Source organism: Halorussus halophilus (genome assembly GCF_008831545.1).
GTDB classification, from domain to species: Archaea; Halobacteriota; Halobacteria; order Halobacteriales; family Haladaptataceae; genus Halorussus; species Halorussus halophilus.
The window spans coordinates 170,522-225,712 of record NZ_CP044523.1 but is presented as its reverse complement, the minus strand read 5'-3'; the positions used below and the strand labels follow the sequence as shown (position 1 = coordinate 225,712).

56 protein-coding genes and 1 other RNA gene (2 of these 57 only partly in view) are annotated in these 55,191 nt (G+C 62.7%); 24 read left to right on the top strand and 33 right to left on the bottom strand.

The genetic code is table 11. The features are described from left to right. Positions 1 to 120 carry the 5' end (the start) of a DUF6653 family protein gene (locus F7R90_RS01060; RefSeq protein WP_192498372.1) on the bottom strand. 354 nt of this gene lie to the left of the window's left edge, so only the first 120 of its 474 coding nucleotides appear in the window; its start codon is at positions 118 to 120; its stop codon lies off the left edge, out of view. A 120-nt stretch (positions 121 to 240) separates the two neighbouring features. Here F7R90_RS01060 and F7R90_RS01055 point away from each other — a divergent pair, with 120 nt between their 5' ends. Beyond that, positions 241 to 1,689: an arylsulfotransferase family protein gene (locus F7R90_RS01055; RefSeq protein ID WP_158055437.1), complete on the top strand. Its 1,449-nt coding sequence runs from the start codon at positions 241 to 243 to the stop codon at positions 1,687 to 1,689. Between the two features lie 107 nt (positions 1,690 to 1,796). Continuing rightward, a complete protein-coding gene (locus F7R90_RS01050; RefSeq protein ID WP_158055436.1) occupies positions 1,797 to 2,087 on the top strand; it encodes a hypothetical protein in 291 nt (96 codons plus the stop codon). 18 nt (positions 2,088 to 2,105) lie between these two features. On the opposite strand, the gene F7R90_RS01045 is transcribed toward F7R90_RS01050, so the two are convergent. The 3 genes from F7R90_RS01045 to F7R90_RS01035 form a co-directional block, all read right to left on the bottom strand. Further along, entirely contained in the window at positions 2,106 to 2,930 is an 825-nt protein-coding gene (locus F7R90_RS01045) for an MBL fold metallo-hydrolase (RefSeq protein WP_158055435.1), read from the bottom strand. 200 nt (positions 2,931 to 3,130) lie between these two features. Beyond that, positions 3,131 to 4,513 carry an ATP-binding protein gene (locus F7R90_RS01040; protein WP_158055434.1) on the bottom strand — a complete coding sequence of 461 codons (1,383 nt, stop codon included), beginning with the start codon at positions 4,511 to 4,513 and terminating at the stop codon, positions 3,131 to 3,133. Between the two features lie 181 nt (positions 4,514 to 4,694). Continuing rightward, the gene (locus F7R90_RS01035) at positions 4,695 to 6,485 is read right to left on the bottom strand and encodes a flippase activity-associated protein Agl23 (protein WP_158055433.1); all 1,791 of its coding nucleotides are present in this window, start codon (positions 6,483 to 6,485) and stop codon (positions 4,695 to 4,697) included. A gap of 734 nt (positions 6,486 to 7,219) precedes the next feature. Here F7R90_RS01035 and F7R90_RS01030 point away from each other — a divergent pair. Next, positions 7,220 to 8,365, top strand: coding sequence for a thiolase family protein (locus F7R90_RS01030; RefSeq protein ID WP_158055432.1), 1,146 nt, complete (start codon positions 7,220 to 7,222; stop codon positions 8,363 to 8,365). A gap of 297 nt (positions 8,366 to 8,662) precedes the next feature. Here F7R90_RS01030 and F7R90_RS01025 read toward each other — a convergent pair whose 3' ends face one another. Continuing rightward, positions 8,663 to 10,360 carry an aldehyde ferredoxin oxidoreductase C-terminal domain-containing protein gene (locus F7R90_RS01025; protein ID WP_158055431.1) on the bottom strand — a complete coding sequence of 566 codons (1,698 nt, stop codon included), beginning with the start codon at positions 10,358 to 10,360 and terminating at the stop codon, positions 8,663 to 8,665. 264 nt (positions 10,361 to 10,624) lie between these two features. On the opposite strand from F7R90_RS01025, the gene F7R90_RS01020 reads away from it, so the two are divergent. The 4 genes from F7R90_RS01020 (at position 10,625) to F7R90_RS21965 (ending at position 13,128) form a co-directional block, all read left to right on the top strand. Further along, positions 10,625 to 11,722 (top strand): aminopeptidase, encoded by a 1,098-nt coding sequence (locus F7R90_RS01020; protein ID WP_158055430.1) that lies wholly within the window; start codon positions 10,625 to 10,627, stop codon positions 11,720 to 11,722. 86 nt (positions 11,723 to 11,808) lie between these two features. Next, positions 11,809 to 12,378, top strand: coding sequence for a hypothetical protein (locus F7R90_RS01015; protein WP_158055429.1), 570 nt, complete (start codon positions 11,809 to 11,811; stop codon positions 12,376 to 12,378). Between the two features lie 382 nt (positions 12,379 to 12,760). Then, positions 12,761 to 12,901: a hypothetical protein gene (locus F7R90_RS21970; protein ID WP_192498371.1), complete on the top strand. Its 141-nt coding sequence runs from the start codon at positions 12,761 to 12,763 to the stop codon at positions 12,899 to 12,901. Between the two features lie 50 nt (positions 12,902 to 12,951). Beyond that, positions 12,952 to 13,128 (top strand): hypothetical protein, encoded by a 177-nt coding sequence (locus tag F7R90_RS21965; protein WP_192498370.1) that lies wholly within the window; start codon positions 12,952 to 12,954, stop codon positions 13,126 to 13,128. Between the two features lie 3 nt (positions 13,129 to 13,131). Here the strand turns inward: F7R90_RS21965 and F7R90_RS01010 are convergent, their stop codons facing one another. The 5 genes from F7R90_RS01010 to rnpB all read right to left on the bottom strand — a co-directional run bounded on the left by F7R90_RS01010 (position 13,132) and on the right by rnpB (position 19,626). Beyond that, a complete protein-coding gene (locus F7R90_RS01010; protein WP_192498369.1) occupies positions 13,132 to 13,932 on the bottom strand; it encodes a class I SAM-dependent methyltransferase in 801 nt (266 codons plus the stop codon). A 39-nt stretch (positions 13,933 to 13,971) separates the two neighbouring features. Beyond that, complete coding sequence (locus F7R90_RS01005; RefSeq protein ID WP_225741227.1) at positions 13,972 to 15,009, bottom strand: matrixin family metalloprotease; 1,038 nt, start codon at positions 15,007 to 15,009, stop codon at positions 13,972 to 13,974. A 27-nt stretch (positions 15,010 to 15,036) separates the two neighbouring features. After that, a complete protein-coding gene (locus tag F7R90_RS01000; RefSeq protein ID WP_158055428.1) occupies positions 15,037 to 15,957 on the bottom strand; it encodes a cation diffusion facilitator family transporter in 921 nt (306 codons plus the stop codon). 240 nt (positions 15,958 to 16,197) lie between these two features. Further along, the gene (locus F7R90_RS00995) at positions 16,198 to 18,795 is read right to left on the bottom strand and encodes a heavy metal translocating P-type ATPase (protein WP_225741226.1); all 2,598 of its coding nucleotides are present in this window, start codon (positions 18,793 to 18,795) and stop codon (positions 16,198 to 16,200) included. Between the two features lie 359 nt (positions 18,796 to 19,154). Continuing rightward, an RNA gene (gene rnpB, locus F7R90_RS00990) (RNase P RNA component) lies at positions 19,155 to 19,626 on the bottom strand. Between the two features lie 152 nt (positions 19,627 to 19,778). Here rnpB and F7R90_RS00985 point away from each other — a divergent pair. Further along, a complete protein-coding gene (locus F7R90_RS00985) occupies positions 19,779 to 20,381 on the top strand; it encodes a TIGR00296 family protein (RefSeq protein WP_158055427.1) in 603 nt (200 codons plus the stop codon). A 21-nt stretch (positions 20,382 to 20,402) separates the two neighbouring features. On the opposite strand, the gene F7R90_RS00980 is transcribed toward F7R90_RS00985, so the two are convergent. Both F7R90_RS00980 and F7R90_RS00975 read right to left on the bottom strand, forming a co-directional pair. Next, a complete protein-coding gene (locus tag F7R90_RS00980) occupies positions 20,403 to 21,548 on the bottom strand; it encodes a nicotinate phosphoribosyltransferase (protein ID WP_158055426.1) in 1,146 nt (381 codons plus the stop codon). A 113-nt stretch (positions 21,549 to 21,661) separates the two neighbouring features. After that, positions 21,662 to 23,152, bottom strand: a complete 1,491-nt coding sequence (locus F7R90_RS00975; RefSeq protein ID WP_158055425.1) for an Hvo_1808 family surface protein — start codon at positions 23,150 to 23,152, stop codon at positions 21,662 to 21,664. A 94-nt stretch (positions 23,153 to 23,246) separates the two neighbouring features. On the opposite strand from F7R90_RS00975, the gene F7R90_RS00970 reads away from it, so the two are divergent. Beyond that, on the top strand, positions 23,247 to 23,819 hold the full coding sequence (locus tag F7R90_RS00970) for a cysteine hydrolase family protein (protein WP_158055424.1): 573 nt from the start codon (positions 23,247 to 23,249) through the stop codon (positions 23,817 to 23,819). A 476-nt stretch (positions 23,820 to 24,295) separates the two neighbouring features. After that, positions 24,296 to 24,763: a DUF4385 domain-containing protein gene (locus tag F7R90_RS00965; RefSeq protein ID WP_158055423.1), complete on the top strand. Its 468-nt coding sequence runs from the start codon at positions 24,296 to 24,298 to the stop codon at positions 24,761 to 24,763. Here the strand turns inward: F7R90_RS00965 and F7R90_RS00960 are convergent. After that, entirely contained in the window at positions 24,760 to 25,632 is an 873-nt protein-coding gene (locus F7R90_RS00960; protein WP_158055422.1) for a hypothetical protein, read from the bottom strand. The genes F7R90_RS00965 and F7R90_RS00960 overlap by 4 nt on opposite strands. A 55-nt stretch (positions 25,633 to 25,687) precedes the next feature. Between F7R90_RS00960 and F7R90_RS00955 the strand changes: the two genes are divergently transcribed. Next, positions 25,688 to 26,374, top strand: a complete 687-nt coding sequence (locus tag F7R90_RS00955) for a lipoate--protein ligase family protein (RefSeq protein ID WP_158055421.1) — start codon at positions 25,688 to 25,690, stop codon at positions 26,372 to 26,374. A gap of 215 nt (positions 26,375 to 26,589) precedes the next feature. Here F7R90_RS00955 and F7R90_RS22640 read toward each other — a convergent pair whose 3' ends face one another. After that, complete coding sequence (locus tag F7R90_RS22640) at positions 26,590 to 26,724, bottom strand: hypothetical protein (RefSeq protein ID WP_267905100.1); 135 nt, start codon at positions 26,722 to 26,724, stop codon at positions 26,590 to 26,592. 147 nt (positions 26,725 to 26,871) lie between these two features. Here F7R90_RS22640 and F7R90_RS00950 point away from each other — a divergent pair, with 147 nt between their 5' ends. Together F7R90_RS00950 and F7R90_RS00945 are read left to right on the top strand one after the other, a co-directional pair. Then, entirely contained in the window at positions 26,872 to 28,164 is a 1,293-nt protein-coding gene (locus F7R90_RS00950) for a dihydroorotase (protein ID WP_158055420.1), read from the top strand. A gap of 327 nt (positions 28,165 to 28,491) precedes the next feature. Next, complete coding sequence (locus tag F7R90_RS00945; protein ID WP_158055419.1) at positions 28,492 to 29,127, top strand: dienelactone hydrolase family protein; 636 nt, start codon at positions 28,492 to 28,494, stop codon at positions 29,125 to 29,127. Between the two features lie 4 nt (positions 29,128 to 29,131). On the opposite strand, the gene F7R90_RS00940 is transcribed toward F7R90_RS00945, so the two are convergent. The 6 genes from F7R90_RS00940 to F7R90_RS00915 all read right to left on the bottom strand — a co-directional run bounded on the left by F7R90_RS00940 (position 29,132) and on the right by F7R90_RS00915 (position 37,840). Continuing rightward, complete coding sequence (locus F7R90_RS00940; protein WP_192498368.1) at positions 29,132 to 29,518, bottom strand: DUF7268 family protein; 387 nt, start codon at positions 29,516 to 29,518, stop codon at positions 29,132 to 29,134. Further along, a complete protein-coding gene (locus F7R90_RS00935) occupies positions 29,518 to 30,483 on the bottom strand; it encodes an ABC transporter permease (protein ID WP_158055418.1) in 966 nt (321 codons plus the stop codon). The genes F7R90_RS00940 and F7R90_RS00935 overlap by 1 nt, the downstream gene beginning before the upstream one ends. A gap of 28 nt (positions 30,484 to 30,511) precedes the next feature. Beyond that, positions 30,512 to 31,525, bottom strand: a complete 1,014-nt coding sequence (locus F7R90_RS00930; protein WP_158055417.1) for an ABC transporter permease — start codon at positions 31,523 to 31,525, stop codon at positions 30,512 to 30,514. 121 nt (positions 31,526 to 31,646) lie between these two features. Beyond that, positions 31,647 to 33,353, bottom strand: coding sequence for an ABC transporter substrate-binding protein (locus F7R90_RS00925; protein WP_158055416.1), 1,707 nt, complete (start codon positions 33,351 to 33,353; stop codon positions 31,647 to 31,649). Between the two features lie 119 nt (positions 33,354 to 33,472). After that, positions 33,473 to 35,215 (bottom strand): ABC transporter substrate-binding protein, encoded by a 1,743-nt coding sequence (locus F7R90_RS00920; protein ID WP_158055415.1) that lies wholly within the window; start codon positions 35,213 to 35,215, stop codon positions 33,473 to 33,475. 129 nt (positions 35,216 to 35,344) lie between these two features. After that, positions 35,345 to 37,840 (bottom strand): ABC transporter ATP-binding protein, encoded by a 2,496-nt coding sequence (locus tag F7R90_RS00915; protein ID WP_225741225.1) that lies wholly within the window; start codon positions 37,838 to 37,840, stop codon positions 35,345 to 35,347. Positions 37,841 to 37,978: 138 nt separating this feature from the next. Here F7R90_RS00915 and F7R90_RS00910 point away from each other — a divergent pair, with 138 nt between their 5' ends. Further along, positions 37,979 to 38,581 (top strand): DUF7529 family protein, encoded by a 603-nt coding sequence (locus F7R90_RS00910; protein ID WP_225741224.1) that lies wholly within the window; start codon positions 37,979 to 37,981, stop codon positions 38,579 to 38,581. Between the two features lie 12 nt (positions 38,582 to 38,593). Here the strand turns inward: F7R90_RS00910 and F7R90_RS00905 are convergent, their stop codons facing one another. After that, positions 38,594 to 39,550: a DUF5806 family protein gene (locus tag F7R90_RS00905; protein ID WP_394352013.1), complete on the bottom strand. Its 957-nt coding sequence runs from the start codon at positions 39,548 to 39,550 to the stop codon at positions 38,594 to 38,596. 106 nt (positions 39,551 to 39,656) lie between these two features. On the opposite strand from F7R90_RS00905, the gene F7R90_RS00900 reads away from it, so the two are divergent. The 3 genes from F7R90_RS00900 to F7R90_RS00890 all read left to right on the top strand — a co-directional run bounded on the left by F7R90_RS00900 (position 39,657) and on the right by F7R90_RS00890 (position 41,477). After that, positions 39,657 to 40,025, top strand: a complete 369-nt coding sequence (locus F7R90_RS00900; protein WP_158055413.1) for a universal stress protein — start codon at positions 39,657 to 39,659, stop codon at positions 40,023 to 40,025. Next, complete coding sequence (locus tag F7R90_RS00895) at positions 40,022 to 40,546, top strand: GNAT family N-acetyltransferase (protein ID WP_158055412.1); 525 nt, start codon at positions 40,022 to 40,024, stop codon at positions 40,544 to 40,546. Before F7R90_RS00900 ends, F7R90_RS00895 begins: the two co-directional genes overlap by 4 nt. A 394-nt stretch (positions 40,547 to 40,940) precedes the next feature. Continuing rightward, positions 40,941 to 41,477: an SHOCT domain-containing protein gene (locus F7R90_RS00890; protein WP_158055411.1), complete on the top strand. Its 537-nt coding sequence runs from the start codon at positions 40,941 to 40,943 to the stop codon at positions 41,475 to 41,477. Here the strand turns inward: F7R90_RS00890 and F7R90_RS00885 are convergent, their stop codons facing one another. Then, entirely contained in the window at positions 41,478 to 41,933 is a 456-nt protein-coding gene (locus F7R90_RS00885; RefSeq protein ID WP_158055410.1) for a universal stress protein, read from the bottom strand. 98 nt (positions 41,934 to 42,031) lie between these two features. After that, on the bottom strand, positions 42,032 to 42,463 hold the full coding sequence (locus F7R90_RS00880) for a hypothetical protein (RefSeq protein WP_158055409.1): 432 nt from the start codon (positions 42,461 to 42,463) through the stop codon (positions 42,032 to 42,034). 83 nt (positions 42,464 to 42,546) lie between these two features. On the opposite strand from F7R90_RS00880, the gene F7R90_RS00875 reads away from it, so the two are divergent. Further along, complete coding sequence (locus F7R90_RS00875) at positions 42,547 to 42,978, top strand: universal stress protein (protein WP_158055408.1); 432 nt, start codon at positions 42,547 to 42,549, stop codon at positions 42,976 to 42,978. A gap of 54 nt (positions 42,979 to 43,032) precedes the next feature. Next, a complete protein-coding gene (locus F7R90_RS00870) occupies positions 43,033 to 44,172 on the top strand; it encodes a DHH family phosphoesterase (protein ID WP_158055407.1) in 1,140 nt (379 codons plus the stop codon). A 4-nt stretch (positions 44,173 to 44,176) separates the two neighbouring features. Here the strand turns inward: F7R90_RS00870 and F7R90_RS00865 are convergent, their stop codons facing one another. Then, positions 44,177 to 44,371 carry a hypothetical protein gene (locus F7R90_RS00865; RefSeq protein ID WP_158055406.1) on the bottom strand — a complete coding sequence of 65 codons (195 nt, stop codon included), beginning with the start codon at positions 44,369 to 44,371 and terminating at the stop codon, positions 44,177 to 44,179. Between the two features lie 100 nt (positions 44,372 to 44,471). Between F7R90_RS00865 and F7R90_RS00860 the strand changes: the two genes are divergently transcribed. Next, positions 44,472 to 45,275 (top strand): BtpA/SgcQ family protein, encoded by an 804-nt coding sequence (locus F7R90_RS00860; RefSeq protein ID WP_158055405.1) that lies wholly within the window; start codon positions 44,472 to 44,474, stop codon positions 45,273 to 45,275. Here the strand turns inward: F7R90_RS00860 and F7R90_RS00855 are convergent, their stop codons facing one another. The 3 genes from F7R90_RS00855 to F7R90_RS00845 all read right to left on the bottom strand — a co-directional run bounded on the left by F7R90_RS00855 (position 45,276) and on the right by F7R90_RS00845 (position 47,171). Further along, positions 45,276 to 46,232: a carbohydrate kinase family protein gene (locus F7R90_RS00855; protein ID WP_158055404.1), complete on the bottom strand. Its 957-nt coding sequence runs from the start codon at positions 46,230 to 46,232 to the stop codon at positions 45,276 to 45,278. A gap of 42 nt (positions 46,233 to 46,274) precedes the next feature. Continuing rightward, positions 46,275 to 46,559: a hypothetical protein gene (locus F7R90_RS00850; RefSeq protein WP_158055403.1), complete on the bottom strand. Its 285-nt coding sequence runs from the start codon at positions 46,557 to 46,559 to the stop codon at positions 46,275 to 46,277. 192 nt (positions 46,560 to 46,751) lie between these two features. Then, positions 46,752 to 47,171 (bottom strand): DUF5807 family protein, encoded by a 420-nt coding sequence (locus tag F7R90_RS00845; protein ID WP_158058799.1) that lies wholly within the window; start codon positions 47,169 to 47,171, stop codon positions 46,752 to 46,754. Between the two features lie 164 nt (positions 47,172 to 47,335). Here F7R90_RS00845 and F7R90_RS00840 point away from each other — a divergent pair, with 164 nt between their 5' ends. Beyond that, entirely contained in the window at positions 47,336 to 47,557 is a 222-nt protein-coding gene (locus F7R90_RS00840; RefSeq protein ID WP_158055402.1) for a hypothetical protein, read from the top strand. Between the two features lies 1 nt (position 47,558). Here F7R90_RS00840 and F7R90_RS00835 read toward each other — a convergent pair whose 3' ends face one another. Both F7R90_RS00835 and F7R90_RS00830 read right to left on the bottom strand, forming a co-directional pair. Then, positions 47,559 to 49,607: a PAS domain-containing protein gene (locus F7R90_RS00835; RefSeq protein WP_158055401.1), complete on the bottom strand. Its 2,049-nt coding sequence runs from the start codon at positions 49,605 to 49,607 to the stop codon at positions 47,559 to 47,561. 107 nt (positions 49,608 to 49,714) lie between these two features. After that, complete coding sequence (locus F7R90_RS00830) at positions 49,715 to 50,155, bottom strand: DUF7112 family protein (RefSeq protein ID WP_158055400.1); 441 nt, start codon at positions 50,153 to 50,155, stop codon at positions 49,715 to 49,717. 148 nt (positions 50,156 to 50,303) lie between these two features. Between F7R90_RS00830 and F7R90_RS00825 the strand changes: the two genes are divergently transcribed. After that, complete coding sequence (locus F7R90_RS00825; RefSeq protein WP_158055399.1) at positions 50,304 to 52,376, top strand: bifunctional metallophosphatase/5'-nucleotidase; 2,073 nt, start codon at positions 50,304 to 50,306, stop codon at positions 52,374 to 52,376. A 95-nt stretch (positions 52,377 to 52,471) separates the two neighbouring features. On the opposite strand, the gene F7R90_RS00820 is transcribed toward F7R90_RS00825, so the two are convergent. Continuing rightward, positions 52,472 to 53,119 (bottom strand): helix-turn-helix domain-containing protein, encoded by a 648-nt coding sequence (locus F7R90_RS00820; RefSeq protein WP_192498367.1) that lies wholly within the window; start codon positions 53,117 to 53,119, stop codon positions 52,472 to 52,474. A 101-nt stretch (positions 53,120 to 53,220) separates the two neighbouring features. Between F7R90_RS00820 and F7R90_RS00815 the strand changes: the two genes are divergently transcribed. Together F7R90_RS00815 and F7R90_RS00810 are read left to right on the top strand one after the other, a co-directional pair. Continuing rightward, positions 53,221 to 53,565, top strand: a complete 345-nt coding sequence (locus F7R90_RS00815) for a DUF7344 domain-containing protein (RefSeq protein WP_158055397.1) — start codon at positions 53,221 to 53,223, stop codon at positions 53,563 to 53,565. 20 nt (positions 53,566 to 53,585) lie between these two features. Next, on the top strand, positions 53,586 to 53,795 hold the full coding sequence (locus F7R90_RS00810; protein WP_158055396.1) for a hypothetical protein: 210 nt from the start codon (positions 53,586 to 53,588) through the stop codon (positions 53,793 to 53,795). 143 nt (positions 53,796 to 53,938) lie between these two features. Here the strand turns inward: F7R90_RS00810 and F7R90_RS00805 are convergent, their stop codons facing one another. The 3 genes from F7R90_RS00805 to F7R90_RS00795 form a co-directional block, all read right to left on the bottom strand. Next, positions 53,939 to 54,349, bottom strand: coding sequence for a 30S ribosomal protein S6e (locus F7R90_RS00805; protein ID WP_158055395.1), 411 nt, complete (start codon positions 54,347 to 54,349; stop codon positions 53,939 to 53,941). A 111-nt stretch (positions 54,350 to 54,460) separates the two neighbouring features. Then, the gene (locus tag F7R90_RS00800; protein WP_158055394.1) at positions 54,461 to 55,066 is read right to left on the bottom strand and encodes a response regulator; all 606 of its coding nucleotides are present in this window, start codon (positions 55,064 to 55,066) and stop codon (positions 54,461 to 54,463) included. A gap of 5 nt (positions 55,067 to 55,071) precedes the next feature. Further along, positions 55,072 to 55,191, bottom strand: partial view of a HalOD1 output domain-containing protein gene (locus tag F7R90_RS00795; protein WP_158055393.1) — the final stretch only. 162 nt of this gene lie beyond the right edge of the window; only the last 120 of its 282 coding nucleotides appear in the window; its start codon lies beyond the right edge, outside the window; its stop codon occupies positions 55,072 to 55,074.

Sequence of the window (55,191 nt, the reverse complement as noted above, 5' to 3'; positions counted from 1 at the left end):
ATAGAGCGCGTACAGCAGGAGTGGTCCGGTCGGCACCCGCGACCATCCGCTAGCGGGATTCGCGTGGCGACCCCAGAAGAACTCCGAGTCGGCGAAGCGTCGTTTCAGGCGCGAAGACATAGAGCGAGATACGTGCGACGGAGACATATGGTTAGGGTCGCCAGACAACAGGCGCGCCACCTGCGGGAGGGTGTGTGTAGAACGTGAAGATTCAAAAGCCAGACCGCCGATAGCAGTAGCATGCAAATTTCCTCCCGACAGCACCTCGCCGTCGTCGCGGCGGTGCTGTGCTGTCTCTCGGTGGTGACGCCAGCGGTGGCGGCCCCGAGTGGACAGGCCGAAACGAGGTCGATGAGCACGACGAGCGTCCCGGACAAACTCTGTGCGGGTAACATCTCCGAACCCGCAGACGGAATGACAGTCGTCAGCGTGCAGGGGTACAAGTGGGGCAACAGGGGTGGCAAGAAGCCCGCGAAACTCGTCGGCGTCGGTCCGAACGGCGAGGTGAAGTGGGTCCACCAGAGTGCCGCGAAGTACGACGTCGTCTGGGGCTACGACGTGGACCCGATGGAGAACGGGAACGTCTTCGTCACCGCGACGGTGAAGGGCCACAAGACTATCGCCTACGAACTCAACCCTCGCACGCAGGAGCGCGTCTGGGTGGAGACGTTCGACCTCGCCGACACCCACGACATCGACCTCATCAACAACGGGACCGAACTGCTGGTCGCCAACATGCGCAACTACCACGAGAGCAACCAGACGAACGGCGACAGAATCTTCGTCTACAACCGCGAGACGGACGACATCGAGTGGCAGTGGCACTTCGACGACCACTACGACCGCCAGAACATGGAGGAGAACTACACCGACGACTGGACCCACGTCAACGACGTTGACAAAGTCGGTGAGGGCAAGTACCTCCTCTCGCCGCGCAACTTCGACCAAGCCATCGTCGTTGACCGCGAGTCGGGCGACATCGTCATGAAGGTGGGCGAAGACGGCCAGAAAGACATCCTGAACGAACAGCACAACCCCGACTATCTAGAGAGCGAGAACAGCACGCCGACGATTCTCGTCGCCGACAGCGACAACGGTCGCATCGTCGAGTACACGAACCCCGACGGGGACCTGACGAACGGACAGGGCTGGAACCGCGCGTGGACACTGGAGGGCGACCTCGCGTGGCCGCGTGACGCCGACCGCCTCCAGAACGGCAACACGCTCGTCACCGACTCGCGGCACAGTCGCGTGGTCGAGGTGACGCCAGAAGGTGACATCGTCTGGGAGTTCTACGCGCCGTGGCTGGTCTACGACGCCGCACGAGTCACGAACGCCGACGAGAGCGAGGGACCGACGATGAGCGACGTCAACGCGACCGGTACCTACGAAGTCGCAACCGCCGACAAGCACGATAACAAGTCCGCGATGTGGGACTGCAACGAGCGACTCCAGAGCATCGACGGCTGGGCCGACGGCCAACAACCGACCCAGACCGCGGGTACCTCCGAAGGTGCGATGGACGGCGACACCGACAGCGGAAACGACGACGGAAGCGGCACGGGTAGCGACGGTAGTGGTTCGACCGGGTCGTCGTCTACGATTCCCGGTTTCGGCGTCTCGGCGGCAATCGCGGCCCTCGCCGCGCTGTTCGCGATGGGAGTGGGGTTGACTCGTCAGAAGCAGTGAGTCGATAACTCACTGGCTCTGTCGTAGCTTCTCGAACATAATTCGAAGAGGCGTTCGAGAGGATACTTCGGAAAGTTGTATGATGTATGGTAACATATAACGTTCATATGGAGCGGGGGACGGAGTGGGAGCGGTCGGCGGTCCGTGAACGCTGGGCCGCTATGGAGCGCAAGCAAGCGTTAGCGACTCGACTTCTCGGTGGCCTCTGTCTCGTCGGTGCTGGCGTAGTCCTGCTCCTGCTCGGTGTGGCCAGAGAGGTGTGCTTCGTCACGGCGAGAGGTGGGGTAATCGATTGTACACCGATGACCAGACCGTTCGTTTCGGGGTTGTTAGTCCTGCTCGGCGTCGTCGTACTGAGTTGGGGCTTCTGGAACTGCTGGCCCGTCTTTCGTGACTGACTACCCGATAGCTCCGACTCACAACCGGTACCGCTCGCCGTCCACGGCAAGCGGCTCTTCGAACGCTTCTTCGACGGGGTAGAAGTGCGCGACGTGAACGAGTCGAACTTCCTCGGCGTTCAACTCGTCGGCCAGCGCGAGCGCCCCCTCACGAGTCATGTGCTTGGTGCCGAAGGTTCGGGCCACGCCGTCTGGTCCGTGGTGGTCGCCGCCGAGGGGGTGATATTCGCAGAGCGACGCCGGGACGATTGCGTCCGCGAGCATTAGGTCTGCGTCCGACAGAGCGGCCCGCGAACGGTCGGAAATGTCGTAGCAGGTGTCGCCGGTCAACGCGAGTTTCGCGCCGGTGTCGGGGTCCGAAACGACGACGCCGTAGCAGAGTAGCGGCGGATGTTCGACCGGCACTAAGGTCACGTCGAGACCGCAGGCCCGAAACGTCTCGTGTGGCGCGTGGTCGTGGACAGTCACCCTGTCGAGGTAGTCGTACTTGCTCCGAATCGTGTCGGCGACGCTTTCGTCGGTCAAGGGGTCTACTTCGTCTGCGGCGTGAACTGGTAGGTCGTCCAGCAGTCGATAGACGTTGCCCAATCCGTCGAGGTGGTCGAAGTGGATGTGGGTGATGATGGCTTCGTCTGGCAGAGCTACGTCACGGTGGAGGAACTGGTGGCGGAAGTCGGGGCTGGCGTCGATGAGGAGACACTCGTCGGTGCGCTCGTTGCGGACGTGAACCGAGAATCGGGTTCGCTCGATGTCGCGTGCTTTGGCTTCATCGCAGGTGTCGCAGTCGCACCCCGGCGTCGGGGTTCCAGTGGTGTCGCCAGTCCCCAGTAGCGTGACCTCCATTTGTCGGAATGGTAGGGATGTGGGGTAGAAAGATTTCCGGACCGCCTTTTTTCTCGTCGGGTGGCGACGGCGCGCTTCGCGCCCTCGTCTCTTGCGGATTTGGCTCGGCCCAAACAACAGGCCGACCCAGCGCGCGCCGAGTTCGAAAATCAGCTTCGTAGAAACGTACTGAAGTGGACTCTGCGCGAAAACGCGACCGATTAGTGGTCGTGGCTGTGCCCGCCGTCAGCACTCGCACTACCGGAAATATCCCCGCCCGCCACGAGCGCGTCGTGGTCGCCCTCTATCATGTCCATGTCCTTCAGGTGGTCGCGCTCCTCGAAGTCCTTCACGGCGTCCAAGAAGTCTTGCTGGGTGAGTTCCGTCCGTTCCTCGGTGAGTGCGTCCAGCACGGCCTCTCGAAGCACCATCCGGAGGTCGCTCCCGGTCAGCCCCTCCGTCTCTCGGGCCAGTTCTTGGGGGTCGAAGTCCACGATTTCCATCGGCCGAGTCACGAGTTTGAGGATGTCCGCTCGCATCTGCTCGTCCGGCTTGGGGAAGTTGACGATTTCGTCGAAGCGCCGCCACGCCGCGGCGTCGAGTTGGTCGGGGTGGTTGGTCGCGCCGATGAGCAACACGTCGTCCTGAATCAGACTGATGTCGTCGATGGATTTGAGCAGGGTGTTCACTGCACGCTTGATGGCGGCGTGTTCGTCGCTGGCGCGGGTCTTCGCCACGAAGTCGAACTCGTCCATGAAGAGGATGCACGGCGAGAGTCGCTTCGCTACCTCGAAGACCTTCTCGACGTTCTTGGCAGTCTCGCCGAGATACTGGCTAGTAATCATCGACAGTTTGACCTCCACGAACGGGAGGTCGAGGTCGTAGGCCAGCGCACGTGCTGTCGAAGTCTTCCCGGTACCCGGTGGCCCCACAAAGAGGAGCTTTCCAATCTCCCGAAGCCCGATGTGCGCCAGATACTCGCGGTGTTCGATGGCCTTGACGATTTTGTGAATCTCGGCCTCTTGGTCGTGGGTGAGGACGAGGTCGTCCAGCGTGGTCTCTATCTCCTCGGGCGCGCGGATGTCCACGAGGTCCAGCATCTCCTCTTCTTCCTCGTCGGCGAAGTACTCCGCGAGCAGGCCGTCTATCCAGGCGCGGTCGGCCTGAATCGGGCGGTTGGCGTTCCGCGCAGCCTCGTAGTCCGCGCCCTCGACTTCCTCTTCGAAGGCGTCCGCCAGAACCGGATTGTGGATGATGCGGTCCTCCGCGCGACTCAAGAACCACTCTTCGGCCATGTCCGGTTGCGCGAGTTCGAGCGACCCCGAGAACTCGTCGCGGTCGGTGAACATCAACTCCGAAATCGCGCTCCACGGGTTCTCGACGCCCGTCGCTCGCCGGGCGTTCTCGATGGTCGGCCGGACGGGGCGCTCGATGCCCGGTATCTCGTCTCTACCGGGGCGGTCGCTGTCGCTCTGGTCGGTCCTGTCGGGCCAGAACACCTGCCGATACCTGGGGAGAAGGTCGTTTTCGTCCAACTCACGGTTGTCGTTGTAGCGGCTCGCAGTGAGCAAAAACTCGACGACGTCTATGGCCGCGTCGCTCATTCTCAGGAGATTTGATTCCAGAAGGGCTTAAGCGCGTCGAAGGACCGATACCACGGGGCGTTGCGTTGCTACCGCGAAACGATACTCGGTCGTTGCACGCGTACTTCGGACGAGTCATACGCTCAGAGAGTCGCGTTAGTCGCGTACCCAGCGCGTGGGCGTGGGCGTCGGCACGCGTAGCTTACTCGCTCGACGTGGCGTCTTCGTTGATGTAGATGACCATCGTGCTGACCGTACAGCCACTGTCGTAGTTGTACCGCTGCACTTCGTGACGCTCGTACCCGTCCATGAACTGGTCGATGTCGCTGGCGCTGTCGTACTCCTTGTCACAGGTGCTCACGTTCCCGTACGCGATGACGACCGGTGGTTTCGTGTCGCGCAGAATCTGGGGGTCTTCGGCGCTATCGACCTGTGCCTCGTACGTTTCGAGGTACCACGCGAACGGGAGGCGGGCGAACCAGCCGTCACCAGCGTGAGGCTCCAAATGCGAATTTGGATCCGGGGCATACAGGTCGTCACTACCTCTTGTATCGTCCGGCCCCCTGCCGTAGTACATCACGTCGATACGACTCGACGGGTTGGACTCGATTACCGTCTGCATCTCACTAAGCAACGGCTTCATGTCGCTGGACGACTGGGCGTACTGGACGAACTCGTTGTCCGGGTCCTGGGGGTTCATGTAGGACGTGTTCACGGCCGTAGCCCCGACCTGTGCCGCGAGGACGAGTACCACGAGCGCGGCCGCAGTCGCCGAGAGCGCGTCTCCGTCGGCGATGCTGTCGAGACCTAAACGCACCACCAGTGCAAGTCCGACGGCGGCGGGAACCACCAGCGGCACGATTGCGTGAATCGGCTCCCACGGGAACGGATTGTCCACGATGACGGGGTAGCCGAGGATGCTGAACGCGCCCCAGAGGAACGTGAATTCGACCACATCGCGGGGGCTGTCGCCGGTGTACCGGTCCACGACGAAGCCGATAATCGCGAGTGCGAAGAGGAAAATCGCGCCCTCTTGGAACGCAGGCCAGAGCGCCTTCGCAGCCCCGAGGTACGATTCCTGATTGCCGCCGCCCCAGACGCCGGTGAATCGGTGCCACGACCCTATCGTCGCCTCTTCGACGAGCGCGGGAAACAGGGTCGGGTCGCTCATTGTCTGGCCGAGCGTCGGTTTCGGCACCTGACTCGCGTCACCGCGCGGCGCGTAGAAGAAGACGATGATGGCGAAAAACTCCACGACGGCGAGCGCGAAGTAGTGCGCCCAGTCGAAGAGACCGCGGGCGATTCCCGCGGCCGAGTCCCAGACTGCCGAGAAGACGCCCCGTTCGCCCGCTCGCTGGAAGAGCATCCGGCGGTCCCAGAGCAGGAAGGCGGCACCGGCCCAACAGACCGGATAGACGAGCGCGTTCTCCTTGGTCGTGAACGCCAGCGCGAAGATGGCAGTGCCGGCGAAGAGGTAGGCCGGTCGTCGGGTGTCGTACGCCCGGACGAAGAAGCCGAACGCCGCGAGCATGAACCCTGCGAGTAGCACGTCGTTGCGGTAGAACCGCGAGAAGTAGAGCAACAGCGGGTTCAGCGCGAGGAAGAGCGCCATCAAGATGGTCTCTGACTCTCGCAGTCGCTCACGGAACAGGAGCGCGGTCAGCGGAAACAGACCGCTGAGGACTGCGACGACGACTCGCATCGTGAAGTCCGTGGCTCCGAACCACTCGAATATCCAGCTGTTCACGGTCGTCAGAAACGGCCCGTGCGTGTACGGTCGGTACCAGTTGACGCCGGTCTCCATGAGTCGGTACGCCCAGTAGGCGACGCGCGCCTCGTCCTGATGGGCGACGCGCGCACCGAGCGCGAACAGCCGCAGGGCGAGAGCGAGGACCGTAATCGCACCCACGACAATCGCGGTGCGACTCGCGTAGCTGGTGACCGTCTCACGAATCCTCGCGCCAGACATGGAGGTTTCCGTTTGCGACGCCATCGATCAGATCGTCGTCTCCCCGAGATGCAGTCGTCGAGCGGTCGTGGAGGGTCTCATCTTACTCACAATTGCCGCGGGTTCGGACTAATACTTTCTGGACCTCGGCGTTGAGAGTCGTGTGTTTGCGCTCTCGGTGGGTGGTTAGGACTGGCTTCGTGTTTGGTACTGAGGACTGGCTTCACCTTCGAACGCGGCGCGCGCTGGCGTGACCTCGTGTCACGTCAATTCCGCGCGAGGGACGAGCAACGAGCGTGGAAAACACGACGAGGTCGTGTTTTCCAGAATCGAGTCGCGCAGTCGGCTGGGGAGGGTGTGGCTCGGCGGGTGCTGTGCGGTCGCTCCTCGGTTTCGGGAGTAGCTAGCTTCAACGTGTCGTCGCTACGTAGCAGCCAGCACAACCGAGGTTTTCTCTTCGAAAGCCCCCGGCCGGTCGCCACCGTCGGACAAACCGCGTCCGACGAGCTGTTGCGAATCGGAGATTCGCCACATCCCGAAAATCTCCGATTTTCGAGGACCTTGATCGCTTCGCTCACGAGCAGGTCGCCGAACCGACCACGATAAACGCGACCCGGCGGCCCCTTTCAGTCCACCCTGTGTATGGTTTACCAGCAATAGCCCGCCGGATAGTTCATCTGCTATCGCGCCGCCCAGACCCCTCAAGTATCAGAAAAACAGTTGACGATGTGCTAGCGGTTCTACCGCCATTTAAGACCGTCCGGCCCGGAAACCGAACCATGGCAGACGACACCACTCCAGTCATCGCGAAAGCCATCCGAACGCCGCAGGGCAAGCAGGACGGCGTCTTCGCCGACGTGCGGAGCGAGGACCTCTCGATTCCGCTCGTGGACACCATCTTAGAGGAGACCGGACTGACCGGCGAACACGTGGACGACCTCATGTGGGGCGTCGCCCAACAGCGCGACGAGCAGGACAACAACGTCGCGCGAATCATCGCGCTCCTGTCGGACCTCGGCGAGAGCGTTCCGGCGGCGTCCATCAATCGCTGGTGTGCGTCCTCGATGCAGGCACTCATCAGCGCGAGCGACGCCATCCGAGCGGGCCAACGCGACGTAATCATCGCGGGTGGCGTCGAGAACATGTCCCGCGTGCCGATGGGCGGCGGCTATCAGGGCCGGTCCATCCACCCACGGATGTCCGAGGAGTACAACCTCCCGGCGCTCCAGATGGGGATGACCGCCGAGGAGGTCGCCGACCGCTACGACGTGCCCCGCGAAGCACAGGACGAGTACGCCGCGCGGAGTCACCAGCGCGCCGCAGAGGCGACCGAGAAGGGCTACTTCGACGGCCAAATCGTCCCCATCGAGACCGAGGAGGGCGTCGTGGAGGAAGACGAAGGCATCCGACCCGACACCGACCCAGAGACGCTGGCCGGACTCCCCTCCGTCTTCGTCGGCGACGGCTCCGTCACGGCAGGTAACTCCAGCCAAATCGCGGACGGCGCGGCCGCCACGCTCGTCACGAGCAAGGCCTTCGCCGAGGACCACGGCCTCGAAATCATGGCGACCGTCGGCGACAACAACGTCGCTGGCGTGGACCCGAGCGTCATGGGTATCGGCCCCGTCCCGGCCACGCAGGGCCTGCTTGAACGCACTGGCGAGTCTATCGAGGACTTCGACCTCGTGGAACTGAACGAGGCGTTCGCCAGTCAGACGGTCTACTCGAAGAACGAACTCGGCGTGGACGACGACAAGTTCAACGTCAACGGCGGCGCAATCGCCTTCGGTCACCCGCTCGGTGCCTCCGGCGCGCGTCTGCCCGTGACGCTGATTCACGAGATGATTCGCCGCGACGTGAACAAGGGTCTCGCGACGCTCTGTGTTGGCTTCGGGCAGGGCGCGGCGATTACGTTCGAACGCTAAGGGTCGAGAACTTCTACCGCGAGCGAGGTGAGGCGCGCCGTGCGCGCCTCGCCAAGCGAGCGGGCCAAGGAACCTTCGGAGGAGCGCCTTTGGCGCAACAGAGAAGGTGACGACGTGTCTTCCTGAGCGGACGCGAAGGAAGGCTCGGAAGACGCTGTTTGTCTTCCGGTGCTTTTCATCAACGTTTTGCTAGCGAGGGACTCCGTCCCTCGGACCATTCGCGCGGCAACACCGCGCGAAGACAGCGAAGCAGCCAGAAGCCTTCGGCTTCTGGCAACTGAGCGCAGCAAAAGGTTGTCAGTCGTCCGCGCTCGCCGCGCCAGAACCACCCGCAACGCTCCCCTCCGGCACCGTCCCGTCGTCGTTCCAGCCCCGAACGTCGTAGTACTCCGAGAGCGCAGATTCGAACTCAGGCAGGTCGTACGGCAGGGTGTCGTCCTCGCGGTCGAAGCCCCGCTGGTTGTTGAAGTGGCGCTCTAACTCGACGACCTTCGCGCCCATTTCCTGCAACGCCTCGTAGTCGGCGTCGAGTAGTCCTTCCAATCGTTCCTCAGTCATGAAGCTCCGGGAGAACTTACAGACGACGCCGCTGTCCAGCACCGCGCTGTGGTTCTCTTTCTCCGCGACGAGCGGCGGTTTGCCCTCCAACCCCTCGGGGTCAAGCGCCTCCTCCTTCGGGACGAGTGGGTACTCCTTCGAGTAGAATTCGGCATACATGTGGTCCGCACCGCGGTTCGCGGTGGCGAACGCCAGACCCTGCCCGTTCAGGTGCCGACCGTCGTGGGCCGAGAATTCCAGTCCCTTCACGGTCCAGTTCTCGACGCCGAGTTCGTCGTGACAGCGCGCGACGCCTTCCGCGAGCAGGTCCCCCTCGTCTTCTCTGTACGCTATCTTCTCGACCAACTCGTGAATCAACTCGTCGTTGCCGAACTCGTCGTTGGCGGCGAGGTAGGCCGAGACCACGTCACCGCAGGAAATCGTGTCCATGCCGAGTTTGTCGCAGAGGTCGTTGGACTTCATCACCGACACCACGTCGTCCACGCCCGCGTTCGACCCGAACGCCATTACCGTCTCGTACTCCGGGCCTTCGGTTTCGAGGCCGGTCTCCTCGTCTCGGGTCGGGAGTTTGCAGGCGAACGCACACTGCGAGCAGGTCCCTTTCTGGTACTTCTTCTCGCTCACGGCGTCGCCGCCGATGTCGGCCGCGCCCTCGAATTCGAGTTCGGAGAAGTAGCGCGTCGGGAGCGCGCCGACCATGTTGGCGTACTCCGTGACGCTGGTCGTTCCGGCCTCCTTCATGGGGTTGTCCGTCGCAGTCGCGGCGTCCCGGTGGAGGTCGGTGCCGACCGACCCGAGGTCGAGTTCGACCGCTCTCTCGGAGTCGCCCTCGAAGGAGATGCACTTGACGCCCTTCGTGCCCAACACTGCGCCGAGTCCGCCGCGGCCGAACGCCCTGCTCTCGGTGGTCATGATGGACGCGAACCGGATTGCGTTCTCGCCTGCCGGGCCTGCGACGACGAGTTGGTCCTCGCCGAAACCGTGGCGTTCCTCCATAGCGTCGCCAGTCTCTGACACGGTGGCTTGTTCGAGTCCTGGGACTTCCTCGAACTCGACGCCCTCGTCAGTGACGTGAATCGCCAGCAACTCCTCGCTCTGGCCCGTCACCTCGACGGCGGCGTAGCCAGTCCCAGTGAAATTGCGCGAGAGGAACCCGCCCGCGTTCGAGGAGAGCAGTCCTCCTGTGAGGGGGGAGAGACCGGTGCAGTTCATCCGGCCGGTGAAACTGGTCTGAGAGTGCTGGAGCGGCCCGGTAGAGAAGAAGAGGCTGTTGTCGGCCCCGAGCGGGGCGGCATCGAAGGGAATGCGGTCGTGTGCCAACTTCGTGGCGACCCCGCGCCCCCCGATAAAGTCGGCGAGTACGTCGTCGATGTCTGTCGTGGACGCTTCGCGCTCGCCCACGTCGATTGTGAGTAGCGGACCTTCGGCGTGAATCATAGATGGTCGTTTGGAGGTTCAGAAGATAAAATTGTGTAGTTTGGGGTGGGATACCGCGAGGCGAAATTAAGGGCGGCGCGCGCTGGCGCGGTGCTGTGCGGTCTCTCGTTTGTATGGCCAGTAGTTAGCTTCACGACGCAGAAATCCGTGCAACAACTGCAGACCGAGCCACGAGACACCGAACGAAGTCACCCACATCACGAAACAACTCCGACTCTCACGAAATCACCGTCGTTATCAAACCAAACCCCCTCACTCAACCCAATGGACGAACGTATTCACCGGCATGCCGAGGTGCTGGTCGATTGGAGCGCCCGCATCAAGGCGGGCGACGACGTAGTACTGCGAGTAGACGACGGCGCGCACGACCTCGCGGTCGCAGTCGCCGAGAAGTTGGGCGAGCGCGGAGCCAACGTCCTCCCGACGTATCCCTCCAAGGAAGTCGAAGCGGCGTACATCCGAGGCCACGACGGCGACTTCGAAGCCGACCCCGAGTTCGAGTTGGCGATGCTCGAACGCGCCGACAGCGTCCTCTCGCTGCGCGGACAGTGCAACACCGCCGCGGAGGCCGCCGCACCGGGCGACAAGCGCGCGGCGTACAAGAAATCCCGCCAAGAGGCTCGGGCCGCGCGACTCGCGACCGACTGGGTATCGACCCTGCACCCCACGCGCGCCCACGCCCAGCAGGCCGGGATGGGCTACGAGCAGTACAAGGACTTCGTCTACGAGGCTATCCTGCGCGACTGGGAGGAACTCGCCGACGAGATGGCGAACATGAAAGACCTGCTGGACGAGGGAAGCGAAGTTCGACTCGTCAAGGAGGACACGGACCTCACGATGTCCATCGAGGGCCGCAGTGCGATCAACAGCGCGGCTTCGGTAGCCTACGGCAGCCACAACCTGCCGAGCGGAGAGGTGTTCACCGCGCCGGCGAACCCCGAGGGCGAGGTGTACTTCGACGTGCCGATGACTCACGACGGCGTGCGGATTCAGGGCGTTCACCTCACCTTCGAGGACGGCGAAGTCACCGACTGGTCGGCAGAGACGGGCGAGCAGGCGCTCGAAGACGTCCTCACGACCGACGAGGGCGCGCGACGACTCGGCGAGTTGGGCATCGGCATGAACCGCGGCATCGACCGCTTCACCGACAGCATCCTCTTCGACGAGAAGATGGGCGACACGGTTCACCTCGCGGTCGGCCGCGCGTACGGGTCCTGTCTGCCGGAAGGCGAGGAGGGCAACCAGTCGGCCGTCCACGTCGATATGATCACCGATATGAGCGAGAATTCGTGGATGGAAATCGACGGGGAGGTCGTCCAACGTGACGGCACGTTCCGGTGGGAGGACGGCTTCGAGGAGTAGTTCCGCGAGCGAACGAAGTGAGCGAGCGGTCTTTTTCATCGACGTTTTTCAAGGACGGTGACCGCAGTGAGTAAAGCGAGCGAGGAGTGGAACGACGAGCGGGACAGAAGATCGGTACAGAAGACGACTTAGAACGCCGAGCAGTCGAGTTCTGTCCGACCGGCGAGTTCAACTTTCTCGAACTCTGCGTAGCTAGCATGCTCGATTGGCGGGCAGTCGTAGCTGGCACTGCCGTCGATGCGACGGCGGCAATGCTCGGCGCGACCCTGCCGCTCCCGCCGTACGCTCGCTGGCCCGTGTTCTCGGTAGTCGCGTGTGCAGGCCTGCTCGGCGGCCACGTCGCGGCGCGCCTCGCTAGTGGCGGGTGGCGTCGGCGCGTGGGCCACGGACTGCTCGCTGGCGTCTTCGGTGGTGCGACGTTCGCGGTCGCGGTCTGGTGGTCGTTCCAGCCTGCCGCCCCGCGGGGCGCGCTCTGGCCGGTCAACTACGTCGTGGCGACCGTCGGCCTCCCGACGGAGTTCGCAGCACGCTACGACGCGGCTATCGGCGTCGCGGTCGCGTTGCTCGGGTGGGGACTGTTCGTCGCGGAGGGCGCACTGGCCGCCGGAGCGACCGCAGGGGCCAGCGTCGAATCGGACCCAGTCTACCGCGAGTGAGCGCAAGTTGCTCTCGGTGAGCAGAAAACACTTACCGGCAGATGGGGCAGTGCCACGTGATGTCCTCCAATCGGTCCCGCAGAGCGCTACTTCGTTGCTGTGGCGTCGGCGTCGGACTCGGAACCGCTGGCTGCCTCGGTGGTTCGTCGGACGACGACACAGGAGGCACCCAGACCACCACACGGCCGACGACTGACCAGACCAGCAACCAGACCTCGACCCTCGCACCTTCGGAAATGTCGGACGCCGAGGCCGAAGAGCGCGCACTCGAAGCCGAAAAAGGCTACCTCAAGAAGTACCTGAAGAACGCGTCCTGCCTCGAAAACTGGGGCACTTCGCCGACGACTGCGAGCAAGGAGACGACGGTGGAAGCAGGACTGCCGTGGCAGTCCGCGTCGAAGTCCAGTATCCGTACTCCTACTCGACGGGAGACATCCATGCGGACGCGGCGTCGAACGCGACGTATCTCGTCAGCGTCGATGGTGCCGAGCGAGTCAGCGGCGACAGCGTGTCGCCCTGCTGATTCAGACGAGCGTGCGTATTTTTATCCGAAACGAGGCTCTCGTAGAGCGTATGGAGACCTCCGAGAAACGCCTCCTGACCGGCGGTGTCGCACTGGTCGGCGCAGGCTGTTTCCTCGCGCTCAGCGTCTATCCGTTCCAGTACGGAACCGTCGAGAGTGCAGTCTTGGCGGGCGCGCTCGTCGTAGTCGGACTGTTCGAGTTCGCGCTGGACGAGACCAGTTTCTGAAAGCTACGCGCGCCCAGAAATCACGTCTACGTTCCCGGTCTGCCTGAACGACGCTGCGTCGAGTGCGTCCAGTTCGTGTAGACGCGAGCGAAGTGCCGCCTCGAACGCCTCGACGTCGTCGCCGAACGTCGCTGGCGAGCAGAACGACAGCGAGAAGACGTAACCGACGACGCCGTCGATGGTCCACTCGCGTGCGAAGGCGAACTGCCGATGCTCCACGTCCTCGAATTCGAACGTCTCTAACAGTTCGTCCCACGGGTCGTCGTACTCGGCTGGCCCGGTTCGCTCGGGTACGTCGTCCAAATACTCGGCGACGAGGTCGTAGACCTCCGACTGCCAGTCTTCGGTCCCCTTCGTGAGCCACTCCGAATCCGTGACGAGTGCAACGCCGCCCCCAGATTCGGTGATTCGCCGTAGCTGTTCGAGCGTCGATTCCTGGTCCATCCAGTGGAACGCCCGGCCCATCGTCGTGAGTCGGAACGGACCCATCTCGTCGTGGAGGTCGACGTCGGACCCAGCAACCCACCTGATGTCGTCCTCACTAGCCGAATCGGCCGCCGAGACGCGTTCTCGGGCCTGTCGAAGCATCTCCTCGTTCGGGTCCATTCCGACGACTTCGCCCGCACGTGCCGCGAGTGGAATCGTGAGTTGCCCGGCCCCACAACCCAAGTCGAGGACGCGGGCCGACTCGTTCAGGTCGAATCTACGCTGGAGGTAATCGAAAATTTCGTCGGCGTAGTCGGGTCGGTGCTCGGCGTAGTACTCCTCGGCGCTCTCGAAGGGGGTTGACTCTTTGGAGGACATACTCTCGGACGTTCGTAGCGACCGACGAGACAAAAACCGTCAGCTATCGGTCCACCACTCGCTCCGCCGGTCGCTGTAGGAGGCGTCCTCGAACGGCGCTGGCCACTCTCCCTCTTCTTCGAAGCCGAACCCGTAGCCGAGCCAGTAGCCGACGTGCCAGCCCGCGGCGTCGGTGTCGATGTCGCTCATCGTGACGTAGAGTTTGTCGTAGCGTTCGAGCGCGCCGTCGCCGTCAGGGTCGATGCCGCGCACTCGGCCACAGGAGCCGCTACCGGCGTCTCGGCAGGGAAGACGTTCGCTGAACTCGATTATCACGTCGGCCGTGGTTCGGTTGTCGGTGAACTCGTAGGAGACGTTCGTCGGGACGGTGCCGTTCGCACCGTCCGAGTAGTAGTCGAGTGCGTGCCGGACCTGCTCGCGCGCCTGCTCGGAGTCAGAGACGTTCGCGGCGTCGAGATACACCGTAAAGTTCGAGTCGGCCCACGGGAGTCGGCGCTCCGTCGCGTTGCGTTGGGGAAGCGTCGTCAACTGCGACGTGTGGGACATGACAGTCTGGGGCTTGGCAGAGTGGTTCAGCCCCAGTGTGTGGCCGAGTTCGTGTTTGAGGATGAGTCGCGTCGAGTTGTCGGAGTAGCTATCGACGATTCGGACGGAGATGGGCCGCGAGACCTGACCGGCTTTCGTGACGTACGGTGCACATCCGGCCGGTTCGGAGACGTTCGCACATTCGCCGATGCCCTCGACGAAGTGAATTACGAGGTCAGGATTCGTGGCGTTGGGTGCGAACTCGTAGTTGATCGCGTACCCGGCGTACTGCTCGCTGTTGTTCGACCAGTAGGCCAACGCGTCCCGGACGAGCGGCCGGAAGTCCCGCGACTCGTTGGCGGTGTTGTTGATTCCGACCGTGAGCGTCGTCTCGCCCCACGGGTTCGCACGGGGGCCAGATTCCTGCGACTCCGACATCGCCTGCTGGTCGGCCTGCGAACCCGCAGACGTGGTCGTATCGGAGACGCCGGGTGCGTAGGCTCCACACCCCGCGAGGACGACGAGAACGACGACGAGAACTGGACGCCACATCAGTTCATTCGACAACGTTCGAACGTATCAATGTTTGCCCCCAAATTCATAACAGTCGAAGTCAGCGACGTGGGAGAACTCCGGCGATTCGACTTGTATCGTCGCGTGGTCGATGTCGAACTTCCGAGCCAACTCCTGACGGCAGTGCGACAAAACCGCGTCGGGGTCGGTGCCGTCCGCGACCACGACGTGCGCCGAGAGCGCAGTCTGGGTCGAATCGAGTGCCCAGACGTGTACGTCGTGGACCTCGACGACGCCCTCTAAGTTCCCGAGGTAGCGCGTCACCTCGCCGATGGCGACGTCGCTCGGGGTACCTTGGAGAAGGATGTTGAGGCTGTCGGCGAGCAAGTCTTTGGCAGAGTAGAGGACGAGTCCCGCGACGAGAACTGCAAAGAGAGGGTCCAACACGAGGATGTCGGTGTAGTAGAGCGCGACGCCGACCACGATGGCGGCCACGCTCCCGAGTGCATCCGCGAGTAAGTGCAGGAAGGCACCCTCGACGTTGAGCAGTTCTCTGTCACCCCGCAAGACCCACGCCGCCGCGAGATTGGCCACGAGTCCGAGGACGCCGACGACCACGACGACGAGTGGCCGGACCGCTCGCGGGTCCTGAAACCGTTGAATTGCGTCGTAGAGGATGTACGCCACGGTAGCGAGAAGGAAGATGCCGTTGAGAAACGCCCCCAGCACCTCTGCACGCTGGTAGCCGTAGGTCCGCTTGGCGTCGGCGGGCCGGGTGGCGACCCACGCCGCCAGCAGGGCGAGGCCGAGACTCGCGCTGTCGGTCAGCATGTGGACCGCGTCTGCCAGCAGTGTGAGCGAGTCTGCGTAGAGCGCGCCGACGAACTCGACCACGAGGAAGACGGTGTTGATTGCGAGCGCGATGGTAAGCGCTCGCAGCGGGGTCTCTGTGTGGTCGCCGTGGTCGTGTTCGTGGTCGTGTGCCATCGTTAGGGGATGTCTAGTATTCGTTTGGGTACGTTTGGTAGGTCTCGTGCTTCGGGAGGTACGTGAAGTGGTTTGGTGAATTTGTGGGTTTGGAGGTGTCTGCTGTCGAGCGGAAACCGTAGTTGGGAAGCTTGCCGAGTCGAAGCTAGCTATCGCCGTCACAACGCGAAATCGTACAGCACCGCGACGGCCACACTGCCCAATCGACTCAAAACGTGCTGAAAGTACGGCCGACTACATTCAACGCTCAGGCTCGACCCTCGCTAGTCGCATCGCGTTGCCCGTCACCGAGAGACTCATGCCCATGTCGCCGACGAGAATCGCGGCGAACACTGGCACCAGACCGAGGGGCGCACCCACCGCAAGCACTGCCTTCACCGCCAAACTCGCGTAGATGTTCTGGCGGATGACGTCGTTCGCTTTCCGCGACAGTCGGTGGAGGTACGGCATCTTCAGCAGGTCGTCGCCGAGCAGTGCCACGTCGGCCGTCTCGATGGCGGCGTCGGTTCCGGCCGCACCCATCGCCACGCCGACTGTCGCGGCGGCCAGTGCCGGAGCGTCGTTGACGCCGTCGCCGACCATCGCCACCGTGCCGTACTCGTCGGTCAACTCGCCGACGGCCTCGGCTTTGTCCTCTGGCATGAGTTCCGCGCGAACCTCCTCGATTCCGACCTGTTCGGCGATTGCGTTCGCGGTTCGCTCGTTGTCGCCGGTCAGCATGGCGACTTCGACGCCCCGCGACTGGAGGCGGGAGACGGCCTTCTTCGCTTCTGGGCGGACTTCGTCAGCGACTGCGAGCGCGCCTTCGATTTCGTCTTCCGTGCCGACGAGGACGACCGTCTTGCCCTCGCGCTGGAACCGCGGCACCACGTCGGCCAGCAGGTCGAGACAGTCGTCGCGTCCGTGACAGCGACTTTCGGTGGCGTCTTCCACTTCAGTCACTATCCCACCGTCAGTACTCAGGTGGACGTGTTCCAAGTCGAAGCCCAGTTCAGCGAACAGCGAGGGCTTGCCCGCGTAGTGGGTCACGCCGTCGATGTCGGCCCGGACTCCTTTGCCGGTCAGACTCTCGAAGTTCTCGACGGTTCGGTCGTCGGCTTCGTCGTGGTGGTCTTCGACACGCTTCTCGTCGCCGCATCCGTCGTCGCATCCGCAACTGTCGGCTTCGTCTTCGTGGCTGTGGTCGGAACCCTCGTCAACTTCCTCGTGTTCGTGCGCCACCCCTGCCTCGTGCGCTCGCTCGACTATCGCTGCCGCGATGGGGTGTTCGCTCCGGTGTTCGAGGTCGTGGGCACACCGGAGTAGGTCCGACTCGTCGTTGCCGTTGAGTGGTACGGCGTCGGTGACTGCCAGTTCGCCCTTCGTCAAGGTACCAGTCTTGTCGAACGCCACTGCTTCGACTGCGCCCATCGACTCTAAATTCGGACCGCTCTTGACCAGCACGCCGTTGCGCGCCGCGCTCGTAACCCCAGACACCACGGAGACGGGCGTCGAGATGACGAACGCGCAGGGACACGCGACCACGAGCAGAGTTAGCCCGCGCACGAACCACGTCTCGAACTGCGCGCCGAGCAGGAGTGGCGGCACGAACGCCGTGAGGAGCGCGCCGACCACGACTACGGGCGTGTAGTAACTGGCGAAGCGTTCGATGAACTGCTCGCGGTCGGTGCGTTCGCGGCCCGCGTCACCGACCGATTCGACGATTTGAGAGAGCGTCGTCTCGTCTGCCTCCGCGGTCGATTCGACTTCGAGGTAGCCCTCCTCGTTGACCGTGCCCGCGAACACTTCCGAACCAGCGGACTTCTCGACCGGCACCGACTCGCCCGTGATGGGCGCTTGGTTGACCGCGCTGTCGCCCTCCGTAACCGTCCCGTCCACGGGAATCTTCTCGCCCGGTCGGACGAGGACGGTCTCACCGACTGCGACCTCTTCGACGGGGACAGTCTCTTCGCTTCCACTTCGTCTGACAGTCGCCGTGTCCGGCGAGAGGTCCATCAGCGCGCGCACCGACTCGCGGGCGCGGTCCATCGAGAACCGCTCTAAGAGTTCGGCGACGCTGAAGAGTACGGCGAGCGACGCCGCTTCGAAGTAGAGACCGACGGCGACGGCACTGACGATGCCAGTACCCATCAGCAGGTCGATGTCGAGGTTGAGATTCTTCACCGAGTAGTAGCCGTTTCGCAGGACTTCCTGTCCAGCGACCGCGGAGGCCAGCAGGAAGAGGACGCCCGCGAGGTGGAACTCCCGACCGACCGCAGAGAAGAGTAGCGAGTTCGCACTCGTGAGGAGAAATTCGAGGACGAGACCGACGACGAGGAAGATACCGCCGGTCCATGTCTTCAACGCGCGCGTGCTCGTCCAGACCTCGCTCGCCTCGGCTACGTCGGGACCACCTTCGTCCGTGGTGGTCCCGGTGACTTCGTAGCCCGCAGATTCGATTGCGCCCACGAGCGAGTCGCGGTCCGTCGCCTCGGGGTCGTAGGTGACGACGACTTCGCCAGTCGTCGGTCGCGTGTCGAGTTCCTCGACGCCTGCGAGGTCGAGCGCCGATTCGACTTTGCCAGCACACGAGGGGCAGTCCATCTCGGGAACGCCGAACCGCTCGGTACGAGTGTCGGATTCGATGGCGTATCCGGCCGCCTCGACGCGCTTCCGAACCGACTCCGAGTCAGTCTGGGTGGCGTCGTAGGAGACGGTTAGGGTCCCCGTGGTCGCGACGGCGTCGATGTCGCCGACGCCGTCCAACCGCTCGACGCTGGAGGTAACCTTGCCAGCACAGGACGGACAGTCCATGTCGGGGACAGAGAGTCGAACCGTCCGCATATCGTCTGCAGTCATTGACTAACGCTAGCCGTCGAGCAGTTATTAACCCTGCTGTCAGAAAACCGGTTCTGAGTAGCTATTATTGATAACTTAGTGCTAAGCGATTATTAACCGCTCTACGAGACACGTTTTGGGTGAGATTATTGGACCGTTTACGCGGTTTGAATACCGTTCACGCCAATTCATTCCATTACGAACGGTGCGGAACGAAAAATCGAACACAACCGTCGCGCCGACTTATTTGGGAAGCCGTCCAAGGGATAGATGAGTTCCAATGCAAACGCTCAAGCTCAGTGCCGCTGTCTCCGTGCTCGCCGCGGAACTGTTCGCCGCCCTCGCAGTGCTAGTCGTCACTCTTGGATAGTACGACAAGTGGCTGAGGGGAGTAAGCCCCCTTCTGTTCGTCCGAGTATTCGGCTGAGCGTCCGCACCTGTTTCCGGACTGCGTCCGGAAGCTCGCCGAGTTGCCTCGGCGGTGTGTTCGGGCTACCTGTGCGGCCCGAAGGGCCGCGTAGTGCGGACTTGCACCGGCGGGGATTCGCCGTTCCATCCATTCTCGGCCTTGCGGTTCTGCCTTCGGCAGAACCCGTTCACCGGTTACACCGGTTCACTGTAACGTTCCAGCTACGCTGGAACGCGCCCTCGGCAGGTTAACTTCCCGTTCCTTTGCTCGGTCGGGGTTCGCGTGCCTCATCGGTCGGGCCGAGTGGTCTCGTTTCTGTTCCAGAGCCAGTGGTCTCCCACTCCGGGCTTGCGTCCGGTCGCCTGCCCGAACGGTGGGGGGACTTTCCTCACGTGTGTGTCGCCGTCGGCGACACGTCTCGCGGGAACTCGGCTCCCTCTGCCGTCCCAACGTAGCCACTGCCTGCGTTTAAGAAGTTCGGTACAAGGGGTGCTTACCCCGTGGTAAGCACTCCCGTATGAAAAGTATTGCCACCTTACCGATTTAAGATATGAAGGGAAGACTTGAAGAGTGTTCCGGCCATAAGGTGTTACGTATGGCACAGGCTCAGGCAGTAACTCTCTCTTATCAGGATGGCACGCGCGCTGTGGAACTCGCACGAGAATCCGTGGAATCCTACGTAATCAACGGCCAACGCGAACAGCCGGGGAGCATGCGTGAGGCGTTCTACAACCGAACGGGCGTCTTCGTTCGCCTCTGCTCCACGCGAGGGCGGGGCCAACTTCGAGGCTGCGACGGAGCGTACGAAGGTACCGACCAACTCGGCCACCAGATAGTCGATTCGGCCATCAGCGCCGCCAGCGACAACTCCTGTGGCTCGGAAGTCGAACCACCGGAGCTACCGAACCTCAAGATTTCGGTCTGCATCGTCGAAGACACGCATCTGAGTACAGACCCCGCAGAGGAGATCAAACTCGGAAAACACGGCGTCGCCGTCGAAGGCCGTGGCAATCAGGCGTGGATGTACCCGACGCTCCCCTGCGAGAACAACTGGAGCGTCTTCGAGTACTTGGACCGCACCTGCCGGAAAGCTGGACTTCCCCGCGGCGCGTGGGAAGACGACGACGTGATGGTGACGCTGTTCGACGGTCAGGTCTTCCGCGAGCGCGAACCGGAAGGCAGCATCGAGAACATCTAATCGAGTCGCACTTCGCAGACGCTAGTCGCGGAAGCCGACCACGTTGGCGTCCTCACGAGCGCGTTTTGCGGCCTCGTCGATGTCGAACTCACGGACGAGCGTGCCGTCCCGCACGAGTGGCTTCAGTAGTGTCTCGCCACCGTCGGGATTCGCTCTGTCCGCCAGTCCGACGTGATGCCCGCCGTCGGGCGTCCGGAACACTGCCTTTTCACCCGAGAGTTTCCCACGCTTCGCCACCAGTTCGCCGTCTACAGTCACGATGTCGAGCGCGAAGTCCAGCGGATTCGCGTTGCTCACGTAGCCACCGACGCCGAAGCCGTCGGCCACGTCGCGGAGTTCTCGCAGGTCGGCCGGACCGAGACCGCCACTGACGAAGAGGTCCACGTCTTCTCGCCCGCGCGCGTCGAGTTCCCAGCGAACCTCCCTGACGATGTGTCTGAAATCGCCACGGCGCGAACTCGTCGTGTCGAGTCGGACACCGTCGAGCGCGTCGCCGAGCGCCTCGGCGGCGCGCAGACTCTCGTCTTTCTCGTCGGAGTAGGTGTCACAGATAGCGATACGCGGCACGTCAGAATCGACCGCGTCGTCGAAGGCTGTCCACGCCGTCTCTTGGTCGCCGAAAGCGATGACGAGCGCGTGAGGCATCGTGCCGCTGGCTTCTTTGCCCAGAATCTCGCCCGCGGCGACGTGTGAGAAGCCGTCGAGTCCAGCGACGAGCGCGCCGCGCTCGACCATCGGGGCCATCGCGGGGTGGACGTGTCGCGCGCCGAAACTGAGGACGTTCGAGTTGGGGGCGGCCCGCCGCGTTTCGAGCGCGGCAGTCCCGATACCGCTGGCGTGTGAGAGAAAGCCGAGCAGGGAGGTCTCGTACCGCGCGAAGTCGAGGTAGTCGCCCTCGATTCGCATCACGGGACCGCCGTCGAACAGTTGTCCCTCGCGCATGGCGTCTACGTCGATGGGGAGTCCTTCGAGCAGGTGGGCGGCGTCTTTGACGCCCGCGAACAGGTCGAACTCGCCGGTCGGGAACTGGTCGCGGGTAACTTCGGCGACGACGCGTGGGTTGCGGTCGGCCGCATCCAAAGTCTCTTCGGTGCGCAGAAAGTAGGCGTCGGTGGCAGTGCCGTCGCGAATGGACTCCTCGGACACGACGTCGAACCGGTCGGTCACTGTCCTCGCCTCCGAGTCGCGCTCGCAACCTGCCTCCAAACGGCGTTCATGCGCGGGAGTACCCGCGCCGGAGCGAAAAAGGTCCCGCTACCGCTTCGGACGAGTCCGTTTCGTTACTGCTTGGGGGCCGCGCCTTGCCGGACCTTCGAGAGGTCTTCGACGGTCGGCGCGTTGACGATGGTCACCGTGTTGCCCTGCTGTGTGACGTAGAAGGCGTCGGCGAACCCGTTGCCCTCGACGACCCACGTGTTCGCGCGGCCGTCTACCTTCTCGGCGTCGCGATACTGGAGCAGTTTCGTGTAGCCCTCGACGAACTCGTTGGCGTCTTGTTTGGAGTCCCACTTGGACTGCCAGACGTAGCCCGTCTCGTTCTTCGCGGCGCTCTCGCTGGTGTAGACGACGAGTCTGTCACCGTCCCAGCCGTCGGAGTACGAACTGTTGTAGTTCAGCGGGTCGAACTCCGCCATATCGCCGGTCGAGGCGTTCCGGTTGATGAACTCGGAGGCGGAGACGATTTGGGTCTGTCCGCCGCTCTCGTAGGCGGGGTACATGAACATCGAGAAGATGCCCGCTTCGCCGACGCTGGCGAAACTCGGGCGTCCCTTCGGCCGCAGACGCTCCCAGTCGCCGCTCGTCTTGTCGCCGACGGTGAACTCAGTCGGCGTGTCGTCGGGGTACTTCTGTGGGTGGATGACCTGTTCGGTGCTCGCCGGTGGGTTCTGGTAAAGCTCGTTGACTGCCTCCCAACCACCGCGGCGTTGGACGCCGCGCACGAACGGCGGGCCGTCGCTGTACGGTTGGAACTTCAGGAGGTACGGACCGATATTGGCGAGACCGCCGCCACCGCCCGAACTCGATTCGGGCGTCAGACAGTCGCCGCTCCACTGGTTCTTACAGCGTTTCTCGTAGAGGTAGTCCACGAGGTTGCCGTCGCCCTCGATGACGCCGTCCTTGGCGTTGTGCAGTTCGCGCGTCGATTGGTTGAACTTCGAGAGGTTGAACTTCTGGTCCTGTAGCGCGTGGAACAGCTCTTGAGAGAGCGTAATCTCGTCTAGCTGTGGCGTCGAAGCGTTCTCGGAGATGACGACAATTCGCTTCTCGGAGGGACTGTAGAAGCCACCGACCGACGACCCGGAGTTAGAGTTCTGCACCGCGATGGAGTCGGTCGATTCGTTGATCATCATCAACGCCTCGAACTTGACGTTGTCGAAGAGCTTCCGTTTGGGCGGCGTCGAACGGTCGTTCTGGCTCTTGCGGAACTCTTCGCGGGTCATGATTTCGACCGGAACCTGTGACTCGAACTCCAGGCCGCGGACGCGCTCGACGCGTGCCATCGAGCGCTTGACGGTCTTGTTCAGTTCGGTCTCGTTGAGTCCGTCGTTCGGATTGACCGCTATCGTCTCGTTGTACCAGATACCGCCTTCCCAGCCGAGAACGTCGGTTTCTGGGTTGTCGGGCTTCACGACCGGTTTCTCGCCGGGCGTCTCACCAGTCGTCGGTGCTGTCGTATTCGTACCTGCGGTCGAGGTACCCGCGCCGGGGGCCTGCGAACAGCCCGCGACGACGAGCATCAGTACGACCGCGACTGCGATGCCTGTGCGCATTCACTCAAAAGTGGGACTACAGCGACAAAAACCTCTTGCAAGGGAGGTGATACGCGACGGAACAGGTTTCAGCGAAACGGCCGTACGCCCGACTATGAACTTCGACCCGAAAGCGACCGCAGTCGTCGTCGTAGACATGCAGAACGGCTTCTGTCATCCGGACGGGAGTCTGCACGCACCCGCCAGCGAGGACGCTATCGCGGACGTGACGGAAGTCGTCTCGATGGCCCGCGATGCTGGCGCGTCCATCGTCTACACCCAAGATATGCACCCGCCCGAACAGTTCGAGGACAAGCACTACTACGACGAGTTCGACCGCTGGGGCGAACACGTCGTGGAGGGGTCGTGGGAAGCCGAGTTCGTGGAGGAACTCGACGTGCGCGAGGACGACCACGTCGTCGAGAAGTACACCTACGATGCCTTCTACCAGACGAACTTGGAGGGGTATCTCGACGCCCACGGACTCAAGGACCTGCTCATCTGTGGCACGCTGGCGAACGTCTGCGTGCTCCACACTGCGGGGAGCGCCGGACTGCGGGACTTTAGGCCCGTTCTGGTGGAAGACGCCATCGGCCACATCGAGGAAGAACACCGAGAGTACGCCGTCGAACACGCCGATTGGCTCTTCGGGGAACTCGTGAAGAAGGGCGACATCGAGTTCGAGTAGGAGTTGGGGAGATTGGAACGGTTGCTACGAGTGAAATCACGACGAGAACTGGCAGGACCGCAACGCAAGCTATTGCCGGTGCAAAGCCGCGCCCTCGCTCGTCGTTCCCTCCCTTCGGTCGGTCACTTCTCGCGTCACCCGCTCCCTGCCATTCCACAGGAGCGCGGCCGCCGAGCAGCCGCGCGGATTAGTGCCCGCGAAAATGCGCGTTATGAGGTGGTTAAACTGGGTTCTGTGTCGTGCGTTGCGTCATCGACCACAGGATGCGGAAACGGCGGAGCCGTTTCCGGGGAGGCGTGGGGACTGCGTCAGGGCTGGTGAGCGAAGCGAATCAGCCCGTCTGCTGGGTTTGCACGGCGTCGTGTCGGGAGTAGCTAGCTCGTTCGTAGTCACCACCCAGTCGTTCACAATCACAGAACCACAACGTCGCGCAGTAGCCGAACGAATCACCTGATTTGAACCCGACACACAGAACAGTGAGCGACGACACAGAATCCGGGGACCCAGAATACGACCTCGATTTCCGGGAACACCCCGAGGCCTACTACATCGGCCGCGGCGAACAGGGTGTCTTCAAAGTCCAACCGTACAAGAGCGAACTGCTCCCGAACTGGACCATCAAGAACCTCGACGAAGCCGAAGACTCCGCCGAGAAAATCTACGACCAGTACCAGAGCTACAAAGAAGACGACGACTTCGTGGGGATGGACATGGCTCGCAAGTATCTTCAGATGGGCTACACTCGGGCGATGCGCTACGCGAAGTATCCCGGCGGGCAGAAGTACGAAAAGAGCGGCGACGAGAAGACCGAACGCGAACCGCAAGAGTGGGCCGACGAGGAGAAGCGCGAAATTGCCCTCGTCTTCGAAGAAGCACTGAATCGGGTCCGCGAAGACGAGCAGTATCAGCAAATGAAGGCCGACCACCGCGAGCGAACCGACTAGTCGTGTACGCGCTCGATACCCACCGAAACCTCCTCACCCACCTCGAACTCCACGTCCGGACAGACCAATTTCGCACCGAACGGACCCGACGAACAACACAGCGAGATGCCCGTTATCTTCTCGCCGTTCGCCAGCACGGTCAGGTCGTCCCACGCGACGGTGCGGCCGTCGCCATCCGAATTCGAAACACCGACGCGCTGGCCCGCAAGCGAGACAGTTTCGCTCTCGCTTCTCCCAACCGCCGGAAGCGCACCGCCGCCCTCGTAGTGAGGCAGACCGCCGTCAAGGACGACGCCGCCCCGACCCGCCGAAATGCCTACGAATCGTTCACCGGGCGCGGGATGTTCGGGCGAGTCCAACATCGCGTATGTGTCGCCTGTCTCGACCACGGTTCCGGTGCCGTCCCACGCGACTGCCTCGACCTCCACGCCGACTTCCACCGGGAGCGACCCTGAGGCCCGGTAGGGGTTCGCGTCCAGTTCACGGAAGCCCAGATGCAGGTGGTTGTCCACCCATGGCGCGAAGAACCCCGAGCGGACCATCTCGCCGAGCGAGTCGCCGAAGGCCACTTCGTCGCCCGGTTCGACCGTTGGCTCGACGTGCAAGATTCGCGCGAGGTAGTCGCCGGTATCGACGACTATCAAGTGGTCGTGTTCGACCGCGTAGGGCTGGGAAGGCGCGGAAACCGTCCTCGTCGCGACTACCTCGCCCGCGACGGGACTGGGCGCGGCGGTCGCACGGGGCGAGGGAGAAGCATCATTCTGTGGGTACAAATCTATCGCACACCCAGCCTCGTGGGCGGCGTACGGCGAGTTGTACAGCGAGAATCGTGGAAACTGCGCCAGCACGTCCTCGGAAACGACGACCATCGAGTGGCTCTCGGAGACGGGAGCGTTTAGGTACTCCGACTACGAGTGGTCTCGTATGCGCGTACTCCGCGGACGGGCGGCGACCATCGACGCCGACCGCGAACTGGTCGCCGAGATGCTCGAACGAACCGCCGAGAGCGGCGACGACGCAGTGCGGGTCTGGCGACCCCACAGACAACTGGCGTTCGGCCGCAGAGACGCTCGTGAGGAGCAGTACGACGCCGCCGCGAGCGTCGCTAGCTCGGCCGGGTTCGAACCGGTCGAACGCTCCGTCGGCGGGCGAGCGGTCGCCTACACCGGCACCACCGTCGCGTTCGCTCACTCGACGTACTTGGAGGACATGCGCGTCGGGATGGACGAACGCTACGACAAGGTGACGACCGCCCTCCAACGCGCGCTCTGGAGGCTCGGCGTGCCAGCACAGCGGGGCGAGCCGGAGGGGAGTTTCTGTCCGGGCGACTACTCGCTCCACCACGACGGGAAGCTCGTCGGGGTTGCCCAACGAGTCAGGAAGAACGCCGCGCTGGTCTCGGGCGTGGTCGTCGTTCGCGACCACGAAGAGATAGCAGAGGTGCTGGACCCCGTCTACGCTGCGCTCGGCGTACCCTTCGAGACTAACTCTGTCGGAAGCATCGCCAAGGCGGGTGGAAAGGACGACCCCGACGAGGTCGTCGAAACCGTCGAGGAGTTGCTGGTCGGTGAGAAAGGGACGGAAGTCGTGGACGTCGAGCGAAACGAATAGTCAACTACGCACAAAGAATTTTCCGAGCATCTCCTTCGTCGGCACTACGGACGTAGATCCGCGACCAGATACCGACGCGATGGACGTGGAGTGGGCGGTCGTCCCGTGGCTAGTCAAGGTCGGCGCGGTACTGCTCGTCGTGTTTCTCCTCGCGTTCTGGCTGTCGGTTTTCAGTTCGATGTGACTCCCGTCCAAAAGTCGAGTAACGGACGACCCTACAGCGCGCCGAGGAACACGGCACTCCAGAAGAGAACGAAGAACCCGCCGAACGCGACCCAGAACAGCTTCCAGACGAGATGCATCTCGTCGAACGCGCTCGCGTTCGGCTTCGTCACGTGGTCGTTGCTCATAGGACGATTTTCGTTTTATTTCTATAAATACTTTCTCCGGAATCAGACGACCGCGGTCGTTTCGTCCCCGATTCGGACGCGTCCCAAATTCCAGACGACGTAGCGAACCGGGAGGCTTAGGACGCTCCCCGCTCCAAAATCCAACAAATGCTCACGATTCGAAACGCGACGCTCGCCGACGGCCGGGAGCGAGACGTTCGCATCGACACCGACGCGGGGCGAATCACCGGAATCGGCTCCTCGCTCACCGAGTCCGGCGAGGTCATCGACGCCAGCGGGAAGTTGCTCCTCCCGGGGATGATAGACGCCCACGTCCACTTCCGCGAACCCGGCTTCTCGCACAAGGAGACGTGGGAGACGGGGAGCAAGTCCGCCGCCGCAGGCGGCGTGACGACCGTCGTAGACCAACCGAACACGGACCCGCCGACCATCGACGGCGAGAGCTTCGACCAGAAGGCCGAACTCGCCGCGGAGTCGTACGTCGATTACGGCATCAACGGCGGCGTCACGGCCGACTGGGACCCCGAGGAACTGTTCGACAGGCCGACGCTCGCGCTCGGGGAGGTCTTCTTAGCAGATTCGACTGGCGACATGGGCATCGAGGAAGACCTCTTCCGCGAGGCCGTACAGGCCGCCAGCGACAACTATCGAGTCGTCACCGTTCACGCAGAGGAAGCCGACCTGTTCGACAGAGAGGCGAGAGCACGCGACGACCCGGACGCGTGGAGTGCGTACCGAACCGCCGAGGCGGAGGAAGCAGCAGTCGAGCGTGCGGTCGAAATCGGCGAGGAAGAGAACGCCCGGATTCACGTCGCTCACACCAGCACGCCCGAGGGCGTCGATGCGGCGAAAGCGGGCGACGCTACCTGTGAGGTAACGCCCCACCACATCTTCCTCTCGCGCGACGACTACAGTCGGTTGGGTCCGTTCGGTCGGATGAACCCACCGCTACGTTCGGAGAAGCGGCGCAAGAAGCTCTTCGAGCGCGTCGCCGACGGCACGGTAGACATCGTCGCCACCGACCACGCCCCCCACACGCGCGAAGAGAAAGACGCGAACATCTGGGACGCGCCGAGCGGCGTCCCGGGAGTCGAAACCGCACTCCCGCTCCTGTTGGAGCAAGCCCGAAAAGAGAACCTGAGCTACGAGCGAGTGCGTGACTTGACGGCGGCGAACCCAGCAGACATCTTCGGGTTGACCCGCCGCGGGAAGGTCGAACAGGGACTGATGGCCGACCTCGTGCTGGTGGACCCCGACGCGACCCGCGAGATTCGCGGGGAAGACCTCCACTCGAAGTGCGAGTGGACGCCGTTCGAGGGAATGACCGGCGTGTTCCCCGAACTGACGATGGTGCGCGGCAACGTGGTGTACGACGCGCGCGAGTCGGACGCCGGGCAAGGCGAGTTCGGCGACACCGAGGGGAGGAACGTTCGCACGTAGGGCAGTTGACAAACGTCGCATCTTCGGCGACGACGGCGCTCGTTTCGAGTCGATATTCAACCTTTTCCGCCACTCAGAATGCATATGAACACCTTTACCCAGACTTTGTGAGAATATTGCGCCGAAAGCGGCAGTTATGTCCCCATCCGTCCAAGAGATATTCGTCGGCGCACCGCCGCCGACTGTCGTACCGTCTGCAAACACTACGGGTACTCGTCCGTATTTGGCAACCATCGCAGGGACGCCGCCAGTGCCAGATGACTCCTGTCAGGCGTCCCCTATTCGGCCGACAGTACTACTTTGCGTACCGACGGCGTGGCTACTGGCATGGGGGACCACGAAGCCGAGATACCAACTGATAGCGTCACGCTTGCTGGCGAACTCGTCGTTCCGGAGAACGCGAGCGGCGTCGTCGCCTTCGCACACGGAAGCGGCAGTTCGCGGTTCAGTCCGCGCAACAACTTCGTCGCCGAGCGAATCCGCGAGCGAGGCGTGGGGACGCTGTTGTTCGACCTACTGACCGAGACGGAGGACCGAACGTACGAGACACGATTCGACATCGACCTGCTGGTCGAGCGTCTGCTCGCCGCTACGGATTGGCTCCGCGAGCAGTCTGAGACGGAGCAGTTGCACCTCGGCTACTTCGGGTCGAGTACCGGCGCGGCCGCCGCACTTCGAGCGGCGGCCAGACGCGACGACGTGGACGCCGTCGTCTCGCGCGGCGGACGCGTCGATTTGGCACACGACGCGATTCCGAACGTGAACGCGCCGACGCTGTTTCTCGTCGGGTCGAAAGACACCGCGGTACTGTCACTCAACCAGCGGGAGTACGAGCGACTGACCTGCGAGAAGGAGTTGACCGTCGTCGAAGGCGCGTCGCACCTGTTCGAAGAACCGGGAAAGTTGGCCGAGGTCGCGGACGCCGCCGCGGACTGGTTCGAGGAACACCTCGAAGCAAACTGAATCGTTACACCACCGCGTCTAACACGACTGTCGCTCCAATCGACCCGACCATCACGCCCGCGCCGAGGCCAGTGAGGACGACCATCGCGCGGCGAGAGGCGGCCTCCGACCAGTTCGAACTCGTGTCGAGGTACTCCTGTGCGTTCTCTATGCCCCGCCCCGCGAAGATAGACCCGGACCAGCCCAGTACAGCAAAGCCGAGTATTAGCGCGCCGACGGCGAACACTTTCTCGCTGGCGAACAACAGCGTCTCGCCGGTCGCGACCAACACTGCGACGCCGACGACGCCGAGAACAGCTCCGAGGAGCGTCGCGCGCCCCGTCGTTCGGGCGCGCTCGCGGAGGACCGCGCGTCGGTCGTCCGGGGAGTTCGTCTCGTCTGACGCGCCCATCAATCGACCGTTTCGCGCATCCGCGGGTCCAAGGCGTCCCGCATCCCGTCACCGAGCAAATTGAACCCGAGGACGGTGATGGCGATGGCGAGTCCGGGGAAGAACGACCACCACCAGTCGCCGGTGAGCAGTCCCTGATTGACGCCGTTGGCGAGCATCAGGCCCCACGAGGGCGTCCCGGCCTCCGCACCGAAGCCGAGGAACGAGAGCGCCGCGAGGTCGATGATGGCCAGCCCGAAGTTCAGCGTCGATTGGACCGTAATCGGCGCGAGGCAGTTCGGCAAGATGTGGCGAACCAGCACGCGCGGGTCCTTCGCACCGAGCGCCTGCGTCGCCTCGATGTACTCGTCTTCCAGCACTTTCAGCGCCGCGCCACGGACGACGCGGGCGAACCGCGGCGTGTAGACGAGCGTCAGCGCGATGACGACCTTCCAGAGACCCGTGCCGAAGATAGCGACGAGCGCCAGCGCGAGCAGGAGACTCGGGAACGCCAACAGCACGTCCATCGTGCGCATGATGACGTTGTCCGTGATGTCGCCGTAGTACGCCGCAAGGATACCGAGACCGACGCCCAGAATGGTCGATGCACCGACCGTGATGGTGCCGTACTTCATCGCCAGCCACGTGCCGTAGAGGACGCGGTCGAAGATGTCACGCGACTGGATGTCCGTGCCGAAGGGGAACGCGAACGTCCCGTAGTCGGTGACGAGTTGGGTCTGCTTCTGGCCCCACCAACTCGGCGGCGCGAGATTCGGGTTCGTCCCGATTTGGCTCGTCGTCACCGCGCTCAAGTCGATGAACAGTCGCGCGTAGAGCGCGACGATGACCATCAGGGCGATGATAGTCATCCCGGCGACGGCGAGACGGTTCGAGAACAGTTCCGAGAGGAACGGGGACGCACGGATCTGCTCGATGAGTCCGCGCGACTCAACGTCCTCGCCACTGACTTCGGTTTCGGTACTCATTGTAATCGCTCCTGTGAGAGTGTACTAATCATTGGTCGATCCGTGGGTCGAGGTACGAGTAGGTGATGTCCACGCCGAGGTTCACGAGCGTGAACAGGAACGCGAACATCAGGACGGTGCCTTGCACGACCGGGTAGTCACCGACCTGAATCGCACTCACCAGTAGGGTGCCGATGCCCGCGATGCCAAACACTGTCTCGGTGAGGACGGCACCGCCGAGCAGGGTGCCAAACTGGATACCGATGACGGTCACGACGGGGATGAGCGCGTTCCGGAACCCGTGTTTCATCATCGTGATGCGCGCGCCTTGGCCCTTCGCGCGAGCGGTCCGGATGTAGTCTTGCCGGATGACTTCGAGCATCGAGGAACGCATCATCCGGGAGATGAGCGCCATCGAGTAGATGCCGATGACCATCGACGGCAACAGCAGGTGGGCCGCCGCCGACTGGAACGCCGCGAAGTTACCACGGATGAGCGTGTCGATGGTGATGACGCCAGTAATCGGCTGGATGTCGAAGGTGGTCGCGATGCGGCCACTGGCCGGAAGCACGTTGAACACCTGCGCGAACAGCAGAATGACGAGCGGGCCGCTCCAGTAGATAGGGACGCTGATGCCGGTCAGCGCGCCGACGCGAGTGAGGTGGTCGGACAGCGAGTCCTGTTTGATAGCGCCGAGCAGTCCAAGCGGAATCCCGAAGAGGATACCGAGGAACTGGCCGTACAGCGCCATCTCGATGGTGACGGGGAGTTTGTAGCGAAGCACTTCCGTGACCGGGACGCCCTTCTGAATCTGGTAGGACTTCCCGAGTTCGAGTTGCACCGTCTCCAGCAAGAACCGGCCGTACTGGACCCAAATCGGGTCGTTCAAGCCAAGCTCCACCCGAATCTGCTGGACGAACTGCTCGGATGCTCGCTGGCCCGCGATGACCCGTGCGGGGTCGCCCGGTGCGAGGTGCAGGATGGCGAAGACGAACGTCGCCACCCCGAACAGCACCGGGACGAGCAGCAAGAGTCGTTTGATAACGAACCGCTTGGAAATCATTCACTCGGAGAAAAAACGCGAGGGGTGAAAAAAGGCTCGCAACTGCGGTGCCGTCACCCCGTAGCGGCCTTCGATTTTCGTTCGGTTGCAGTTCGATTTTCGGCCGAGTCCGTTCGTCTTTCTACTCGATGGAGACGAGGTTGAGGAACGGACCGCCGATGGGCGCGAGCTTGAAGCCGCTGACGCTGTTGGCGACGCCTCGCATCGACTTGGCGTGGTCGAGGGTCACCCACGGCGCGTCGTCGTAGAAGATCTGACCGGCCTTCTTGTACTTCGGCTTGCGCTTGCTCGTCTCGTAGCTCTTCTGTGCTTCCTCGGTGAGCTTCATGAACTCGGTGTTGGCCCACGCGGCCGCGTTGAGCGTGTTGAAGCCGTCGTAGTCGTCGGGGTCCACCCAGTTCTGGCCGTCCGGCACGTCCGAGGCCTTGACGGAGCTACCGGGGTGCAGCAGCGCGTAGTAGAAGTTGTCCGGGTCACCGTTGTCCGTCATCCACCCGAGGAAACACGCGTCGTGTTTGTAGTTCTCGGTGTAGGTGAGGTACTGCTTCCACGGCATCGTGTTGATGGTGACCTCGACGCCGATGTTACTGAGGTTGGACTTGATGGTCTGTGCGGCCTGTCGCGGCGACGGGATGTAGGGACGCGGGTTCTTGAAGATGGAGAGTTCGAACGAGAGGTTCTCCTGCCCGGCGTCTTTCAGCATCTGTTTCGCCTTGTCGGGCTTGTGCGGGTACGGGTCGAGGTCCTTGTTGTACCCCATGACGCTCTCCGGAATCGGTTGGCTCGCCTGCGAGGCGATGCCCTTGAAGATGGTCTCGACGATGGACTTCGTGTTGATACCGTAGTTGATGGCCTGTCGGACCTTCTTGTCTTGGAACGCCTCCTTGCGCGCCATGTTGAAGGCCATGTAACCGACGTTGATGCCGGGGATGGATTCGAGTTTGGCCTTGTTGGACTGCTTGACCATCTGGGAGGACTGCGCGCCGAGTCCGTCGATGATGTGAGCGTCCTGCGAGAGGAGCGTCTGGGCACGTGAGGAGTTCTGACCGACGGCCGTGAAGACGACTTCGTCTACCTTGGCCTTGTCGTCACCCCAGTAGTCCTCGTTCTTGCTCAGGCGGATGCGCTGGTTGCCGGTGTCCCAGCCTTCGAACTTGAACGGACCGGTACCGACCGGGTTGTTCTTGAGCTTCTTGCCGTGTTCCTTGATGGCCTTGAGCGAGTGGACCTTCGAACAGAACATCGCCAAGTTGGCGAGAATCGGCGCGTACTGCTGTTTGAGGGTGATGGTAACCTTGTATTTCTCGTCTTTGCTGACTTCCTTGATCCAGTTACCGAGCGAGTACGGACCGTACGCCGAGACGTAGTCGCCACCGGGGAAGTACTCGTAGTCTTCGTCCACGAAGCGGCGGTACGTCGCCACGTAGTCCTCTGCGGTGAACTCGTCGCCGTTGTGGAACTTCACGCCTTCGCGGAGGGTGAGGTTGACCGTCTTACCGTTGACGTTCCAGTCCGTCGCTAGTCCTGCGACGAGCGAGGTGCCGCCGGGCTTGAACGCGATGAGGCTCTCGTAAATCTGGTTCGTAACCTTCGCGTCTTCGCCACTGGTCGTCGCTTGGAAGTCCAGCGTGGAGGAGTCTGTCCCACGGGCGTAGGTCAGGGTGCCACCGGAACCGGAGGAGTCGCCGGAGGTCGTTCCGGTGTCGCCAGTCGTCGTTCCGTCACCTTCGCCAGTATTTCCTGCACAGCCAGCGAGCGTGGCAGCTACTGTCGCACCGCCAGCAGCTTTCAGAAAGCCACGTCGTTTTAGGTTGTCACTTGACGCCATAGGGCATCATGCTCATACCTGCCATATAAGCGTGCCGAACCCAGATGAAACAAATATAAAAGTCTCACTCGACATTGAGTATTTCTTCTCGATAGTACTCGAAAGAAGTCCGGAGGTGGTCAGTTCGACAGTCTGACCTGTTTCAGTAGCGGTCCACTAATCGGCGCGATCTGGAAGTTCTCGACGCGGTTGGCGACGCCGCGAAGCTCTTTCGCGTGGTCGATAAACACCCATGGCGCTTGGTCGTGTGCGATTTGACCCGCCTGCCGATACAGCTCTGCGCGCTGTTCTCGGTTGAGCGTACTCTGGCCCTGTTCGACCACGTCCATGAAGTCGGTGTTGGCCCAGCCGCCGACGTTGGTCGTGTTGTACCCCTCGGTGTCGAAGCTAACCCAATCCTGTCCGTCCGGCACTTGGTCCTGCGGGATTCCGGGGTGCAGAAGCGTGTAGTAGAAGTTGTCCGGGTCGCCGTTGTCGGTCATCCACCCCAGGAAACATGCGTCGTGTCGCCCCTCTGCGGTGTAGTCGAGGAACGGGTTAAACGGCATCTGGTTGATGTTGACCGTGATGCCGACTTCGTTCAGGTTCGACTTGACCGTCTGGGCCGCCTGCAACGGCGACGGGTTGTACGTGCGCGGGTTCTGGAACGTCGCCAGTTCGAACGAGAACCCGTCGCCGTAGCCGGCGTCGTTCAGTAACTGCTGTGCCTGTTCGGGGTCGTGCGGATACGGGTCCAACTCCTCGTTGTACCCCAGTACTTGCTCCGGTATCGGTTGGCTCGCCTGCACCGCAATGCCCCGGAAGATGTTCTCGACTATAGCCTGGGTGTTGATGGCGTGGCTAATGGCCTGTCGAACCTGCCGGTCGCGGAACGGTTCGAACCGCGCCATGTTGAACGCCATGTAGCCGATGTTGATGCCTTGGGTCTCTATCAACTCGGCCGCGTCTGCGTTCTGGACGATTTGGGACGATTGGGCACCCAAACCGTCGATGATGTCTGCCCCGCCCGAGATGAGCGTCTGAGCGCGCGTCGTGTTCTGGGCGATGGCCGTGAACACGACTTCGTCCACGAACGGTCCTTCGCCCCAGTAGTCGTCGTACGCGGACAAGCGGATGCGCTGGTTGCCCCGGTCCCAGCTATCGAACTGGAACGCGCTCGTCCCGACCGGTTGTTGACTCAGGTCCTGTCCGAGTTCCTGAATCGCCTGCTGTGAGAGGACGCTGGACGCGAACATCGCCAGGTTCCGCAGGAACGGTGCGTACTGCTGGTTGAGTTCGATGGTGAGTTGTTGACCGCCGCCCCCACCGGCCGTCTGGGTTCCGTTCGCAGTTTCGGTCTGGTTCCCGGTGGCCGTGCCACCGCCCCCACCGCCAGCGCTCACGTTCGACACCCAGTTACCGAGTGTGAACGGGCCGTACGCCGAGATGTAGTCGTCTCCGGGGTAGTACTCGTAGTCTTCGTCCGTGAACCGCCGGAACGTCGCTACGAAGTCCTCCGCGGTGAACTCGTCGCCGTTGTGGAACGTCACGCCCTCGCGGAGCGTGAGCGTCGCCGTGGTCCCATTTAGGGAAAATTCGGTCGCCAACCCCTCCTGTAACGAGGTCTGATTCGGTTCGAAGTCGATGAGGGTGTCGTACATCTGGTTGATGACTTTCACGTCCTCACCGCTCGTCGTGTTCTGTGGGTCGAGTGTGCCCGAGTCGTTCCCGCGGGCATACGTTACCGACCCACCCCCCTGTTGTGTGGCGTTCGTCGCCTCCGCATCGTTACCGACGTAGCCGGTCACGGACGCCGTCGCGGCCGCACCCCCGGCCGCCTTCAGGAAGCTTCGCCTTGAAATGGATGTGTCTTTTGAAGTCATCCATCGCTACTAATCAATCATTCTGGATATAAGGCTACGGGAGGGGAACGTGGGTCGGTTCGGTTAGTTCAATTCACCGACCTGTACGGAACCATATTCAGGTCGAACGAGAAGTCCGAGCGGAGAGAATCAGTTCGGCTGGTCGTACAGATGACACGCCGACGGATGCGCTTCTTCTTGCAATACCGGGTCTTTCTGCTCGCAGACGCTCGCGAAGTGTTCCTCCAGCAGCGACGCCGCACCGTCCCAGTCGCCGTCGGCGAGGTGGTCGAACGAGTCGGCGACGACGTTTCGTGGCCGACCCGACGGTTCGGTGTCGAACAGATGGTCCCAGAGGACTGCACGGAACGCCTCGGGCGAGGCGTCAGCGTGCCCGCCGTCGGTTGCCGTCGCAGTCTGGGTTACCTTCTCGCTGTCACCCGACGCCTCCTCCCACGCGGCGTCTAAGTCGATGGACCGGTCTTCGACGCGCTCACGGTAGTCCATGACTTCGCGATAGGCTTCCTGCTCGATGTTCAGGCCCTCGGGCGGGATGACCTGCGGACAGCGAGTGCGGAAGTGACACCCCGACGGCGGGTCGATTGGCGACGGCACGTCGCCTTCCAAAATGATGCGGTCGTCGGTGTCTGCTCGCGGGTCGGGTTCCGGAATCGCCGACAGCAGTGCCTGCGTGTAGGGATGTTTCGGGTCAGCGAACAGTTCATCAGTTTCGGCGACCTCCACGATTTCGCCGAGGTACATCACCGCGATGCGGTCGGAGATGTGCCGAACGACGCTCAGGTCGTGAGCGATGAACAGGTAGGTCAGGCCGAACTCCTCTTGCAGGTCCTCCATCAGGTTCAGAATCTGGGCCTGCACGGACACGTCCAGTGCGCTCACGGGTTCGTCGGCGACGATGAAGTCGGGATCCACCGCCAGCGCGCGGGCGATGCCGACGCGCTGGCGTTGCCCGCCGGAAATCTCGTGCGGATAACGGTCGTACTGTCCCTTCTCAAGCCCGACTGCTTCCATCAGTTCTGCGACGCGGTCGCGCCGCTGTTGCTTGCGACCCTTGTCGCCGTCTGGCGACCCCTCGGGCAGGTTGTGAATCTTCAGCGGTTCCATGATGATTTGGCCCACCGTCATCCGCGGGTCGAGACTCGACAGCGGGTCCTGGAAGATCATCTGCATGTCCTTGCGCGTGTCGCGCAGTTCGTCGCGTTCGAGCTCCGAGAGGTCCTGTCCGGCGAAGACGATGGTCCCGTCGGTCGGTTCTTCGAGTCGGAGCAGGGTGCGACCGGCCGTCGATTTTCCACAGCCAGACTCACCGACGAGACCGACCGTCTCGCCTTCGTAGATGTCGAAGCTAACCCCATCGACGGCTTTCACGCTCTTTTGGTCGCTGTCGAGCCACTCGTCCAGCAAGCCGTCGGCCCGCGAGAAGTGCTTCTTCATCTCGTCTACGGCGAGCAACTGCTCGCCGGTCTCGTGAGTTCCAGTACCGATTCCCTCGCGGTCCTCGCCGTACGCGTCCTTGTCGAAGTCCTCCAGCACGCACTTCGCGCGGTGGTCCACGTCGTCGGGACCGTGCTGGAGGTTCGGAATCTCGCCCTCGGTACACTCCGGTTGCGCCCACGGACAGCGTGGCGCGAAGTGACACCCTTGGGGCATGTCGATGAGGTCGGGAACGTTGCCCGTGATGGGCGTGAGTCGGTCCTTGTCCTCGCTCGGAATCGATTCGAGCAGGGCGTACGTGTAGGGGTGACTCGGGTTGTGGAAAATCTCGTCTACTGGGCCGACTTCCACGATGTCGCCTGCGTACATCACGGCCACGCGGTCGCAGGTCTCGGCGACGACGCCGAGGTCGTGGGTGATCATGAACACGGACATGCCCAGTTCGTCCTGCAAGTCGTTGATGAGGTCGAGAATCTGGGCCTGAATCGTCACGTCGAGCGCCGTCGTCGGTTCGTCGGCGATGAGCAGTTTCGGACGGCAGGCCAGCGCGATGGCGATGAGGACGCGTTGGCGCATACCTCCGGAGAACTCGTGGGGATACTCCTCCACGCGAGCGGTCGGTTCGGGAATGCCGACCTCTTCGAGCATGTCGATGGTGTCCTGCAGAATCTCTTCGTCCACGTCCTTGCCGCCGAGTTTCGGCGCAATTTCTCGGACCGCGTTCCACCACGAGTCCTTTCGTTGGCCGCCGTACTGGTGGAGTCGCAGGCTCTCTGCGACCTGCTCGCCGACGGTCAGCGCGGGATTCAGCGAGGTCATGGGGTCTTGGAAAATCATCCCCATCTCGCCGCCACGAATGTCTCGCATGGCGTTCTCCGGCGCGGAGAGCAGGTCAACGTACCCCTCGTCGGGGAAGACGAACTCGCCGACACCTTTCGGATACTGGCTGGCGAACTGCTCGGTCAGTTCCGCGTGGTGGAACTTCGCTTCGCCACTCGGAATGTGACCGGGGTCGTCCACGAGTTGCATCAGCGAGAGCGCGCTCACGCTCTTGCCGGACCCCGATTCCCCGACCAGACCGACCGTCTCACCCTCCTCGATAGTGAGGTCGAAGTCGTCTACGGCCTCGACGACACCCCTATCTGTGTCGAACTGCGTCCGCAAATTCGAGATTGATAGTAACTCACTCACAATTACACGAAAGTGGTGCGTCGGCAGGCAAATAGCTTTCCACTGGAACCGGCGAGCGTCCGCCATCGAAACCAACTGCAGGCACAGCGAAGGCCCGTCATGCGAAGCTTTTTCACTAAAAAGGACGCCTCATTGCCCATGAGCGACGATGTCGAGGAGACGGACGGAGCGCCCGAAGAGGACGCCGAACCACTGGTAGAAGACGACCCCGCCGCGGCGTTCGAAGGAATGGGCGACATGCCCGGCACCCACCTCCGAGCGATGGAGTTCTGGGAGGACGTGGTCGCCGACATGGAAGCGACCGCCGCCGAGTACGAGGCCGAGGGCTGGGAGACGCTCCAGTTGCACCCCGGCGACGTGACGACACTGACGCCCGACCCGGAGGAAGGGGACGAACGCTTCGGTCTCGACGTACTCCTCCCGAACGACGAGTTCGACGCCGTCGAGGAGCGACTCGAAGGCGGGGCGGCGTTCGACGCCTACGAAGTGTACTCCGCGACGGCCGACGCGCTCGTCCTGCTCGTCGTCGCCATGGAGGACCACGACGGGGAGTTCGCCCTGCTCTACCCAGCGTACTACGACGCCCAGAACTCCGAGGCGATGCTCAACGCCGCCAGAGCCGCGGGGGAGATGCACACCTACCTGCGGACGCTGACAGAGGAGACCATCGAGTTCACGCACGCGGACCCCTCGGTGTTCGAACCGCAGACTGGCGAAGGAGACACAGTGGAAGAAGAATAAGGAGAAAACTACTCAGTCGTCGTCACCGTCGGCCGCTTCCATCTCGTGGCCGCAGTTCGGACACTCTAGTTCGTCCTTTCGCAGGCCTTCGCTGGCCGACTGGACTTCCCGCATAACTTCGGAGATTCGGTCTTCTGCGGCCAGTTCCTCGTCCACCGAGAGGTCCACGCCCTCGACTTCCAGCAGGAACTTGGCGACTTCCGTCACCTCGTACATCATGTCGTCCAACTCCTCGGCGGTGAAGAAGCCAGACATCGCGCCGTAGAGGAAGGTCGCGCCCGCCTGTCGAACCTTGTCCTCGAACGAGGAGCGAGCCTGATTGACTGCTTGGGGCGTGTACGTGTCGGTCATGAACGGGACGAGTTCGGGCAGGTTGTTCCCGATCTTCGTCATCTCGACGCCCGTCTCCGTGCGGAAGTCCGCACAGAGGCGCGCGATGGCCCACTCGCGGGCGGTGATGTAGGTGCGGTCGCGCAGGAACTCGTTGACGCGGTCGTACTGTGCGCCGTCCATCTTCTTGAACCGGGCGTACTTGCGCACGTCCTCGGGGATGTCCGGTTCGGGAACGTCGCCGAGTTCGTCGTCTTCGGTGGCTTCCTCAGTAGCTTCCGCGTCCGCCGTGACGGCGTCCTCACTGTCGGTTGCGGTGGCGGTCTCGGTGGCGTCTGCGTCGATGTCGCCACCCGAAACGTCGGTGTCGTCGCTGGAAGACTCGCTTCGCTCGTCTTCCGAGATGCCACTCCGGTCTTCGAGACCCTCGTTCGCTTCGTTGAGGTCTTCCTCTCGCTCGCTCGCGGTTTCACCGCTCGCGTTTTCGAGACCCTCGTTCGCTTCGTTGATGTCTTCCTCTCGCTCGCTCGCGGTTTCACCGCTCGCGTTTTCGAGACCCTCGTTCGCTTCGCTCACTCGGGTCTCGCTCTCTGCGTCCTGTTGTTCCTCCCCACTCGGACGCGACTCGTCGTCTGCCATGCCTCGCCGTTACGAGGGAGGGTGGAAAAGCGTGTCGTCTGCGGGCGGTTCGCAAGCCTCGGTCCCCCACACAACTGTTTTCACGGTTCGCACGGTTGGGTCGGATATGAAAGTCTTACTGGGAATCGGCGGGAGCGACGACTCACTCCACGCGCTGACGCAAACAGTCAAGCGCGCGAAGGCCGCCAACGACGACCTCACCGTGATTATCCTCGACAATCCGGAGAGCGAACGCGGGGCCGAGGAGATAGAAGCGCGCGTGAAAGACGAACTCCAAGACGCGGACTTCGCGGCGGGCGTCCGACGGGTCACGGGCGACCCCGGAAGTCAGTTGGTAGACATCGCCGAGAGCGAAGGCTTCGACCGAATCGTCCTCGGTGGCGGCCAACGCAGTCCGATGGGCAAGATTCAGCTCGGTCACATCTCGGAGTTCGTCCTGTTGAACTCCCCCGTTAGCGTCACCCTGATACGATGAGTCCGAGCGACCGTACCTACCCCGAGGAGTCCGCCGGGGAGTTCCCCGAACCGCCGTTCACCTTCGCGGACAAGGAAGGCCGCGAAATCGAGATTCGTCCCTACGAGCGCGACGAGTTCGAGGCCGTCGTGGAGATGTACGTCGATTTCGACTCTGCCGACCGGGCTCAAGGCATCCCGCCAGCAACGGAGGAGCGCGTTCGAGATTGGCTCGATGGCCTGCTCGACGGCCTGAACGTCGTCGCGTGGGACGGCGACCGAGCAGTCGGCCACGCCACGCTCGTCCCTGACAGTGAGGACGCCTCGGAACTCGCCATCTTCGTCCACCAGGACTACCAGCGGGCGGGCATCGGCTCGAAGCTGATTCGTGGGCTGTTGGGCCACGGCCGCGCCAACGACGTCGAGAAAGTCTGGCTGACCGTCGAACGCTGGAACCACGCCGCGGTCGGCCTCTACGAGTCGGTCGGCTTCGAGACGGCAGGCTCGGAGAGCTTCGAAATCGAGATGGCGCTCAGGCTTTGAGTCTGTGACTGTTTTCGAGAAGTTTTCGGGACGGTTGCTAGCGAGTTCTGCGTGGTAGCTGTGGCTGAGCCACTACACCTCGTGAGTGAATCCGACCTGAAACGCACACACCGCGAGTAAATCCGTTTTCGAACTGAAATCGCGAATACAGTAAGTGAATCCGTTTTCGGGCAATCTACTCCCGAAACCGAGAAGACCGCACCGCACAGCACTGTATCAGCCACACACCTCCCCAACAGATTCGTTCTGCTCCCACCGTCGGCGCAAGCTCCGACGAGCCTTTTCTCTGTTTCAGTATCTCTCCGACCACACCACATGGCCACGCACAGAATCACTCAGAAGCGCGACAACAGCCATTCATAAGTATTTTTTACACTTCCTTCCACCATCGCGCATGGTCGGGAGTCCCTCCAGCGAGTCGAGCACGCGCCGGTGGCACAGACTCATCGAACACTACACGCCTGACGGCACGCTCGGCCGTCTCATCCTCGCCGCCTGCGTAGGGACCGCGAGTGCTACCGCACTCTTCATCGCGGCGATAGTCACTTCCGCGATGGCTGGCCTCTGGTTCTTTCTCGCACCGCTCGCGGCAGGCTTCGGACTCGCGGCCGGACTGCTCGCCATCGTCACACTCTGGCCGGTCTACCTCTCGCTCATCGGGAACGTCGAGTCACCACGGGCGTACATGAAAGCAGGAACGCACAGCGCAAGCGACTCCTTCGACACCGGAACCATCCAGTCGTTCGCCAGTTCTGACTCCGAGGACGCAGTAGCCAACCTCAAGCGCCAGTACGCCGCGGGAGATATCTCCGAGAAGGAACTCGACGAGCGCGTCGAGAATCTGCTCCACGTGGACGAAGTCGCGTCACGAGCGAGCGAAGAGCGTCGGTACGAATCGAAGAACGCGGGTCGCCAGAAAGAGCGAAACTAGCTACACCGACAGCACGGGTTGACTCGCGTACAACAGTACGTACTCGGCGGCTTTCTCCAAAATCTCGCCCGGTTCGCCGGTGAGCGGTTCGCGCGGAATTACGAGGAAGTCCGCATCGACGTGTTCGGCAGTGTCCAACACCACCGTACCGGGGTGTTGCAACTTGCTGGTGGTCGAGAAACCGTAGGCGTTCGAGTTCGTCACGCCCACGCCGTAGCGGTCCGCGATGTCTCGCACGGTGTCGATGAACGCCTCGGTCTCGGAGCGAATTTCCTCGTCGGGAATCCCGCCGGTTTCGAGTCCGTGGACGATGTCCTCGCCGAGAACGTACATCGCGTGGACCGACGCGCCGTACTGTTCGGCGATAGCGGCGGCGTACTCGACGGCGGCGACTGACTCGTCGCTGCCATCCACCGGAACGAGTACCGTCTCGACTTCGAGCGGTGGTTCGGTCATGGCAGTATCTGCGAAGGGGGCGGCCAAAAAACTTCGTTCACGGAGCGGCGATTGAGACCCGGACGCTCTTGACCGGTGTATTCGAAGTCAGGTGAAACTCACAACGGCGTCGGGTCAGGCGGCGGTCGTTCGACGTATCGAAGCGGGACGCCCTCGTAGGAATCGGGCAACTCCTCGCGCACGGATTCTGGCGTCTCTGGCGGAATGCCGACCTCGAAAGCGACGATGGACTTGGGTTCGGGGAACCAGACCTCGTGGCGGACGGTGACTGCCCCGTGCGGAACAATAGTTTCGTCGGGAATCTCGGTTTCGAACGGAATGGCGACTCTCTCGGACGTATCGTAACAGACCTCGGTGCCGCGAACGTCGTCCAGTTCGGCGAAGGCTTCCGTCGGGTCGAAGTCGTGGTGTAGGTCGAGTCGCCGCTTTCGTTCACGTGGTATCAGACTCACCTTGACGGGAGTGCCCCGTCCGTCGCTCGCCAAAGCCAAGGGGACGAGGTCCGCACGAGAACCGTCGCGGTCGTTCATAGTTGGGAGTACGGAGCCGAGAAAATAAGACTCGCGCCGACGGCCCACCGACGTTTAAGACCCGTCCCGCAGAACGGTTGCACATGATAGATACCGTCGTCATCGCCACCGACGGCTCGGAGAGCGTCACCCGCGCCGTACAGGTCGCGCTCGACCTCGCCAGTCGGTTCGACGCCGCCGTACACGCGCTGTACGTCGTGGACGAAGGAGAAGTCGAGTCGTCGCCCGAGACGCTGCGCGACGACTTTCACGAAGCCTTGGAAGGACAGGCCGACAAAGCACTGGACGAGGTCCGAACCCACGCCGACCGCGAAATCGTCACCGCGGTGCGGGAGGGCCACCCGGCGGGCGAAATCTGCGAGTACGCCCGCGAGGCAGAGGCCGACATGGTCGCCACGGGGACCAGAGGCCGCCACGGCGAGAACCGATTCCTCATCGGAAGCGTCGCCGAGCGCGTCGTTCGGACGTGTCCCGTACCGGTGTTGACGGTTCGGCAACTGAACGACGAGGGCTAAGCGGTCCAAACCGACAACCACGGGCTTCTTTGCCCGCGACCACCAGTCACCAGTATGAAAGACTGGGTCATCGACGACGACAATCTCTCTCTCGAACGGAAATCTATCCTGCCCGGCGAGGGCTTTTTCATCCCGGACTCTATCGAGGAGGAGGTCGAAGACGCCGAAGCAGAAGAAGCACTGACCGGCGCGGACGTGGCCGTCGTGGCCGACCCCGACGCCGACGGGCTTGCTTGCACAGCACTGATTCGTGAGGTGTACGGCGAGGCCGCACTCATCGACGCCGGACCGCACGACCTCGCAGACGCGCTCGAACGCGTCGTCGCCTACAGCGAACCCGGCGCGACGGTCTTCATCTGCGACCTCTGCCCCGACGACTACGAGACCGTCGGCGACGAACTCGCCGTGCTGGTCGAGGAAGCCAGCGAGGTGCGCTGGTTCGACCACCACCAGTGGGACGACGAAGTCGCCGAGAGCGTCCGCGACGCTGGCGTGGACCTCGTCGTCGGCGACAGCGAAGAGGAGTGTACCGCCGACGTGGCGGTTCGCTCGCTCGACTACGACTTCCCCGACTACCTCGAAGAACTCGCAGTCGTCACCCGCGACCACGACCTCTGGCTCCGCGAAGACGAACGCTCCGACGACCTCGCGGACTTCTCCTACTGGTCGGACCCCGAGGAGTACATCGAGGCCGTCGCCGAACACGGCGCGAACCTCCCCGAAGACATCGAGGAGTTCCTCGCCGAACAGCGCGTCGAGAAGGACGCGCTCATCGAGAAAGCGGTCGCCCGAGCGGAAATAGAAGATATCGGCCCGTGGACGGTCGGCGTCACGTACGGCCGCTGTTCGCAGAACGAGGTCGCCGAGGAACTGCGCCAGCAGGGTACCGACGCCGCAGTCGTCGTCAAGCCCTCCGGCAGTGCCTCGATTCGCGGCACCGACGAGTTCGAACGGTGTCACGAAGTCGCCGCACAGGTCAACGGCGGCGGCCACCCGAAGGCCGCTGGCTGTAAGCCCCGCATCTACGACGACATGCTGGACTACGCGAACCACTGGACGACCCGCGGTGCCGTGGCTCAGCAGTTGATTGTCGAGGCGTTCTGGTCGTTGGCGCGTGAGGAAGAGGAGGAAGAAGGAGAGGGAGCGACAGAATCGGAAGAAGCAGACGCAGAAGCCGCCGAGAACGAAGAGTAACCTGCTATTCCTGTTCGGTCTCCAATTCCTCGACGCGCTCTTCGAGATGCTTCGCGCGGTCAGTCGCGTGTGCCCACGTCGCCGCGATTCCGGCACCAGCGACGACACCGCCAGCGAACCCAACCTCGCCCGCCACGCCCGCCCCAGCCATCCCGAAGACCACCGCGACGGCGACGACCACGAAATCCTTGTGGTCCATACGAAAAGACGATGAAAGACCCATAAATCGGTGCCGATACGAAGTCAAATCTACGAAGCGCTAACGAAACGACTACCCCACGAGTCCACAATTCTCACGTATGAATCCTATCGACGCCGAGAACCCCATCGTCGGCATGGTCCACCTCAGGCCACTACCGGGAGCGCCGAAGTTCGACGGCGACTTCGACGCGGTACGTGACGCCGCACTGCGAGACGCTCGCCGGCTCGAATCTGGTGGCGTAGACGCACTGATGATAGAGAACTTCGGGGACGCGCCGTTCTACCCCGACGACGTGCCGAAGCACGTGGTCGCCTCGATGACTCGCGTGGCGAGCGAGATTCGAGACGAAGTCTCCCTTCCAATGGGCGTCAACGTCCTGCGGAACGACGCCGAAGCCGCTCTCTCCGTTGCTTCTGCGGTCGATGCCGACTTCGTTCGGGTCAACGTCCACAGTGGCGCACGCGTCACCGACCAAGGAATCGTGGAGGGCGAGGCACACGAGACGATTCGCCTGCGCGAGCGATTAGGTGCAGACGTTGCGGTTCTCGCGGACTTGGACGTGAAACATTCTGCACCTTTGGCCGACCGACCGCTCGACGCCGAAGCAGTCGCAGAGCCAGTGCAACGCGGCCTCGCAGACGGCGTAGTCGTCAGCGGCGTCGGCACGGGCCACGCAGTAGACGCGAGTCAGTTGGAGGCCGCTGTGGCGGCCCGCGACGAAGCAGGCATCGACGCGCCAGTCTTCGTCGGCAGTGGCACGACGACCGAGAACGTCGCAGACTTGCTGGATACCGCGGATGGCGTCGTCGTCGGCACCGCACTGAAGGAAGGCGGCGAGACGACGAATCCGGTCAGCGAAGAGCGAGTCGAGGCGTTGGTCGCGGCCGCGGGCGGAGAATAGTTATTCGAGGAACTGCTCGACTTCCTCGCGCGTCGGTAACCCGCCGCGTGCGCCCTCGTTCCGGCAGTTGAGTGCGGCTGTCGCCGCGGCGAACAGACCGGCTGTTTCGGGAGATTTTCCCTCCAGAAGCCACGCGTCGAGTAGCCCCGCGGTGAAGGCGTCACCGGCACCAGTCGTGTCGGTGGCGTCGATTTCGAACGCCGGAACGTCGATGACTTCGCCGTCTGCGAGCAAGAGCGCGCCGTCCTCGCCGCGAGTCAGGGCGGCCCGCTGTACGCCCCGCGAATGGAGTTCGGAGAGGGCCTCGCGCCCGCTTGCCCCGAGGTAGGACTGAATCGGTACCTCGCTCGCGAGAAAGAGGTCACAGACAGGGAGCATCGCGTCGATAGTCTCGGGGCGCGCACCCCGGTTTTCGAGTTCTTCGAGCGGGCCAGCGAGGTCGAAGACGAGCGGTGGTAGGTCACCCGCTTCTTTGGCCTCGACGAGCGCGGAAGCGACCGGGTCGGGTGCGTACGCGCTGGCGAAGACAGTGTCCGCGTCGCTGAGATAGGCGAAGTCCTCTTCGTCGAGTCGCAGGTTGACGACGCTCTCGCCGCCAGCGACTATCATGCGCTCGCCGTCGTCGTTCCGGAGCACCATCGTGTAGGAGGTGCGCTCGTCCTCGCATCCGCGGCGAACTCGCTCGGTGTCGATGCCGCGGTCTTCGAGGTCTCGGAGGACTCTCCTTGCATCCTCGTCGTCACCGAGGCGTGCGACGATGCCGGTGTCGCTGCCCAATCGGGTGAGACCCGAAGCCACGTTCGCGGCGACGCCGCCGACCGCCGTCGCTTCGTCGCGGACGAACGCGCCGCCGTCCGGTTCCGGGAGGTTCGACAGCGCGTACAGTCGGTCTACGACCGCGCTCCCGACAGTGGCGACGGTGGGCGCAGAGACAGCAGACGAGTCGGCGTCGGTCATCGCTCCCATCGAGGAACTGCGGGGTAAAACCGATTGCGACAACTACGGCTTACGGAACTCGTAGGAGCGGTCGTCACCCTCTATTCGGATTCGGTCGCGCTCGTGGTCGAAGTAGAGAGCCTCGACGGCACCGTCTTCGAAGCTGTGGAGTGGCATCCCGGCAGTGACGCGGCCGTCCTTCGTGACTGAGAAACCAGCGTTTCCGACGGCGACGCTGAGACGGTCGTCGCTCTCCGAAATCGCTCCGAATGTCCCGAAGAACTGCCGGAGGTGGTCCACGATGGCGTGCCAGTCGGAGATGAGAACCCGCTCGTAGTCGCTACTCATGAATCGGGTTCGCTCGTGGCTTTAAAAATCGCTCTGGCCGGTGGAACTTGGAACCGTATCGGCGACGACACAAACCAAGGGGTGGGACTGCGCGGGGCTTTCGAGGTGGTCGAAATTGCGGTCGTGCATGCGATTTCGAGGGAATATCCGTGAATACGCCCCGAAAACCGCCACCGGAAGCAGAAACAATCCTTAGTCGTCGCCTGCGAGCCACTTCTCGGAGTACGCCGTCCCGCACTCGCAGTAGGCATACGCGTGAATCACGTCGCCCTCGGCGTAGAGGTCACCGACCTCCTCGTTCTGTTCTTCCGCAAAGGCGAAGACGAACTCTACCTCGCTACTGCCACAGTCCGGACACGTCCCGCCCGCGAGGTCGTGGTCGATGTCGCCGTCGGTTCCCATCGCCTGCTTGGCGAAGCCCATCGCGTCCATGCCAGTCGCGGTCTTGAAGACGCTCCGGCCTTGGTCACCCTCCACGACGAGGACGACGCCGTCTTCCACTTGCTCGCCGTGACTTGCGAGACCACCGTCGCCGTCTACGAACGAATCGGCGAGGAAGACCGCCACGTCTTCGACGCGGTCGCCCGCCAGAAACTGCTCGCGCTTGCTCATACCACTGCTACGGAAGTCGAGCGGGAAAAGCCGTGCGTTCTGCCGGGACGGCACCGAACTGTCGGACAGTCGGGCGACAGCGAGTTCGAACGACCGGAGTTCCAACGGCCCCGGAGTTCGAACACCCCGAACTTTAGGTGTCGGCAGTGCGACCGGGCGGTCGTATGCCATCGCTCGTCGTAGAACTGGTCGTCCTCCTGTTGGTCGTCCTCAGCGTGCCGAACCTGCTGAATCCCGAGGCGATGACGCGCTATCGGGTCTCAGCAGACGGCGCAGTCAGCGACGACAGAGTGCTTACCGAGCGGCAGAAACGAGCGCACCAGTTCGTCTCGCTACTCATCTTCGTCGCTGGCGGACTGGCGCTGTTGTCGTGGTGGGGCTTCTGAGTTAGTTCCAGCCACTGTCCCACCCGTCATCTTTCTCGTACCGAACTTCGAACCGGGCACCGCCGGTGTCCGACTCGGTCACGGAAATCTCCCACCCGTGAGCCTCGACGACTTCGTTGACGATAGCCAAACCGAATCCGGTCCCACCGTTAGGCGAGTAGCCGTATTCGAACACCTCGTTCGGTCGGTCTGTGTCGATGCCCGGTCCGTCGTCTTCGACGTAGAACCCACCGACCGAGGCGTCCGTCGAATCGCCGCTCGGTTCCGCTTCGAGCGTGCCGACGCGGACCGCGACTTCCGTTCCGGCGTGTTCGATAGCGTTGCGAAACAGGTTCTCGAACGCGGTCTGGAGTCGGTCTCTGTCGGCGAGTACCGTCGGCATCGTCTCGTCGGCGTCGAGCGTCGCGTCGTGGGTCTCGACGTGTTGCCACGCATCCTCGGCCACGTCCGAGGGAACGGTGGGTTCGGTGTCGGTGATGCTCTCGCCCGCCTGCGCCATCGTCAGGAGGTTGTCGATGATGGTCTGCATTCGGTCGAGTGCCCGGTCGATTTCGTCGAAGTGTTCCGGGTCGCCACCGTCTCTGGCCATCCCGAGGTACATCTCGGCGATAGCGAGTGGATTTCGCAGGTCGTGGCTGACGATGCTGGCGAACTGCTCTAACTTCTGCTCGCGCTCGACGCGCTCGCTGTCGTCGCGGAAGTAGACGGAGAGGCCGGTTTCGGACGGATAGACGCTGAACTGGAGCCACGCGTCGAGCGACTCGGCGAAGAACTCGAAACTCCTCGGCTCTTGGCTCTCCATCGCCTCGTGGAACTGCTCCCAGATGACGGCGTCTGTGCTCTCGGGATACACTTCCCAGAACGCCTCGCCGAGCATCTCGTCTTCGGAGCGGCCGAATATCTCCTCGGCGCGTTCGTTGACGTGCGTGAATCGCCACTCCTCGTCCAGCGCGTAGAAGGCGTCGGAGATGCGCCCGAGAACCTCGCTCAGTTCGGTTTCGAGTTCGCGCTTTCGGCGTTCGAGTTGACGTTCGTGCTCTTTGAGGTCGGTGATTTCCTCGGAGGCACTGACGACTCGTTCGAGCGTCCCATCGTCGTCGAAGACGGGCGCGGCGTTCACGGAGAACCAGCGGCGTTCCTCGCCCGGTTTCTCGATAGCTACCTCCTCGTCGTACACCGGTTCGTGGGTCGCCAGCGCGCGGGCCGTCGGCGTCTCGTGGTCGTCCAACGGTTCGTCGTCGGCGTCGTAGGCACTCCATTCGTCGATGTCGTCTGGGTCTTCGATGATTTCTGCTTCCGAGAGGCCGAGGACCTCCTGTGCGCGCTGATTGGCCTTGAGTACCGTTCCGTCTGCGGTGCGGACCGACAGCGCCACGGGTGCCGTGTTGAGTATCTCCTCGGTCAGGTCGCGCTCCTTGCGCAGTTGCTGTTCGTACTCGCGGCGCTCAGTCATGTCGCGGGTAACTTTCGTGAATCCTTCGAGCGACCCGTCGTCGGTCCTCCGAGCGGTTATCGAGACGGAGGCCCAGAACGTGGTGCCGTCTTCCCGCACGCGCCACCCCTCGTCCTGGGTGCGACCCGTCTCGCGCGCTCGGGCGAGGTTTCGTTCCGGCACGCCCGCCGTTCTGTCCTCTTCGGTGTAGAAGGTCGAGACGTGTTCGCCGACTATGTCGGCGGCGTCGTACCCTTTTATCTGCTTCGCGCCGCTGTTCCACGTGACGACGGTCCCGTCGGCGTCCAACAAGAAAATCGCGTACTCCTCGACTTCGGCGACCAACGAGCGGAACTGCGAACTGGCCAAGGACGCCGAAGCGTCCGAATCCGAGTTCGTGGCGTCGTCCGTCGGCGTCGAGTCGGCACCGCGCCACCAGACCCGCTCGTCGCCGATGGTCTTCGACTCCACCTCGCCGCGCTCGACCAGTTCGTCGAGTGCCTCGACAGCCACGTCTCGATGACAGTTCAGTTCCGCCGCGAGTTCACTCGTAGAAAGGGGTTCTGCCCCCGACCGCAGACGGTCGAAGACAGCGAGTGTCTGCCGCTCGGAACTCATTGCAGGATTACTTGAGCCAACTCACATAGTCTTTCCGTGATACGCTCTCGGGGAGAAACCAACGTCTAACGAGGGGTATCTCGCGGTTTCGGGAGAATTGCTCGGTATCAGCCGTCGAGTTCGTTGGCGATGTCGGCCAAATTCGAATCCGGCGACTCGGTCGCCTCGTAGATGACTCGCTGGCCGGGTTCTCGGACGCCGTACTTGAACCCTTCTTCGACCACGTCGACGAGGACCGACTGACCGAACTCGACGTTGGACGCCGTCGCCCACTCGCCAAGGCGGTTCTCGCCGTCGCCGGGGTTGCGCGCCAGTCGCGGCGAGTCGTAGAATCCTCGAATTTCGCGCGTGTCGCCGGTCAACGGGGCTTCGAAGCGCGCTCGGTACTCCGTCTCGTCGGCGACGACACGGACGATTTCGTCTGTCGGGAAGCGGGCGGCGTCCGGCGCGGGGAGTTCGATCTTCGGGCGGTCGAGCGCGCCGCTCTTGACGAGGGTCGCGCGGACGGTTTGGACGGCGTCGTTGTCGCTGGAGATGCGGTCGGCCATAACGCTCGGTTCCCGTTTGTAGCGTGATGGTGAAAACGACTGTGGTCAAATGGGGGAAGAATACGCTCCCACTTCTATTGAGAAATCTATTGACGTATTTCCGAGAACTAGTTGATTTTAACTGGGTCGAATTCCATTAAACACCCGCATGCGAAGGTCCGCACCCATCGTACTGATTCTCTGCCTCGTCGTCGCAGGCGCGGTACCGCCCGCGGCGACTGCAACTGACACGCACCGAGAGACTGCGTCGCTCGCGCAGACGCCGCACGCGGCACAAGCCGCACAGAACAACAGTACGACAGTAACCATCCTGTCGTACAACGACGTCCAGACCGCGGCCGCCGAAAACGGTACGTTCCCGCGGATGGTCACGCTACTCAACCAGCGCCGCGCCGCCCACGACAATCCGACGGTCGTGGTCGGCGGCGGTGACGAGGTGAGTCCCCACTCGCTCTCGCCGCTCAGTCAGTGGCGAGTGCCCGTGAAGGCACTTAACGTGGTGAAACCCGACGCCGAAGTCGTCGGCAACCACGACTTGGACTACGGCTTCGACGCCGTGGGTAACTACTCGAACGCTTCGGAGTTCCCGTGGCTCATGGCTAACATCGTCAACGAGAGCACGGGCGAACCCATCGAGGGAACCAAGCCCTACACCGTCGTCGAACGCGACGGCGTGAAAGTCGGCGTCATCGGGGTCGCCGACGAGAAGATCAAGTCCAAGACTGCGGTGGACTTCGACGAGCAGGGCTACGAACTGCAGAACTACTCCGACGTGGCGAGCGAGTACGCCACCGAACTCAAAGCAGAGCAGAACGTGGACGTGGTGGTCGTCTCGGCCCACCTCGGCGTCCCCGTAGCGAAGAACCTCGCTAACACGACCGAGAACGTCGATGCAATCGTCGTCGGCGACGACGAAATCGAGTACCCGCCACAGGAGACCGGTGGCGCGGTCATCATGGAGGCCGAAGCGCGCGCCGAACACGTCGCCGAACTCAACCTCACCGTCTCGAACGGCGAGGTGACGGCGTGGAACGGTCGCCTGCTGAACGTCACCGACGACGTGCCCAAGAACGAGACGGTTGCGAACATCATCACGGACGCCCGCTCGGACGAATTGAACGACGTCGCCGGACGAACGACGGTTCCGCTCGACGCGCGGTTCGCTTCGAACTACCACGACGAGACCGCACTCGGAAACATGATTACCGACTCGTTCCGCGCCCAGACCGGTGCGGAAGTCGCCATCACCAACGCGGGCGGCATCCGCTCGAACAGCGTCTACGGTCCGGGCAACGTCACGGTCGGTGACGTGTACAACATCCTGCCGTTCCGGAACACGCTCGTCACGGTCGAACTGAACGGCTCGGAACTCAAGCAACTGCTCGCCAGTCAGGTCGTCACGCTCGAAAGCGACACCGGCCAGCGCTACGGCACGGAGGCCCAGTTACAGGTCAGCGGCGTCACCTACGAGTACGACGGCCACGAGGGCGACGGCCCGACCATCAGCGACGCGTGGGTCAACGGCGAGCGACTGGAAGAAGACGAGACCTACACCGTGACGGTCAACTCCTACATGGCTGGCTGGGACGGTTCGGTCCTGACCGACGCCCCGCGAGTCAGCAAGACGAACGTGCTGTACGGCACGGCGCTACTGGAGTACGTCGAAAACAACAGTCCGGTCTCGCCCGAGGACACCAACCGCATCCGGCGCGTGGACGACTTCGCCGAAGTGCAGTCGGTCTCGGTCCATCGAGGCACTGCGACGGTCACGCTCGACGCTCCGAACGGCACGAACGCGACGGTCGAGGATAGCTTCTACGCCGTTCGCGGCGACTCCGCGGAGCGCGTCGAAGCCGAGTCGGCGACGCTGGAAGACGGGAGCGTGAAAGTGCGCTTCGACATCGCCGACTTCTGGGAACTGCGAGGGCACGACGGCCGACTCGAAATCTACGGCAAGTACGACACGACTGCCTACGACCGCGTCTACTTCGACCACTCGGTCCTCAACGCTGACTTCGAAGACTACGAGCCAGGCGAACGGAAAGGGCACGGAGACGACAAGTGGCGAGACCACTGTGAACACGGTAAGCACGACGACTGCGACAGACACGGAGGTCACCACGACGGTCACTCAGAAGACCACCGCAGTCACTCCGGCGGCCACCACGGCCACGCCAGCATCGCACCGATTACGCAGTCGGCCACGCCGGTCGCCGCGTAATCAGAGACGCCAGCAATACCCGATTCGACTCTTTTTCGCGGCGTCTGCATTCCAACTTCGAGAGTCGTCCGTCCCGACTGCGTGCTGACTGGACCTCACTCGCCGTTCAGAGGTATTGTCTGCTGGACGAGTTCTTTCACCCCGCGTCGGAATCGTTCGGACGCAGCGCTGTCGGAGATTCCAAGCCGCTCCGCGAGGTTCGCCAGCGAACACCTTCGTGGGATGTCGAGATAGCCACTCTCGACTGCTTCGACGAGCGTCTCCCGTTGGGCCTCCGTCAGTGTGACGCCAGTTTGGCTCCAGTCAGTCTCCTCGTACAGTCGTTCGACCGTGAACTCGATGTCGTGGTCGGTGCAGAAACGATAGACCCGTTCGATCGCCTGTCGGTCCGGAAAGCGAGCTTGACACTCCCATCCGTCGTTCGTGCCAACTGCCTTTCGAAGGACACCGCCGACTTCGATGAGTTGCGGCATCAAATTCGTCTCCTCGCCCAGATTTGTGAAGTCCACTCTGTAGAAGCGCCGGTCGCCCGTACGAGCTAGTACCGTCGGATTCGTCACCGCGGGTTCATCGTCCAGCGTCCGGTCAACTCGGTCGAAATCATCGCTCTCTATCCAGAAGAGCATCTGTGTCGGACCATCCGGCCGTTGGTACGTCTCTTGCCATTCGATTTCGATGTCGGGGACGCGATTCAGCGATTCGAACAGCACTGGATGGTCGATAGTGAATTCTGCAATTACCATCGTAAAGCGGTAACTCGTCACGGTCGAAGGGACAGCCATATATAAACACCCGGGAAATTTCGGCAAGCATCTCATTCGAGTAGAAGCCGAGGAGCCAATAGATGACATACACTGGTCGGGATTCGTCATCGGAGGAGTTCGACCGAATCGGGGAACTCTGTGCTGTCCTCGCAGACGCACGCCGCCGCCAGGTTCTCCACCATCTCTACACGTCGGAGGACGAGACGGCGACGGTCGAGGACCTCGCCGATTCTCTGGTCACCTTAGACTGTTGTAGCAGCGACAGTGACCACGTCTCACTTCGACTCCATCACGTAACGCTGCCGAAACTGGACGACGCGGGGTTGGTCGAGTACGACCCGCGAAGCAACTGTGTTCGGTACCGAGAAACGCAAACACTGGAACGACTACCGCGTCGAATTTCTGGGATTGGCGAGGCGACCTGAGGAGAACAGTTGGAGGAGAGATGGGACACGATACGGATGCAGTGAAATGTATCGACTGCGGACAGGTCTACGCTGCCAGAGCGTACGACGGTGAGATTATCCTCCCGACAGAAACAGGAGTCTGTGACTGTGGGGCGTCGCACGTCGTCAACTTGACCACCGAGGAGCGGCGCGAAGTCAGTGCAGCGGTCACGAAACAGGACGGTAGTGAGAGCGAACCCGCGAGGTAGTCGAACGAAGTCGGGTCCGCGATAGACATCTTCGGCGACGCGCAAGTCGAATGCGAGTTTCGTGGCGACGAATTCACGAAGTACAGACTACCGAAACAACCGGTAAGAGAAATCTCGTCGCCGAACGGCGACGGGAGAAGTCGTTATTCGTCGTCGGCTTCTTCGTCGTCGCCGCCTTCGCCGTACAGCTCTTCGACAGAGGTGTCGCCGCGCTCTGCAATGGAGACGTTGAGTTGGGCGACCTCTTCGCTGACTTCCGCGCCGCGGACGGTCACGCGCTTGCGCTCGCCGTCGCGGGAGGGCTCGTACCCCGTGCCGCCTTCGACGAGAACCTGCTTGAGGTTCGGGCCAGCGACGTCGCCGCGCATCGGGCGACCGGCCTTGTCCGAGCCACCGGTAATCTCGACCGTGTAGCCGTCGAGACCGACGGCACCGCCGTCTGCTTGCTCGCCGATGGACTTGCCGAGGAATCGGTTCGCGTCCTGTCCGTCGATGTCGCGCTGGTACGTGGCCCCAGAGTCGGGGTCCGCAACGACGACCTGAAAGTCTGCCATACGGAACAGATAACGGTGGCTCCCTAAAAGGACATCGAAAGCGAGCGTTTGCGTGTGAGCGCGTGGCAAGTCTCGGAATCGAGGAAAGCCCGTCAGCGCGACTCGGTTGCGTTATCGTGACTCGTCGTCCGCGTCGGGAGCCGTCGAATCTTGTGCGTCTCGCTGTGCGTCGGCCTCCGCGAGCGCAGCGTCGTCGTCCGGCAGTCGTTCTCGAAGCTGTCCCAGTCGAGCGAGCAGTCGGTCCCACCGGTCGCTGTTGGCCAATCGCGTCCGACCGAACCGGGCGACAAGCATGTCGTGTTTCGTCCGCAGAGCGACGTACTCGCGGACCACGCGGTCGTACTCTCCCCACCTGACGAGGTCCTCGACGGTGGCAGTGAGCGTCTCGCGGTTCGAGACTGGCTTCTCGACGTACAGGTCGTAGTCGAGGTCCAGCACGTCGAGGTCGGGAGCCACCGCCGAGACGAGTCCGACGCGGCAGTCAAGGTCCCGAGAGCGAATCTCGGCGAGAACGTCGTCGCCAGACCCGTCAGGGAGTCGACGGTCGAGTAGCGCGACGTCGAGTCGCTCGTCCAGTGCCTCCAACGCTGTCGATACGTCGTACGCGACTTCGACCTCGTAGTCGTCTCGAAGCCACTGCTCGAAGATGTCTGCGAGCGGTCGCTCGTCGTCTACGACTAATACCGTCGTCTCGGAGGCAGACTCCGAGGCATCCATCGAACTCACTCGGACGCGTCGTCCTCGGAACTCTCCGGCGGAAGCGTGGCGAAACACTCGCCGTCGCTGGTGACGGTAACCCGCACGCCGTCCAGCGTGAACGTCACGGACCCGTTGGTGCGCTC

Bases quoted from the DNA above. Each gene is read 5' to 3' on its own strand.
- F7R90_RS01055 (WP_158055437.1), top strand. From the start codon at position 241: ATGCAAATTTCCTCCCGACAGCACCTCGCCGTCGTCGCGGCGGTGCTG.
- F7R90_RS01050 (WP_158055436.1), top strand. From the start codon at position 1,797: ATGGAGCGGGGGACGGAGTGGGAGCGGTCGGCGGTCCGTGAACGCTGG.
- F7R90_RS01045 (WP_158055435.1), bottom strand. From the start codon at position 2,930: ATGGAGGTCACGCTACTGGGGACTGGCGACACCACTGGAACCCCGACG.
- F7R90_RS01040 (WP_158055434.1), bottom strand. From the start codon at position 4,513: ATGAGCGACGCGGCCATAGACGTCGTCGAGTTTTTGCTCACTGCGAGC.
- F7R90_RS01035 (WP_158055433.1), bottom strand. From the start codon at position 6,485: ATGGCGTCGCAAACGGAAACCTCCATGTCTGGCGCGAGGATTCGTGAG.
- F7R90_RS01030 (WP_158055432.1), top strand. From the start codon at position 7,220: ATGGCAGACGACACCACTCCAGTCATCGCGAAAGCCATCCGAACGCCG.
- F7R90_RS01025 (WP_158055431.1), bottom strand. From the start codon at position 10,360: ATGATTCACGCCGAAGGTCCGCTACTCACAATCGACGTGGGCGAGCGC.
- F7R90_RS01020 (WP_158055430.1), top strand. From the start codon at position 10,625: ATGGACGAACGTATTCACCGGCATGCCGAGGTGCTGGTCGATTGGAGC.
- F7R90_RS21965 (WP_192498370.1), top strand. From the start codon at position 12,952: ATGGAGACCTCCGAGAAACGCCTCCTGACCGGCGGTGTCGCACTGGTC.
- F7R90_RS01010 (WP_192498369.1), bottom strand. From the start codon at position 13,932: ATGTCCTCCAAAGAGTCAACCCCCTTCGAGAGCGCCGAGGAGTACTAC.
- F7R90_RS01005 (WP_225741227.1), bottom strand. From the start codon at position 15,009: ATGTGGCGTCCAGTTCTCGTCGTCGTTCTCGTCGTCCTCGCGGGGTGT.
- F7R90_RS01000 (WP_158055428.1), bottom strand. From the start codon at position 15,957: ATGGCACACGACCACGAACACGACCACGGCGACCACACAGAGACCCCG.
- F7R90_RS00995 (WP_225741226.1), bottom strand. From the start codon at position 18,795: ATGACTGCAGACGATATGCGGACGGTTCGACTCTCTGTCCCCGACATG.
- F7R90_RS00985 (WP_158055427.1), top strand. From the start codon at position 19,779: ATGGCACAGGCTCAGGCAGTAACTCTCTCTTATCAGGATGGCACGCGC.
- F7R90_RS00975 (WP_158055425.1), bottom strand. From the start codon at position 23,152: ATGCGCACAGGCATCGCAGTCGCGGTCGTACTGATGCTCGTCGTCGCG.
- F7R90_RS00970 (WP_158055424.1), top strand. From the start codon at position 23,247: ATGAACTTCGACCCGAAAGCGACCGCAGTCGTCGTCGTAGACATGCAG.
- F7R90_RS00960 (WP_158055422.1), bottom strand. From the start codon at position 25,632: ATGGTCGTCGTTTCCGAGGACGTGCTGGCGCAGTTTCCACGATTCTCG.
- F7R90_RS00955 (WP_158055421.1), top strand. From the start codon at position 25,688: ATGCGCGTACTCCGCGGACGGGCGGCGACCATCGACGCCGACCGCGAA.
- F7R90_RS22640 (WP_267905100.1), bottom strand. From the start codon at position 26,724: ATGAGCAACGACCACGTGACGAAGCCGAACGCGAGCGCGTTCGACGAG.
- F7R90_RS00950 (WP_158055420.1), top strand. From the start codon at position 26,872: ATGCTCACGATTCGAAACGCGACGCTCGCCGACGGCCGGGAGCGAGAC.
- F7R90_RS00945 (WP_158055419.1), top strand. From the start codon at position 28,492: ATGGGGGACCACGAAGCCGAGATACCAACTGATAGCGTCACGCTTGCT.
- F7R90_RS00940 (WP_192498368.1), bottom strand. From the start codon at position 29,518: ATGGGCGCGTCAGACGAGACGAACTCCCCGGACGACCGACGCGCGGTC.
- F7R90_RS00935 (WP_158055418.1), bottom strand. From the start codon at position 30,483: ATGAGTACCGAAACCGAAGTCAGTGGCGAGGACGTTGAGTCGCGCGGA.
- F7R90_RS00930 (WP_158055417.1), bottom strand. From the start codon at position 31,525: ATGATTTCCAAGCGGTTCGTTATCAAACGACTCTTGCTGCTCGTCCCG.
- F7R90_RS00925 (WP_158055416.1), bottom strand. From the start codon at position 33,353: ATGGCGTCAAGTGACAACCTAAAACGACGTGGCTTTCTGAAAGCTGCT.
- F7R90_RS00920 (WP_158055415.1), bottom strand. From the start codon at position 35,215: ATGACTTCAAAAGACACATCCATTTCAAGGCGAAGCTTCCTGAAGGCG.
- F7R90_RS00910 (WP_225741224.1), top strand. From the start codon at position 37,979: ATGAGCGACGATGTCGAGGAGACGGACGGAGCGCCCGAAGAGGACGCC.
- F7R90_RS00905 (WP_394352013.1), bottom strand. From the start codon at position 39,550: ATGGCAGACGACGAGTCGCGTCCGAGTGGGGAGGAACAACAGGACGCA.
- F7R90_RS00900 (WP_158055413.1), top strand. From the start codon at position 39,657: ATGAAAGTCTTACTGGGAATCGGCGGGAGCGACGACTCACTCCACGCG.
- F7R90_RS00895 (WP_158055412.1), top strand. From the start codon at position 40,022: ATGAGTCCGAGCGACCGTACCTACCCCGAGGAGTCCGCCGGGGAGTTC.
- F7R90_RS00890 (WP_158055411.1), top strand. From the start codon at position 40,941: ATGGTCGGGAGTCCCTCCAGCGAGTCGAGCACGCGCCGGTGGCACAGA.
- F7R90_RS00885 (WP_158055410.1), bottom strand. From the start codon at position 41,933: ATGACCGAACCACCGCTCGAAGTCGAGACGGTACTCGTTCCGGTGGAT.
- F7R90_RS00880 (WP_158055409.1), bottom strand. From the start codon at position 42,463: ATGAACGACCGCGACGGTTCTCGTGCGGACCTCGTCCCCTTGGCTTTG.
- F7R90_RS00875 (WP_158055408.1), top strand. From the start codon at position 42,547: ATGATAGATACCGTCGTCATCGCCACCGACGGCTCGGAGAGCGTCACC.
- F7R90_RS00870 (WP_158055407.1), top strand. From the start codon at position 43,033: ATGAAAGACTGGGTCATCGACGACGACAATCTCTCTCTCGAACGGAAA.
- F7R90_RS00865 (WP_158055406.1), bottom strand. From the start codon at position 44,371: ATGGACCACAAGGATTTCGTGGTCGTCGCCGTCGCGGTGGTCTTCGGG.
- F7R90_RS00860 (WP_158055405.1), top strand. From the start codon at position 44,472: ATGAATCCTATCGACGCCGAGAACCCCATCGTCGGCATGGTCCACCTC.
- F7R90_RS00855 (WP_158055404.1), bottom strand. From the start codon at position 46,232: ATGACCGACGCCGACTCGTCTGCTGTCTCTGCGCCCACCGTCGCCACT.
- F7R90_RS00850 (WP_158055403.1), bottom strand. From the start codon at position 46,559: ATGAGTAGCGACTACGAGCGGGTTCTCATCTCCGACTGGCACGCCATC.
- F7R90_RS00845 (WP_158058799.1), bottom strand. From the start codon at position 47,171: ATGAGCAAGCGCGAGCAGTTTCTGGCGGGCGACCGCGTCGAAGACGTG.
- F7R90_RS00840 (WP_158055402.1), top strand. From the start codon at position 47,336: ATGCCATCGCTCGTCGTAGAACTGGTCGTCCTCCTGTTGGTCGTCCTC.
- F7R90_RS00835 (WP_158055401.1), bottom strand. From the start codon at position 49,607: ATGAGTTCCGAGCGGCAGACACTCGCTGTCTTCGACCGTCTGCGGTCG.
- F7R90_RS00830 (WP_158055400.1), bottom strand. From the start codon at position 50,155: ATGGCCGACCGCATCTCCAGCGACAACGACGCCGTCCAAACCGTCCGC.
- F7R90_RS00825 (WP_158055399.1), top strand. From the start codon at position 50,304: ATGCGAAGGTCCGCACCCATCGTACTGATTCTCTGCCTCGTCGTCGCA.
- F7R90_RS00820 (WP_192498367.1), bottom strand. From the start codon at position 53,119: ATGGTAATTGCAGAATTCACTATCGACCATCCAGTGCTGTTCGAATCG.
- F7R90_RS00815 (WP_158055397.1), top strand. From the start codon at position 53,221: ATGACATACACTGGTCGGGATTCGTCATCGGAGGAGTTCGACCGAATC.
- F7R90_RS00810 (WP_158055396.1), top strand. From the start codon at position 53,586: ATGGGACACGATACGGATGCAGTGAAATGTATCGACTGCGGACAGGTC.
- F7R90_RS00805 (WP_158055395.1), bottom strand. From the start codon at position 54,349: ATGGCAGACTTTCAGGTCGTCGTTGCGGACCCCGACTCTGGGGCCACG.
- F7R90_RS00800 (WP_158055394.1), bottom strand. From the start codon at position 55,066: ATGGATGCCTCGGAGTCTGCCTCCGAGACGACGGTATTAGTCGTAGAC.